The following is a 56,836-nucleotide window of genomic DNA, read 5'->3' as shown; positions in this document are numbered from 1 at the left end:
GATCGAGGGGCACCGTCGGTGCAGCAGACGCCAGTCGACGCCGATGTTGTGCCCGACGAGCCACCGGCCGCTAATGCGATCGGCCAGCTCAGGCTCGATCGCGGTGAGCGGCCGGGCGTGGCTGAGTACATCGTTGCTCAGTCCAGGCGGGATCCAGGGGCGTGCGGGGATGGGGCGGCCTGGGTTGACCAGGGTGGCGTACGCGGCGGCGGCGGCCGGCTGGCCGGCGGCAAGCGGGACGAGCGCGATCTCCAGGATGGCCTCGTGGTCGCGGTCCTGGGCGCCGCTGCCTTCCAGGTCTAGGGCGACGAGGTCGGCTTGGTGCCAGGGGGTGTCGGTTCCGGTCACGGGTCCGTCCTGCCGGGTGTGGGGGTCAGTCGTCTTCATACCGCGCCTCCTGCTCGAACTGCTGGCGCACCGCCGTGAACGCTTCCACCTGGGCGGCGTCGGTGCCGTGCCCGGTGAGGGACCGACCGTGGGCGTGTAGGTGGTGGGGCTGGTCGAGTTCCCAGATCTGGTAGCGCAGGCCGTGTTGGATGGCGTAGCGGCGCTGCTCGCCGAGGCCGTGGGTCCATACGTGGCCGTCTTCGATGGCGTACTGCGTCTGGTAGCCAAGCTTGCCGAGGATGCGGTCCATGCTGGCCGGCGTCGGTTGGATGTGGTCGTCTGCGCAGCGCTGCTGCTGGGCGGCGGGGCAGATGTCGCACAGCTCCCGCACGCCCCAGTGGCCGTTGTAGTCGGGCGCCTCGTGGGCGTAGGCGACGCCGCAGCTCGTCTTGCGGAACAGCGGTGTGGCGATGCCGGAGGCACGCCAGGCAGCGACCACGGCGGCGTCGAGGTCGGCGGGCATGGTCTTGCGGCGGTGGTAGTCCTCCCCGAATGGCACGGGCACGCCGAGGCCGCGCAGGTAGTTGGCGTTCTCGGGCTTGTGGTAGTAGCCGGTGAACACGATCGCGTCGGCGTCGCGGCCGACGTCGAGGACGTGAGCCATGGTGTCGGGGGCGTCGTTCCAGCCGGGCACGATCGGCCGCCAGTACAGCACCACCCCGGTACGGCGCTTGTGCGCGGCGGCGGTGCGGATCGACGTCACGGTGATCTCGCTCTTGGAGATCGGCTCGACCCGCGTGTCGGTGATCCCGGAGTAGGTGAACAGCAGCGTGACCCGCAGGTGCTGCAACCGCTCCAGCGCGGCCATGTCCGCCTCGGTGACCTTGAACCGGGTGATCAGCAGGACGTGGTTGGTGAAACCGCTCGCGTCGAGAGCACGAAGCACCTGGAACAGGTGCGGTTTGACGCCGGGCAGGAACGGGTCGGTGGCCTTGTTGAACAGTTGGATCGGGGTGATGTCGGGGCGAAACGCCTCGTGCCCGACGAGCCGGTCGATCGCCTCGTCGGTGGGCATGAGCAGGTGCGGGACTTTGACCTCGAAGTTGCCCCAGAAGTGCCGTACGCAGTAGCCGCACTCCAGTGGGCAGCCGATGATGTGGTTGAGGCTGAGTCCGGACTTGCGGTAGCCCACGACCTGCGCCATGTACGGGTCGAGGTCGGCTTGCTGGTCGGCGGGCATGATCGGCAGCAGCCGAGGTCCGGACGTGAAGGTGGGTGCGGCGGTGCTGGTCATCGGGCGCCTCCGTAAGGGGTCGCAGGGGCAAGCAGGTGTGCGGCGCTGGGGCCATACCAGATGTCGAAGTCGCGGGGTACGACCTCGACGGTGTCGGAACTGTGGATCAGGTTGTCGACCAGGCGGCCCTCAGCCATCGCGGTACGCAGGCTGTCGATGCCGAACCGGCCTCGGATGGTGTCGGCTGGTGCGGTGGTCGGGTCGGTGGGGCCGAGTCGCTCACGCAGCCGGGGTGCGGCGTTGGGGCCGCGGGCGAGGGCGAGGCCAGTGGGTTGGCCGACGAAGATGCGCCGCAGCTCGGCGGGGACGTCGCGGCCGAGCTGTGTGGACAGCGGCAACATGTCGGAGTAGTGCGTGAAGATCTGCGCCTCGGTGGGCCACACCGTGCGGATGTCGACCACCTGGACTTCGCGTTGGACCCAGACAAGGACTGATTCGCGCAGGCCACGGGCCAGGCAGTCGGGTTTGAGGAGGATGACGGTCCAGTCCGACCAGCCCACGCCCGGAGGGGTCATGACGGCCACCCGGCGCGGATGGTGGCGGGCATCCGGTCCGGCCAGCGGCGGGCCACCAGCCATCGGTGCCCGGGGTGCAGGGCGGCCACGGCATCGGGGGCGACGGTGCCGTCCGGATTGTGGACGATTTGCCGGTAGACCTCGAACAGCGCGAGTACCTGCTGCCAGTACAGCGGCAGCGGGACGTGGTCCAGGCGCACCGGGTCGAGGCGTCGGGTGTTGGTGCGCAGGCTCTCCTCCCAGGCCATGATCAGGGCGAGGTCGTCGTGGCTGGTAGCCGGCATCGACGGGACCGGGAACCTAGGGCTGGTGGCCGTGCCGGCGGCCTCGGTGAGGATGGCGTCGACGCGGTCCAGGTCGAGCAAGTTGATGTGCATGGAACCGACGTGGTGGGCGTAGGTGCCCACCGGCACGCCGAGGCGGCGGGCCGTGTACTCCTGGAGGAAGGTGAACGAGAACGTGTCGCACAGCAGCCCGATCACGGCGTCGTTGCCGCGCATGTAGGCGGTGGCGTGCAGGGCGCCGTCGCGGAGCAGGAACTGCAGGCCGAGGGTGCAGGCCACGTCGGGGTGGGTCGGGTCGGTCAGCTCGTCGGGCCGCATGATGACCATGGCGGCGCGTTTGGTGTTCGGGTCCTCGCGCAGCAGCGACACCACGCGGTCGAACTGGCTGCGCCCGTCCGGGCTGGTCGCGGTGAACAGTCTGGGGCCGTAGGCGGTGCCGGTGAGCCGGCCCTCGATGGCGAGGTCGCGCAGCCGCGGCGCGTAGTAGCCGATCATGTCGACGTCGTCGCGGCCGGTCAGGTACCACAGCGCCTCGGCGTGGTTGAACACGATGTTGGTCCGGCGGGCGGCCAGGTACGGGGTGCGGTCGACCGGGTCGGTGATCGTGAAGCTGCTGTTGATGATCTCCCGGGCCTTCTTGCCACGCCCGTCCGTTTCGTACTGATGGCGGCGGGCGACGGTGCGCAGCATCGCGAGGTACACCTGCTGGAAGGTGTCGTAGGTGGGGCCGTAGACCATGGCTACCTCCGAGGGTTCAGGCTGGTCAGGGTGGTGAAGGCGTTGTCGAGGACGGCGAGTTGCCGGGACAACCGCATCGGCTCGAGGAAGCTCAAACAGGCCGCGATCAGATCGACGTGCTCGGTGCTGCCGGCTATGTGTTGCAGGTGCTCGACCCGCTGCACCACGTCCGCCCCGTCGGCGACGCGCAGCACCGGCGGTACGAATGCCTCCCCGCCGACGAACTCGGCTGGTAGCAGGGGTAAGCAGCCGGCGAGCAGGGCCTCGAACAGTCGGGACGTCATGTGCCCGACCGCGTTGTAGCGCTCGGGCAGTAGCAGCACCGTCGCGAGGGCCTGCCGATGGATGGCCTCGACCTCGTCGAACGGGCATCTGCCGGTGAAGGTGACGTGCGGCCACCGCTCGGTGCGCGGCCACTTACCGGCCACCCGGTGCCCGACCTGCCGCGCGGCCGGGGCAAAGTAGCGGTCGAAGGCGTCGTCACGGTCGTACTGGTTGCCGACGTATACCAGCGACACCGGCCGAGGCCGACCCACCAGCGCGGCAGGGTTGGCGACGTCCAGCGCAGCGTCCGGCACCGGGCACAGCAGCGTCGTAGCGTCCGGGGTCGGGTTCAGGGCGAACTCGCACACCGCCACGTTCGGAAGCCCCCGGACGGGGTCGTCGGCGGAGAGCTGCCGGTCGAGGTCCCAGATCACCGTCGGGGTGCCGCACGCGCGGGTGTAGTACTCCAGCAGCTCGGCCTGCCGGTGCAGATCGCAGGTGTGTCCGGGGGTGCCGCACGGGGTGGTGTTGCGGCCCGGCAGCGGCCAGCGCCACTCCACCATCAACACGTCGAGGTCGGGCAGCCCGCCGAACGTGTACTGGCCGCACAGGTCCAGACCTGCCTCGGCCAGGTCCCGGTTGCGCTGGACGAGCACCACCTCGTGACCGGCGGCGGCCAGCCCATCGATCAGCGGCCGGCGGTACGCCCGCGACCCGTCCGGCGTGTCCACCACCCCAGGGCCGAGGAACCCCCAACAGCTGTACCCGATCCTCATTCCGCCTCCTCGGTCGAGCGCGGGTGCCGCCACATCGGGTACAGCTCCGGCCCCTTCGGCAGCCGGTATCCCAGGCGGGGCAGATAGCCATGCCGGCGGTACAGGGCGCCGTGACGGCTGCTGGTGGCCTCCAGGTATCCGGGGATGCCATCGGCGTCGAGGCGGTTGTGGTGGTGCTCCAGCAGGGCGCTGCCGAGCCCCTGACGTTGCCGGTCCGGGTGCACACCGAGGTGGGCGAGGTAGTGATGCGGCGCGTCGGTGGGGTGGTGTTGGTGCATGATCCGGTCGAGGGCGAGGAACCGGTGCAGGTGCTGGCCGCACGCCAGCGCGAGGCGCGTGGTGTAGTTCGGGATCTCGACGTCGAATCGGTCACCAATCGGATACCAGAGGGCGACGGCGGCGAGGTCGTCGGTGACATCGATCCAACCGGCGGCTTGCGCACTCTCGGCGAGGAGCAGGAAGTACGGCCAGTACACCTTCTCGCGGGTGTCGACTCTGGGGACCAGCCAGGGGCCGAGTTCGCCGTGCAGGAACGCCTCGGTGAGCACGGCGGCCACGGTGTCGGTCTCGGCCGGGGTGGCGCGGCGAATCGTCGGAGCGAACGCGTCCACGGTCGTCACCACCCGCTCGCGGCCGACGCTGGATCCGGCTGGCCGGACGGGGCAGCGGGCTCGGTGGTGACGCTGTTCGCACCGCGCCCGATGCCCGTATACACGTCCGGCTTGGCGGTACGCAGCAGCAGCGCCCACAGCATGCCGAGCACAGCGGCGGCGACGTAGGCGCTGGGGAAGATCCACCGCAGTGGGTCGCCAGGCTCGACGCCGAGCAGGGTGTGGAATTGGCCGATGGTGGCTACGAGGATCCAGAGCAGCGCTGTCGCCGCGAGTGCGGGGGCGATCACCCGCCGCCACCCGCTGATGCTGTCGTGGTTCGCCGGTCGGGCGAAGTACGCGATGACCGCGATCGACGTCGCGGTCATCAGGATCAACACACCGAGGCCCCCTACGACGGTGAGCCAGAAGAACAGATGCACGATCGGATCCCAGCCCGCCACCGCGTACACGACGAGCACTGATGCGGCCAGCGTGGACTGCACGAGTGAACCGACCTTCGGGGCGCGGGTGCGGATGCTGGTCCGACCCAGCACCGCAGGCAGGACTCGCTCCCGGCCGAGAGCGAACAGGTACCGGGCGACCGTGTGGTGAAACGCCAGCAGCGCAGCGAACAGACTCGTCACGAACAGCGCCTGTCCGAGCCCGACTACGAAGGAGCCGACATATGGGGCGGCCAGGGTGAAGATCAGATCGGTGCCGTCGGCCCTCGCCGCCTCGACAATGCGTTCCGGCCCGGTGGCCACGGACATGGCCCACGCGCAAAAGGCGTAGAGCAGGCCGATGATGGCAACAGCCCGGTAGGTGGCCTTGGCGACGGTGCGCTGCGGGTCCTTGGACTCCTCACTGAACACGGCGGTGCCTTCGAACCCGACGAACCCGGCCACGGCCGTCACCAGGGCCGCACCGATCCCGGCGCCGATGAGGTGGGACGGCGCGAGGGTGTCGATAGTGACCCTGCCGTCGGCGGGGTGGGTAAGGTGCACCACGGCGAACAGGGCCGCGGCGGCGATCTCGACCAGCAGGATCACCGCCAAGACGCGGCCATTGAAGTCGATGCGCCGCACCCCGAGGACCGCGATCACGGCCCACGCGGCAAACGCGCACACCACCCACGGCACCGGCCAGCCCAGCCAGTCCTGAAGCCGTCCGGCGAGAACGGCACCGAACCCGCCATACAGGCCGATCTGCATCGTGGCGTAGGCCACCACCGCGACGAACGACGCCCCGACACCAGGCACCCTGCCCAAACCACGGGACACGTAGCTGTAGAACGCCCCGGAATTGACCACCCGACGAGACATGGCCACGTAACCCACCGAGGACAACCCCAGAGCCACCGCCACCGCCAGGTAGGCGACCGGGATACCAGTTACCCCGGTGACGGCGTAGCCGGTGGTCGCACCACCGGCCACCACGGTCAACGGAGCAGCGGCAGCCATCACGATGGACACCACCGGCCATGCACCGAGACGGGCACGGGCCAACGTGGCCGAGACATCACGCCGGGATCCGGGGACCAGGAACAGACATGGTACGAACAGCTCCTCACATGTGTTGGGAAGGGGTTTTGTGGCCGGTGAGCACGGCATCGCCGACAGCAGCCTCGGTGTGAGACAGCAGCAGACGCAGCGACGGCGGCGCGACGGCGACCATCTGGCGAAGCCCGGCAAAGACATGCCCCGGGGCACCATCGAGCACACGCCGATGCAGGTCAGTAGCGACCATCAAACCGGCGAGGACGGTGTCGAAACGATCCAGCGGCTTGCCCTGACGTAGCCGAGTGGACAGTCGAGCCCACGGCCACGCCGCAACATGCGACTCGGTGGGGACATAGGTTGTGGATCTGGTCAGCAGGCGCCGGGCCGTCTCGACTCGGACATGCCCCAACCGCAACAGCCGTAATGCCACCTGCTCGTGGGAGGTCTGCGACAAGAACGCCAGCCACGTCCGCACCGTGTGCCCGGCCACCTCACCAGCAAGCTGGCCCAGCACCGTGTGCGCCAGCACGTCAGGCGGCGGCGTACGGCTGACGACACGAACCTGACCGTTCTCGATCACGATGGCGTCGGTGAAGGCCAGCTCGGCCAGCAGCGCCGCTGCCAACCCGAGTCCCGCCACCGAAGCGTGCAGTAGCGGACGGCCTGTCGTGTCGTGGTGCGCCAACCGAAAGAGGTCATCAGCCAGGAGCGGCCATCGAGTGCGAGGCGGCGCCGTTGACTGCACAAGTGAGTCTGGGTGCGCGGGTGGCGGGGGCGACGCAGTTACCGGGCGTCCGCGCGGTTCGGGGGTGGCATGCCGGGCCACAGCCGGGACGGTGGCCCGGGACTGTAGCGGCGCTGGCGCCCGGCCCGCCGCCGGTCGGGGGACAGCAGCGGCGGACCGGGGATCCGGGTACGGCACACCCATTGCACCGCGCGGGGCGCGGGGCGGCTGCGCAGGTCCGGGCGTCGCCTGCGCCGCCAACGGGTGCGGTGCCTGCATCGTTCGCCTCCCCTGCCTGACCTCTCGTGCCGTTCGCTGATCTGGAAGTCTCCATCGATGAACATCACCCGGCGCGGACTGCCGCATGCCATCGATGCATCGCGTGCCGTGAGTCCACGATCACGGACCGTCCGCCGGGCCGGAACCCTGTTCTATGGGGAGACTTAGGGGGAGATTTACTGGGCGACCGGGCCTTGACCTGGGGTTCTACGGGTTCACACTGATCGGCTAATGATCAACATCGGCGGATGCGGGGTTACGCTCTTGGCACGCTGACAGTCCACGGAGACGGTCGGTTAGCTGCGTGGCCGTTACCGCTGGAGGACGTGATGATGGTCAGCCCCTTTGTGCGGCGGCGTCGGCGCGCCATGGAGATCCTGCGGCTACGTGACGAGTACGGGTTTTCCGCTGATCGGCTCGCCAGTGCGGTCGGGGTGAAGCGGCAAACCAATAGTCGGATCGAGAACGGCCACGTCCGACCCGACCCCGACCTGATCATGCGGATCCTCACGGATTTCAACGTTGGGGAGAAGCGGTGGGCGCAGATCATGACGATCGCGCGCGAAGCCCAGGAACGCGGCTGGTGGGAACGTCACGCCGATCAGATGGGTCCTCGACAGGCGCTCGCGGCCAGCCTTGAGTCGGGCGCGCAGCGAATCTTCGAGTACCAGATGACCTTGCTGCCGGGGCTGCTACAAACCCCCACGTTCAGCCAGGCTCGCATCCACGCCGACCCGTCCGCCCACACCGAAGGAGTCGAGCCCGCCCGCGCCCTGGAGGCGCGCATCACGCGGCAACGACTCCTGGAGCGCTCTGGTGGCTCCGTCTACGAGGTGGTCGTTGACGAATTGGCCATCCGGAGGTTCGCCGCGCCTGTGGCCGTCGTCGGGGGGCAACTCCGGCATCTGGCCGACCTCGGACGGAGGCAGGAGCGGGTCACCATTCGGGTTCTGCCGATCGCCGCGTCGATCGCCGGTCATGTCGTCCCACGCTCGGCGTTCTCCATTTACCGCTACCCGGATTCCGCCGACCCGATCGTGGTTTCCGTCGATACCATCACCTCGGACCTTGTCTTGACCGATGCCGTCGATGTGGGCCACTACTTGACCCTGTACGACCGCCTCCGGGCGGCGGCATTGACGCCGGAGCAGACGATCGACTTCCTCGCCGCCGTGGCTGAGGAGCTGCCCGAACACCAAGGAGCCATCTGATGTCCTACCGCTTCACCAACTGGCGCAAATCCACCCGCAGCGGTAGCGCGGACAACTGCGTCGAGGTCGCCGTCGCCGATAACGGCGTGGTTGGCGTGCGCGACTCGAAGAACCCGATCGGGCCGATCCTCGAGTTCACCCCGACGGAGTGGGCGGGGTTCACCGGAGGCGTCCGTGTTGGCAAGTTCGATCTCTGACAACGTCCAGCAGGTACGTTCTCGGTCGCCGTTTGCCATGGCTGCAACGCCTTGAACGGCATTGGTCACGGTGGGATGCTGACGCTGGCCGGCATGTCGGGGCTGACCGAACATGTCGGCTGGCGATCGATGGGGCAGCGAGCCGAGGCGAGGACGGTTGGGGATGACGCGGCGACGCCACACAGGTCCGCCCAACGAGCTACTCAGCGACGCACGCCGCCGCCTCGGGTCGCCGTCCGGATCGGGAAGGCGGATGTCCCGCCAGGAGATCGCCGACGCGGTCAACCGCTACCTCGCCGGCAAGGGGTACAACGAGGCCGACATTGACGCCAACTACATCGGCAAGCTCGAACGGGGCGAGCACCGCTGGCCCCGCGACTCCCGACGCGAAGCCTTCCGCACCGTGCTCGGAGCGGTCAGCGACGCCGCCCTCGGCTTCTACGTCGTCCGCGGCGAACCGCACGAGGCCGTCAATGACGCGCAGATCGAGGTCGACTGGCTGCAGACGGCTGACGGGGGTAGGCGTGCGCTGCTCGGCGGAGTTGCCGGCCTGGTCGCTGCCCTCGGCCTGTTCGGTCGCGAGCCGCGTGGCGACAGAAACGCTCGTATCGGCGGCTCGGACGTGGCCCGCCTCAACGCCGTCGTGGCGCTGTACCGATCGATGGACTACGAGTCTGGCGGCGGCGTGCTGCGCGTGGAGGCGGGTCGGTTCGCCGAGGCGGCGTCGTCGCTGGCCAACCGGCCCTGCAACGACGCGGTCAAGCCCGCCCTACTGGCCGCCATCGCCAACGCCCGCCAGCTCGCTGGTTGGGCCGCGTTCGACACCGGACACCACTGCGACGCCCAACGCCACTGGCTCTCGGCCGAACGCACCGCCGTTGCCGCAAGCGACCTGCGACTGGCCGCCCGGGTGCGCTACTGCCAGGCCCGACAGTTTCAGCACCTACACCACAACGGCGACGCCCTGGACACGCTGCGACTGGCCCACGACCACCTCGCCGGCCGCGCCACCCCGGCGATCAACGCCATGCTGCACGGCGCCGAGGCAGCCTCCCTCGCGGCCAGAGGTGACCGGCAAGAGGCCCTGACCGCGCTCGGCGCCGCCACCGACGCCTTCGACCGCATCGACCCGGACCGCGAACCGGAGTGGATGCGCTTCTACGACCGCGGCGAGCTGCTCGCCCAGTACGGGCGCGTCCACCGCGACCTCGCCCGAGCAAACGAACGACACGGCAAGGCCGCTGTACGGTGGGTCTCCGAGGCCATCGCCGCATTCGGCCCCCAAAATGTACGCAGCACGGTACTCAACGAAGTCGGACTGTGTAGCAGCCTCTTCCTCGCCGGAGAACCACAGGAAGCCGTCACCATCGGCACCCGGGCTACCCAGCACGCCAACCAGTTGACCTCCCAACGGGTACACGACCGCATCCGCAACCTCCGCCGCGACATGCACCGGTACGCAGCCGACCCGCAGGTAGCCGAGTTCAGCCGTACCCTGTCCACGATCGGCCCGGCCGCATGACCACCACCGACACCGGCGGCCGGTACACCGAAGCGGCCATGACCGAGGCCATGCGCCGGATTGCCGACCAGCTCGACGTCCCCAGCCACGACGCCCGGCTACTCCGCCTGACCAACAACGCGGTCTTCGCGCTACCCACCGCCGCCATCGTCGTACGCATCACCCGCTCCGCCACCCTGCACCACCGTGTCCACAAAGTCGCCCGGCTCGCCACCTGGTTCGCCGAACGCAACGCACCCACTACCCGGCTCGCCACGCAGGTTGACCAGCCCATCCCCGTCGATGGCCTCCTCGCCACCATCTGGGAATACGTCCCGCCCACCGAACCAGCACCGACCGTGGATGACCTCGGCCACCTCCTGCACCATTTCCACCGTCTCGGCACGCCGCCATTCTCCCTACCAACCTGGAACCCAGTAGCAGATGCACGACGCCGAATAGCCGACGCGGAGGCACTACGTGACGACGAGGCCGACTACCTCATGGCCTGGTGCGATCGCCTCACCCCGCGAATCGCGACACTCAACAACCGGTCAAAGAACCACCTCGTCCACGGCGACGCCCATACGGGCAACCTCCTCCGCACCCCCGATGGCGATGTCGTCATCGGCGATTTCGACCCCACCTGCACCGGCCCCTGGCAGGTCGATCTCGTCGCCGTGCCCGTCGGCGAGACCCGCTTCGGCCGACACGGCGCCCATCGCCGCCTGGCCCACGCCTACGGCTACGACGTGACCCAAGACCCCGACTGGCCCACCCTGCGAGAAGCACGTGAACTCAAAATGGTCTGCGCCGCCGTACCACTTCTCGCCAGCGCACCAGGCATAGCCCGCGAGTTCCGCACCCGGCTACACAGCATCCGCAACCAAGATCAGCAGGCTCGGTGGACCCCGTTCGGCGATCTCAATCACGAAATCCAACCGTGCCATGGCAAAGCATCGAACGAGAAGCAGTGAGGATGATACTGACTGCACACTCCGTCACCAGCCTCCAGAACTGCCAAGATCGAGGGCAGAACCGGCCCGGCCTGGCTGATCAAGCGAACGAAGCACGACGAACAGCACCTCCTCATTTTGGCGTCGAATGAGCTTCGCTGGCCAGGACGCGGTCGGCCTGCCGGAGCCACTGACCGCCGGGGCGGTGGCGAAGGTGCTGCGCGGCGGCGACTCGGTGCTCGCTGGCCTCGACGAGCGGGCCCTGACCGCGATGTTCGCAGTGTCGGTCAACAACGACCGGCTGATGCGCCGCTTCGACCCCGGCCTCTTCGCCGGCGACCTCGCCCTCTTCGTGGCCACCGTCGACCGCAGTGAGAACCCGGCCGGGTCGGGCCGGCCGAATGGTTCAGCCATTGTCACCGGGGCACTGCACATCCACCGGATCCCCCGCCGGCACAACGAACTGACCTCCCCCGAGGTGCTGCGAGAGATCGGTCCCCAACACGTCGAAGACACCATCGAAGGGGCGGATCACGGTGCTTTTCGCCGGTGCCGCGGAGCCGCCGGACACCGGAGCAGGACTGCCCGGAGGTCTGCGAACACGACGGGGGGTTCCGGGGGGACGCTGACAATCTCATCGAAAAACGCCGAAACCCTGGCCAGCACCTTCGCTGGTCAGGGCTTCATTTCTGTCGGGACGGCCGGATTCGAACCGACGACCCCTTGTTACCAACCGTAGTCATACCGGGCATGTCATCGCTTGTCGCGAGTAAGCCCTGAGCTGCATCAACACGGTCAAATACTTGTTCCTCCTGGTCACTGTTCGTCAGCTCCTGGCCGGGGTTTCGGGGGGTAAACGGGGGCCGGCAGACTCACTACCGGGTTCCCCCGCACCCATCCCCCGCCACCAAAAGACCTCGGTCCGCACCGTCTTCGCCCCGTGACCGTTACGGATGTTGACCCGCCGACCCGTGGCCTCGTCGACACCGGCGTCGTCGAGGTGGGCGTCCAGCTCGGCGTCCAACGCCGACTCGAGCACGGTGCGGGTGATCCCGGCGAGGAGCCCTCCCGGTCCGACCAGCGAGACTCCGTCGGTCTTGGCCCGCTCGACCAGTTGCCGAGCGAAACTCCCGCTCCGCTGCCGACGGCTCCGGAAGCTGAACCGGGTTTGGCCAGCTCGGTGCTGGTGTGCTCGCACCATTCGCCAGGTGCGGCCCGACCAAACACGACCCCTTCCAGTCGAGGCGGCGCCACCAGAGGTCCTACCACAGCTACCTGACGCGCGACACTAAACAATGGGGCCATGGACACCGTCTCGCAGCTGACCATTGTCCGTCACGGACAGAGCACCGCGAACGCGGCCTTCGCCGACGCTCAGGCCCGTGGCCTGGACGACCACGGCCTCACCGGCCAAGACGCCGACATCGAACTGTCACCGCTGGGCTGGCAGCAGGCCACCCACCTCGGCCGCTGGCTCGCCACCCAACCCGCCGACCAGCATCCCGACGTGGTCGCCTGCTCCCCCTACCTGCGTGCCCGCCAGACCTGGACCCAGGCCACCGACACCGCCGCCGCGCACGGCACCCGCTACCCACAAGCCCACATCGACGACCGACTGTGTGACCGGCTCATGGGCGACCTGGAACTGCTGACCCCACCCATGATCGCCACCCGTTTCCCCGCCGAAGCAGCCAGGCTCGCCGCCGATGGCCCCTACGCCTACCGGCCGCCCGGCGGCGAGACATTCAACGACGTCACCGCACGGGTCCGCGCTGTGCTGGCCGACCTGAACACCCGCCACCCCGGCCAGCGAGTCCTGATCGTGGCCCACGACGCCGTGGTCGTCGCCGTCCGGCACATCCTCGAGGAGTTGCCGTTCGCCGACCTCGACGCGATCCTCGCCATCACCCCGATCACCAACACCTCACTAACCCGCTACGCCCACACCAACGGCCGCCTCGACCTCGTCGAGTTCGCCGCCATGCCCCACCTCACCCAGGAGGACCAGCATGCCCGCCTCAGCTGATCAGATACCCCTGCTGGGCCGGCTCAACACCCCGCCGCCACCCGAACAGATTCACACGTACCAGGTCGTCCGTGACCTGATCACCCAGGCCCTGGCCAGGAACACCCCGAACTGGCAATTCTCCGTCCGCCCAGCCGTCCCGGAGTACGGGCCTTGCACCCCAGCCGACCGCATCCCCTTCTTCAGGAAGCCGGCACCAGTGAGGCGGGAAAATCGAGCGGCGAGTACCTGGCCGCACCGGACCCCATCAGCGGCCTGCGCCTCGGTCAGCCCCTCGACGAACTGCAGAACACTGACGATCGCCAGCATTCCCGGCGATTCAGCTGGTCGCCCACGTCCGGAGAACAGGCCGGCGAACGCCTCGTCGGTAAACAGCGGACCGAGCACGTCGCGCATCCGCAAGCAAAACGTCGCGTTCGGGAACGCCGCCCGCGCCACCCGCGCGGTCTCCACAGGTACCCCACGATCCACGCGCGGCCGCAACGACATCCCCACCACTCCAGCCCATCGAATCCTGCTGTCCGTGGCAACAGCCTCCGGACCCAAAGCCAGTCAGCCCGGCAGCGACACGCGACCAATTCGCCAGCGGAGTCCGAGCAGGCCGCGTTGAAGTGTCTGTACCTGGTGACTCGCTCCCTGGACCCCACCGGAGCAGGCAGAACCCGATGGACGATGCGCTGGAAACCCGCGTTGAACGCCTTCGCCATCACCTTCAGCGACCGCTTCCCAGCCGCTGAAACCTACTAACCAAGATCGCCGGAAACACCGCTAGCGAGACAGCCCCGTAACCCAACCCGATCCACGCAAAAGTGACGGCCGGCGAATGCACGATCGGCGGCATGAGCGAAGGGGCAGCGACTAGTCGCACCAGTCGGCAGCGTGGAACGCTTGCCAGGCATGATGATGTGATGTCGACGCAGCGATACCTCGTTCTTCACGACTACGGCATGGGCGGCCTGTGGTGGTGGATCCGCGCCAGGTCGGTCCGCGAGGTGCAGGAAGCCTTCGCCGAGGTTGAGGTCGTCGACGACCCCGCCGCTGTCGCGCGCGCCGAGGGCTGGGATCTCGACGAGGTGGACATCGGTGCGGCGACTCTTCCTGCTGGTTTGGACGAACTACGCGCCATGCGCGACAAGCAGCGCGCGCTGCCCGGTTTCGGCGCGCTCGCCGACAAGCAGGTGCTGTTCTTGCGTCAGGTGTGGGACGGCGACGAGCCGGCGACGTACCTGATGGAGGTCGGGCCGGACGGTCGCCGTGTCCGGCAGGTGGAGGTCGCCGAGGACGGCACCGGGATTAAGACCGTCGCCGAGGATTGGCCCTTGAATCCGCCGATGGTTGATCTTTTCGATCCGCAGTTGCTGAACCAGGAAATCGATTGTGACGAGTTCGAAAGAGCGTGGGCGGCCGCACGGTGGGAAGACGGCCGGTAGTCCTATCGGTGACGGCTTGCAGCAGTGACCTACGCCCGATCTGCGATATGAGCAAGCGCGCGTTCGCACGGTCCCTTGGTGCGAGCCTGGCATGCCTGAGAAGTTGTTCGATCACCCAGGCCTGCCGATGCCCGCGAAGGGAACCACAGCGTGACCCGGGGTGTACTCCACGGGGGCCACAGACCAACTGACGGAGATTGCTACCCGCCGGCACTAATCTGTGGTTCCGCGAGTGATTCGAGAACGACTGCTTGACCTGCAACAGGAGGCCGCCCAGGAGAAGGCCGGTGAGGCATGGCATGACACGGGCATGATCTTCGCGACCCGCTTCGGGCTGCCCGTCGAGCCACGAACTTCAACCGCTCATACGACGGCCGCATCGCGCGCGCCGATGTCCCGAAGATCACCGTTCACGACGCACGGCGTACGTGCGGTTCGCTCCTGGTCGACTTGGACGTGCACCCTCGAGTCGCGATGGCGATCCTCAGGCACGCCGACTTCTCCATCACGATGGAGATCTACAGCCAGGTCTCATCCAAGGCCACCCGGGAAGCCCTACGGAAGCTCGGTCAGAGCCTCGATCAATGACCCGTTGCTGTACTTCACTGCTGTACAAGATCGAAAGAGGCCATCCGGAAGATCCCAGATGGCCTCTGAACTGTGTCGGGACGGCCGGATTCGAACCGACGACCCCTTGACCCCCAGGAGGATTCGTCACACGTTTACGCACGCTACCCCCGTTATCCCTAAGATCAGTTCGTGCCGTCGGAGGCGTGCCTGGCACTATCGCGCGAGACGTGCGGTCCCCACCTGGTCCCCCACCAGGGCGATCATCACGCTGCCAGCGCGGCACTACCCCTGACCCGGCCTGACTGCCACTCAGGTCACAGCAATACTACTGCACGATCGTAGAGTGTCGATAAGATGACTCGACCTTAGCTTGCTTCCTTGCACAGGTCAGTCATAGCGTGATCGCGTGTGGTCGAGGATTATTCAACTCTTTGGAAGAAAAGGAACCACCGATGAGGATAACTGGAATCAAGTTATTAGCGATGACACTCGAACAAACTGGCACCCTGACTATATTCGCAGTCTGATTCTTGACGCAGAAGAGAAGCTTCACCTTCAGGGCTTATGGCGTAGGGCATTGCTGACTTGGGTTATAATAGGCAACCTTACTCTCGTCGCCACAGCAGCAGTAGCTCTCCTCTCAGACTTTGATCAATTAGATCGATTTTCCTTCCAACTCTTCACGGCTTGTGCTGCATCATTACTCATCTCACCAATAATAACTTATTGGCAGTACAAACGAACGAGAAAAACTCGCATAATCATTAAAAAGCTCCACATTGTTCGTCGTCGTACCGACACACGCAAAGATGCGAGCACAAGCAACGAAGGCGACGCGGCGCTTCTCGCTCAGAGAAGGTACAGGGACGACATCCCGGATCTGATTTCACAATTCCGAGAGGAGGCCGGGAGAACAAGGGGAATTCATAACCGCTTCCAAAGCGTGATAATCGTGGGTTCGGTTGCGACGTCGGCGGTTGCCACCGCGTCAGTATCCTTTAGCCAGGCCAGATGGGTCACTGTGGGGGCTAGTGCCGCCGTCGGATTAGCAGCAGGATTCACAGGGTACTTCAAATACCATGAGCGGAGCTTCAACTCACAACAAACAGCCGATGCGATTGAACGCGAATACGAGGCCGTCGAACTAAGGGTAGGAAAGTATCTAGGAAAGAGCGAGCCGGATGCCTACGCACAATTCGCAGACTCTGTTGAAAGGCTTCGCGACGAGCAGAACAAGCGGCAGCAGCAACTTGACCAACCCGTCGAAGTTAAACGCGAAGAGTGATATAGGAAATGGGCACAACTCAGGTGTCGAACGAGGACGGCAGCACGATTTATTGTGCGATCGGACACCTAGAACCCCAAAACGCCAACGACAGCTTCTCCGGGCACCAATACACGGACCACTCGGGTCAAGTTCCTGCCTCCCTCGGGCGGAGGCAGGGCCGCTTGGACTCCGCGGGACCCACAAAGAGGCCGATCAGCGTTTGCGCTGGTCAGGGGCCTCTTTGTGCACCTGGTGGCGGGTGAAGGATTCGAACCTTCGAAGCTTTCGCGACGGATTTACAGAGCGCCAAGCCCGAGCCCCTGACCAGCACAAACGCCGTTCAACCCCCGCCCGGCGACACGGATGCGACGCAAGCCCTCGATTCAGCCGCTCCCCCGGCCGATCAACGCTGCGGCTATCTCGCCCATGCTCGTGACCACCACGTCCGCCCCGGCGTGCTGAAAGGCATCGACCTTCGCCGGCCGATTCGCGTAGCCAATCACCGTGACTCCGGCGGCCCGCGCTCCCTCGATGTCGGAAAGCGAGTCACCGATCAGCACGCACCGGGCCGGTATCTCGCCGAGGGAGCGCACGGCTTGCAGGATCGGATCAGGGTTGGGCTTCATGCGGCCCGGCTCGGCGTACGCCCGGCCAACCACCGGCGAGACGTACTCGGCGAGCCGATGCGCCGCGAGGTAGGCCGTTACCGCGCCGGCTGAGTTGTTGCTGACCACCGCCACCGGCATCCCGGCCTGTCGAGCCGCCACGATGACCTCTCGCCCGTACAGCGTCGGCGCGGCAGTCTCGACGGCTCGGCGCTCGGCCGCGCAGAGCACGTTCTCTGCCGCGCGCGTGACGCCGTGGTCGCCGGCCGCGCCCGTGCGGCGTAGTACTTCGAGCGGGTCCGGCTCGCTGGCGAGATCCGGCGGCACGTCGACCCCGCGCCGCCGCAGCACGTTGACCAGCTCGGCCGCGACCTGCGGCGCGGGATATCCGGCGAAGATGCTGCACACCGGCCCGTCGAAGTCGACCAACACCGCGCCGATCTTGCCGAGCAGCCGGCCGAGGTCGGCGCTCATCCGTCGTACCGGTAGGCGATGGTCGACCACACCGAGTCGAACCACTGGCGGGACGCCTCCACGAACTGCGTGCCGTGAGACGTGTCGTCGTCGGTCACTGCGTAGTGGAACAGCGGCACGTCCTTACCCATCAGGTCGTAGATCGCCATGGGCTCACCCTTGATCGAGACAGTGCGCTCGACCACCGGATAGAAGCCGTAAAAGACCTCTTCCCCATTCAGGATGTAGAGCTTGAACAGAGGTGGCGCCCGGTGCAGCCGCACCTCTACCGTGGTCGACCGGATCAGACCGAGGTCGCCTAGTTCGGCCACCTGGTCGATCACTCCGTCTGCCGCTCGGCGCGTGATGCGCTCGGCCCGCTCTCGTACAGCGGGGTCATCCGTCTGGGTTTCAGCCCGAGCGGGCAGCGCCATCGGCACCGTCATGTCAGAGATCAGCACTCGTACAGCGATTGTCTCCGGCGCAAGCCTGCCGACCCGCACCTTGTCGAGGGCCTCGGCGAGGGCATCCCGCAGCGTCTCTCCCGAGAAGCCAGCGAAGTCGATGGTCACGTGTGGCCGCTCGAACGCGGCCTCGATGTGAGGCCGCAGCTCTACCGCTCGCTGCGTCTGCGCCCGCACGAACGCGCCGCTCCCCTGCCGCGAAATGATCAGCCGTTCGGCGCGTAGTAGTTCAAGGGCCCGCTTGACGGTTTCTCTCGCCACGCCATAGCGGGCGGCAAGGTCGGGTTGCGACGGGAGTTTGTCGCCCGGGGCCAGCCGCCGCGTGAGGATCGCGGCCCGCAGCTTGTTCGCAATCTGCTGCGACGCCTGTTTCGGGTCGTCGGGATCGAGTTCGCCGAGGAAGTCAAGGTTCTGGCTCACCCGCCGAGAGTAGCTCTGACTAGCCAAGTTAGGAAAGTTCGACGCACCTTCTTGACTTGACTAGCCATGCCGCCCTACGGTCATCTCATCGCACCTGGCTAGCCAGGTACGACAGCTGGCCGGATGGCTCAGGGAACGGCGGCACGCGTTGCCGTACGCCCATGAGACGCCGGGTCCGGTTGATCTTTGACAAGTCCACAGAGGCAGCGTTGACCGGCTGCGCAGTAACGAACGGTCAGGCATCCGACCCGGGATCGCTGGGAAGCGACATGCGGAAGGTGCCAGCAGTAAGCGGCCCTATAGCGGTCGCTGTACATCGCGGCGCGTTTGGCGCTGTTGGCCCCTGGCCGGTGAAGCAACACCGGTCAGGGGCACGTCGGCTCCATCAGGGCCGACCCGGCGGGTTGCGGTGGTGACGCATCGCCCCGCCCTTTGGTGATCACACCTTTCCCGACATGACCTTGCCCCAGGGTACGCCCACGGGGCGGTCGCTGACCTGCGAAGCGAGGGCACCATGCCGTCTCTTACCGATTCCGTGCGTCTGACGATCTCTGGGTCTGCCTGTTGGCGGGAGTGCAGCAGCTGCGGCGAGATCGCTCCTTTGGCGCCGGATCAGACCCGCTGCCGGCAGTGCCGGCCGTCTACCTGTGTTCCCCGCCGCCGGAGTGCGGCGGGCAAGCGTCGGAGGAACCGTACGTGACTGATCTGGATGCCCTGGATGGGCCTACCTCGACCGACCTGGCCGAGCTCTCGGCGGAGATGCCGCTGATTGAGGCCGAGGTGCTGCTGTTGGACGCGCAGATTGCGGTGCTGCGTGCCGGGCTGACTGATGTGACTCGGCAGCAGGTACGCCGGGCGCGACGGCGGGTGCTGCGTGAGGCCCGCGATCTGCTGGCCGCTCGTGCCGCCAGGGCGAGCTGTGACGCCGCCTGATTCCTGTTCTCTTTTCCTTAGTGAGGTTTCGATGCGTAAGGTTTTTGGCTGGCTGGCGCTGGCCTTTGTGGTGTTTTTCGCGGTTTCCAACCCGACGCTGGCTGCGGAGGCGGTGAGGTCGATCGCTTCCGGGGTCGGTGCGTTCGCCGATGCCCTTGCTGGGGGTGGCCAGTGAGGACGCCGAGCATCCACGTCATTTTGGCCACGGTCGCGTCTGTGATGGCTCGTCACCGTCTTCCTCTGCCTACCAGGGTGGAGGCGTCTCCTGCTTGGGGTGTTGAGCTGGATGTGGCCACGCACGTTGAACTGCGGCGGTGGGTTCGGTTCCTGCGTTTGCCGGTCGGGCATCAGCTCAGTCAGCCCTACAGTTCGGCTGGTGGCGGGCCGATGGTGTTGACGAACACGTGGGGTGACTGGCGAGGTATTCGAGTACGGCTGCGGTGCTGCGAGCTGGTCGGTGACGTACCTGCGGAGTTTCTGCCGCGGGCAGTACCGGTCGTTCGAGTGATCGGGGTTGGTGGGGGTGAGTGGCTCGGAGCAGTCCGTTGACTTGGAGGCGCTGCGTCGTACGGCGAAGGTTGTTTCTGTACTGGCGTGGGGTGTTGCTGGCACGATCATGATCTATGGGATTCCGATCGTGTACCGGTTCCTTGTTCACCACGGGGTTCCGGGAGAGACCGCCTGGTTGTTATCGCTCGCGGTGGACGGCGCGCTTGCGGTCGGGCTGATTGCTACCCCCATTCTGGCCCGGTACGGCATTAAGGGCGGTTGGGTCGGTGTTCTGCGCTGGGTGGCTGGGTTCGCGACGTGGGCGTTGAACACGGCCGAGGCGTGGTTAAAGCCGACCGGCCCGGACTTCGGTGGAGTTTTTAGCCATACCTGGGGTCCACTCATGATGTTTTTCGCCGTGGAGGCCGCCGCCTATTTCCAGCGCAAGATCGCCGATGTGATTAGCCGGGCCGAGGCGAGAGGCAGAACCGAAGACGAGACGGCTCGGCAGGCAGATTTGCGCCGGGCGGAAGAGGTTCGTCGGTTGGTTGCCGAGGCGGAAGAAGCTGACCGGAAACGCGCTACTGCGGAGGCGGAGAAGCAGGCGGAGCAGGTGGCGCGTCGGAAGGCGGAAGAGCGGGCTGCGGAGGCGGAAGCGCGAGCGGAAGAGCACGTGGCCGAGAGTCGGAAGTCCGCGGAGGCACTGGAGCGGAAGACGGATGATGCTGAGCAGAGCGCTCAGCGGTACCGCGCCGCGTTGGAGGAGGTGAAGGCGTCTGCTCGTGACGCCCGTACCCAGGCCGCGGAGGCTTCGGAGTTGGCCGCTAGAAACGCAGGTCAGTTGGACGAGGCGCGGTCGGTTGCGGAGTGTGCGACGCGCGGCAAGCTGCTCGCTGAGCAGGAACTGGCGGCGGTGACGGAAGCCCGTAAGGCCGTCGCTGCCGAGTTGGAGCGGGTGTCGGCCGCGCTCGCCCGGATGCAGCAGCGGGCGGAAGGGCCGGCCCGCCCGGGCGGTCGGAGGGACGCCGGTTCTTCCGCCTCGGCGGACCGGAAGAACGCGTTGGCTCTTCCGGCTTCTCCTCCGGCGGGCGTTCCGCCCGTGGATGGTGTGACACCGAGTACGGTGTTCGCGGTGTTGACGGCGTACCAGGCCGAGCCGAGCGCTAATCGCGCTCGGCTTGCAGAGTTGGCTGGCACGTCTGACCGAACCGTCCGAATGGTGCTGAACAATCTTCCAGCCGGGTTCGATCTGACGTCGGTCGAGAACGGTTAGTCCAGCCGATTCGTACACGCTGTTCGTTGATCGTTTTGCCGTAGTGCCCCTGAATCGGTGTTGCGGCGTGTCAACTTATTCCTTTGTTGAGAAAGGGCCGCTGTTGTGGCGAACGAGACTGTGGTGACTGTTGTCGGTAACTTGACCGCCGATCCGGAGCTGAGGCATACCTCGGGTGGTGTGGCGGTTGCGAACTTCCGGATTGCGTCTACGCCGCGGGTGTTTGATCGGGAGTCTGGTGGGTGGCGGGATGCCGATCCGCTGTTTTTGGGCTGCACTGTCTGGCGTGACGTTGCTACGCACGTGGTGGGGTCGCTGGCGCGGGGTAGCCGTGTGATCGTGCAGGGCCGGTTGCGGCAGCGGTCCTATGAGACCCGCGAGGGTGAGAAGCGCACCGTCGTGGAGCTGGACGTTGACGAGATCGGCGCGTCGCTGCGCTACGCCACTGCCACGGTGCAGAAGGCCGTCGCTGGCGCTGGTGCGGCCGACCTGGCAGTTGTTGAGGATGCGCCGCCGTTCTGACTGTCCATCCCACTGTCCTTGGGGCCGCCGCGGTAGCGCGGCGGCCTTGTTTATCCCCTGAAAGGACGGCATGATGCCGCGCTTGTTTCCTGACCTGGACATCAAAGACGACGCTGATCTCCTGAACCTGCTCGAAGGTATCCGCAACGTCGGGATCGCTGGTCACGACGAGATTGACGAGTTGGCCGGTTTGATCCGTATGAAGATCGAACGCTACGGGCGGCGGCAGGGCCTGTCTCGGATGCGCGCGAAGTTTTGGGGCCGGCAGGTTGCTCGGCCGCTGGTGCGGTCCGCGGATGAGATGTTGGCGGTCGCCGCGTACGCGCGGGTGTGCCGGAACCGGTTCGAGGCGTTCCTGATCGCCTTGGACGATGAGCAGCCCGGCGCGGCCGACTTCACCGTTCGCGACCGCCGCCGGAAGGCCGCCTGATGGCGCGGCGGGTGCGATACCACGGGGGTATGGACGCTGCGCGGGGGGCCTCGTACGAGGTGCGCGGTAACCCGTTGCCGTACGTGGTTCCGCCGGCCGCGGCGGTGGTGAACCTGATCCTCGCCGGGATCTTGTCGCGGATGTGGGGCGCGTACGCCAACCCGACCGTGTGGGAGGCCGCCTGGCGGGCGGGTTTGATCCTGATCTGCTCGGCGCTGATCGTGTGGTGTACCTGGGGTGTCGGGCGCGCGCGCAAGCTTGAGCTGCGGATCGCGTCGTTGCTGATGTCGGTCTGCTCCTGTGGTGGTCTGTTCGTGCTGACCTTCCGCCCGTGGTCGTTCAACGCGGTGGCGGTCTACCTGATTGTCATGGCCACGTTGTCGGTGGTGCTGGCGATCACCAAGTTGCTGCGTGGTGACGGTAGCGACGCCCGTGCCAGCGTGTTCGGTGAACTCGGTGAGCGGGTGCGGGAGTTGCAGGACATCGGTAAGACCGGCAAACCGAAGATGGCGGACGGGCGGATTGTCACGCACACCGAGATGCTGCCTGGCGCCGCGTTTGGGGATCTGCAGAAGACGGAGGTGCGGACCGCTATCGCGTCCGCGCTTGACGTGCCGGTCGGCGGTGTGCGGATGGTGCCGGACCGTACGACACCGCGGGTCGGCCGGATGGAGGTGTCTCCGGTGGATGCGTTGGAAACCCCACCGGCCTGGGCGGGGCTGTCGGCGCCGGGTGGTTCGATCGCTGACCCGATCCGGTTCGCCGTGTATCAGACCGGTTCTGTCGTGCCGCTGATTCTGCCGGGTGACCCGAGGGCGGAGCGTAACGCGATTGGGGTGATGGTCCTGCTCGGCGCGTCCGGCTCGGGCAAGACCGCGTTGCAGCTCATGCTGGCCGCGGAGGCTCGCTCACGGCAGGACACCGAAGTGGTCTACATTGATGGCCGTAAGGGCATGCAGCTACCGCAGGCGTTCCGGGACGCGATGCACGTCATGATCCACGATCAGGCCGATGGTGAGCGCTACCTGGACGGCATGATCGCTGAGGTCGCGCGGCGGGCCGCGCAGATCGGCGGTCACGGTCATGACCAGTGGATCGCCGGGTGTGCTCGGTGCCCGAAGTTCCGGGTGGTGATCGTGGATGAGGCATCCAGGTTTATCGAGTCTGAGGACACGATGGTGGAGCTGGCCGAGTCGGTGCGGTCCGTGGGAATTTTCGTACTCCTCGGTCAGCAGCGTGCGACCGGTGACCGGCTACCCACGTCGGTGCGCTCCACCATTGGCGGGGTCATCGTGATGGGGGTGCGGGACATCGCCGAGGCCAGCCGGCTGTTGTCTGAGGAAACCATCGACGCTGGTGCTGACCCGTCGTGGAAAAACCGCAAGCCCGGTGCCCTGTACGCAGAGCTGCCGGGCACCGACCCGGAGGACTGGTCACTACCGGGCCGCACATACAAGATCGACCGGGAGGCGTTGGTCGGTGAGCTCGTTACCTACCTCGCGTCAACCGGCGACACCACCAGCGGGTCTACCGCGGCAGTGCAGGACGCCGCGCAAACCAGCACGGCCACGCCTGAGGTGGTCTCCGGCGAGGCCGACAACGATGACCCAGACGCGGACAAGGACATCGAGTGCGCGCCGCCGTCGCGTGACCCGGAGTGCCTGCCCGACGAGGGCGGTGACCCGTACGAGCCGATCGGGGTACCGAACCGGACCCGGGTTCCCCTGGACTTGGAGGCGGAGACCGGACGGCAGTACACCCCATCGGAGATCCGCGCGATGGTGCGGCAAACGATCCTGTCCGCCTACGAGCAGGGGCACCGAACGTGCCGGCATTCGCAGTTCGCCCCGCTGGTCGGCCGGGTCGGTGAGACCGGGCTTAAACCGCCGACTCTGAGCAAGATCCTCAAGGAGTTCTGCCAGGGACCGACCCCGCTACTGAGCCGGACCGGCGACAAGGGCGTCTACGACATCATCGCGCCCACACAGGACAGCGAGCCCGTACTCGCCGCCGTCTAACCTCGGCACTACCGCCTCTGCACACACCCACACCCGTCACACAACGTAACGGGTGTGGGTGTGTGCGTCACGCACTTCACGCATGTCACGGACTTTACGTGAACGCCCGTCAGGTGCGTCTATGCGCGCGTGCGCGCGCGCAAGCCTCCGTGAAGTGCGTGACATGCAATCCGTGAATTCCTCGGATCTCTACAGAAAGTGACCTCACGCCATGTCATGGTTTCGTCTCGCTCGCCGCGGCGCGGCCTACGAATTCGGCCGGCGGCTCTGGCGCTGGTTCGCCGCTTTCGAGATCATCCGCTGGACTACGGCCCGAGTCCTACCCATCCTCGCCATCCTCACCGCCGTCGCGGCAGCTGTCTGGGTCGCGGCCCGGACCGCCGTCTGGTGGCTACCCCGACTGACCCTGCTCGCTACCCTGGCTGTCGTACTCAGCGCCGCGGTGTGGCTGGCGGGCCGCTACCGGTGGGAGCTACGCGCCAGCCTGCCCCGCACAGTCGCCGCCGCAAGCATCCTCGCCCTGGCTGGGGTGCTCGGCAGCATCGTCTACTGGCTTCGCTAATGCCCGCCATGGACCTTGAGGTATGGCTAATCGGCACACACCCCGAGCTAGACGCCGCCGCCCGCGCACTCGCCGCCATCGGCCATATCCAACAAGCCGGAAAACGAATCGCGCTCGCCGGCGGTGACACCGGCCGCCACCGCATCTACGCCCGCATCCACGTACCCACAACGCAACCACAACCCGAGCCGGTTGCCGGCGGGCGGCTGATCGACCTCGACACCGTCCGCCGACAACGCCACACCGCCTAACCCCGAAACGGCGCGCTCCGCGCGCTCACTTCCTAGATGGCCAGCACCCGCCGGGTGCTGGCCATCCTCACGCCTGCCCAGGAAGGACGCCACATGCTGCTACACGCTGCCATGGAGTACGCCGAGCGCGGCTGGCCGGTGTTCATGCTCGCCCGGTCAAAACGCCCCCTGGCCAACTGCGAACGATGCGACGACAAACGCGGCTACGACGGCCACGACCGCAACACCTGCACCTGCCTGACCTGCCACGGGTTCTACGCCGCCACCACCGACCCCGACCGCATTACCGCCATGATCTACACCGCCCCCCGGGGACAACTCGCCCTGCGCACCGGAACGGCATCCGCAACGGTGGTAGTCGACGTGGACCCGCGCCACGGTGGCCACCACAGCCTGACCGCACTCATCACCGAAGGATTCCTACCCCGCACCCGGCACGTGGTGACCGGCTCCGAGGGGCTGCACCTGTACTACCGGCATCCCGGAACACCGATCCTCTCCCGGCCGATGCCCGGTCGGCCCGGCATCGACATCAAAGCTGACGGCGGATACGTCGTGCTGCCTCCGAGCGTGCACCAACGCACCGGCCGCCCGTACCGGTGGGCCGATCCCGGCCACGACCTGATTGAGATGGCCCCCGCCCTGCTCGATGCCTGCCAAGCCGCACCGACCCGCACCGCAACCGCCACGACCAGGCCAACCCTCACGCACAAGACGGGGGCCATCTCAAGCCCTGACGCGCTACTCGCCTCCATCCTCGCCACCGTCGCCGCCGCCCCCAAGGGACGCCACCGCGTGACGCTCTACGGCGCTGCACGAGGCGTCGCCCGGATGGTCGCCGCCGGAGCCATCAGCCACCACGACGCCATCACCGCCCTGACCGACACCGGCCGCGCCGCCAAGCAAACCAACCGGGAAATCCACGGTGCCATCACCGGCGGATTCCGAGACGAAGGACTCGCCGCATGAACGGCCCGGCGTTCTTCCTCGGCACCCACCAGCCCGGCTGACTCGGCAAGGCCGCCGTGCCACTGTTCGTCTCCGACCGGCGGCTGCCTTACCTACGCCCTGCAATGGCGCACAAACGTACTCGCCGCAGCTGCGCCACGCGCTAAACCCGCCCTGTTCGACCTGGAGGCCACCGCATGACCCAACCACACCGACCCATCGAGGGGCCCGCGATCCTCGACCGCCTACACGACGCCCTCACCAAATACGTCATCCTGCCCAACCCCGAAACCATCGACGCCGCCGTGCTATGGATCGCCGCCACACACGCACAGGACGCCTGGACCCACGCACCACGCCTCGTAATCAAAGCGCCAGAAAAGCGCTGCGGGAAGTCCCGGTTTCTCGACATCGTGGCTGGTACCTGCCACCGCCCTCTAATTACGGTTAACGCCTCCACCGCGGCGATCTTCCGCTCAATTAGTGACATCGACCCACCCACAATCCTGCTCGATGAGGCAGACACGATCTTCGGCGGCAAACAGGCCGAGGCCAACGAAGATCTACGCGGCCTACTCAACGCAGGTCACCAGCGCGGCCGACCGACAATCCGTTGGAACCACCAAAGCCGCGAGCTGGAAAAGATCCCCACCTTCGCCATGGCGGCCCTAGCCGGCATCGGATCAATGCCCGACACCATCGAAGATCGCGCCGTCATCGTGAAGATGCGCCGCCGCACCGCCACTGAAAAAGTCGCCCCGTTCCGATCCAAGCGCGACGGCCCAGCCCTACGACAACTCGCATCAGACCTAACCACGTGGCTGCAACCGAACTTTGGCGAGCTGGAAAACGCCGAACCCGAAATGCCACTGGAAGACCGCGCAGCCGACACATGGGAACCACTGATCGCCGTCGCTGACCTAGCCGGTGGGACCTGGCCCGACCGCGCCCGCCACGCCGCCCACGCACTCAACGCCGCTCGCGAAGGCGACGCCGAGTACTCCGACCGACTCCGAGTACTGATCGACTGCCGCACCGTCTTCGCCGCCTACGACGCCATACCCTCCGCGGTCCTACTCGATCGGCTAAAAGCCCTACCCGAATCACCGTGGGCCGAATACAACAACGGCACCGGACTCACCGCAATGAAACTTGGCGTCCTCCTCAAGGAGTACGAGATCGCCTCAGAAAACATCACCTTCGACCCACCCACCGGCCGAGTCAAGGGCTACCACCGCACCAGCTTCGATGACGCCTGGCGCCGGTACTGCCCACCCGAGGAAAACCCCACGCCTGAGCCATACAAGCCGTACAAGCCGTACGCAGACCCCCCAAACCCCAGCTCAGACAACGTACGGCTTCTCCAGACGCGTACGGCTTAGCCGTACGCGACCCCACCAAGCCGTACGCAGCCTGAGCAGCCAAAACATAGATCGCGTACGGCTTGTACGGCTTACACCCGCCAACCAGCACCCCACCAAGCCGTACGCCCACCAAATACGCCCCAAAGCCCGGCCCACTGAGAGCCACACAGCCGCATCAACGTACCTAACCATCCGGGACGCGGCCGTATCTTGGCTCTACGGCTCTCTCAGTGGGCCACTCCACGTCTCCCTGCCGACCGACCACCATCTGCCCACCACCGCATCTACCTCCACGCCACCCCGAGGAAGGACAGCGATCGATGATTAGCCCGATCGGAGACATCGGAGACAAAAGCGCAGCCCTCTCTTCGCCGTCACTAAAACTGCTCATGTCGACAGAGGAGCTTGCCGAACTGCTCGACGTCGACCCGTCGACCATCCGCCGCTGGCGAACCTCTCTGCCGATGCACGGACCGCCGTTCATCCAGATCTCGGATCGGGTTGTGAAGTACGCGACCACCGATGTCCAGCGTTGGCTCTCAGCGCGACGCGTGATGCCGGAGGCAGCGTGATGGCCAGTCCTCAACACCCGCCGATAGGCGTACGCCTCGCGCCTGATGTGGAGTTCCGGCCCGGCCGTGAGAACCCCTACCGGGCGCGGGTCCGGTGGACTGATCCAACCACGAAGCGCCGCCTGTCCAAATCAACGAGCGTGGCTACGCCGGAGGAAGCGCAAGCCTGGATCGATGGCCTCGTGAGTGCCGCGCAAGGTGGCATCGACCCGGCCGCCGCCACGAAGCGGCTTGCGGAGTACGGCGAGGGTGTGATGACGCTGGCCCTGCGTGGGCTGGAACGCAAGACGCTCGACCCGTACCTGGCCGGGTGGCGGAAGCGGGTTGTTCCCACGCTCGGCCACATTCCGGTTCGCATGATGACCAACGGCGCGGTTGACCGCGCTGTACATAGCTGGATTGCCGACGAATGCAGCCGCTCGACGGTGAAGAACAGCCTCGCCGTTCTGGTTCGCGTGATGGAACAGGCGGTGCGGGACGGCATCATCGCTCGCAATCCCGCCCAGGTCACGGGATGGCAGCGCGAATACCAGCAAGCCGAGGACGAGTTGGACGATCCCCGCTCGCTGGCGCTCCCCGATTGGGAGGCGCTGACCGCACTCGCCGCCGCGCTGGTCGAACGGTCGGCCAACGCCTTTACCGTGTGGGCCGACGTGGTGATTTTCGCCGCCTGTACCGCCGCCCGAATAGGCGAGGTGTCGGGCGTCCGGGCCGAGGACATCAACCGGGATACGTGGATGTGGACCGTGCGAAGGCAGACCACGCCCGGCCCCGGTGGCCTGATCGACAAGGGCACCAAGGGCAAGCGCGCCCGGATGGTTCCGCTGATCGAGGAAGTGCGGCCCCTCGTGACACGCCGCCTGGAGGTGGCGACCAAACCCGACGCCCGGCTGTTCACCGGGCCGCGCGGTGGCCGCATCTCGACGGCCGTTCTCCGCGACGCAACTCGTTGGGATGAGGTGGTGACGAAGCTCGGCTACGAACACCTACGCCGACACGACCTGCGGCACACCGGGTTGACCTGGATGGCCGACGCTGGCGTGCCGGTGCACGTCCTGCGGAAAATCGCCGGACACGGGTCGCTCACCACGACCCAGCGATACCTACACCCCGACCGACAGGCGATCACGGACGCCGGCACGGCGCTCAGCGCCCACTTGAAGGCCCGCCGGTCCCCAGGTGGTCCCCAGCTACGCGCCGTCTAGATCCACCCCGACAGGCATGACCGGAATACCAAGAAGGCCGTTGACCAGGGCGTATGCTCCGGTCAACGGCCTTCTTTGCGTCTGTCGGGACGGCCGGATTCGAACCGACGACCCCTTGACCCCCAGTCAAGTGCGCTACCAAGCTGCGCCACGTCCCGATGCTCCCGCCGACTTCCCCGCGACAGCCGGTACAGCTTACCGCACGATCTTTCCGTTGCCCGTATCCACCCCTCGGTGTCAGCACCCACCCTCCCGGGCAGGCCGGGAGGGTGGGCTGAGGGTTAGCCGTGGGCCTTGCCGCGACCGCCGGGTCCGACCTTCTTGCGGGGACGGACCGAAATCTCGATCGGGCTGCCCTCGAAGCCGAACTCCTCCCGGAGTTTGCGCTCCACGAATCGCTGGTAGCCCGCGTCCAGTGGGCCGGTGGTGAACAGGACGAACCGTGGCGGCGCCGCTCCCGCCTGGGTGGCGAAGAGAATCTTCGGTGCCCGTCCCCCACGCACCGGGTGCGGGGTGGCCTGCACCAGCGCGGTGAGCCACGCGTTGAGCTGTGCTGTCGGCACCCGGGTCTCCCAGCTGGCCAGTGCCCGCCGGAGCGCCGGAGCGAGCTTGTCCACCGCGCGTCCGGTCCGGGCGGAGAGGTTCAGCCGGATGGCCCAGGGAATGCGGCGCAGTTCCCGCTCGATCTCCCGGTCCAGGTAGTACCGACGGTCGGCGTCCACCAGGTCCCACTTGTTGAAGGCGATCACCAGGGCCCGACCGGTATCGGTGACCATCGACAGGATGCGCTGGTCCTGCTCACTGATGACCTCGCTGGCGTCGAGCAGGACCACCGCGACCTCGGCGGCCTCGATCGCCGAGGCGGTACGCAGGCTCGCGTAGTACTCGGTGCCGCTGGCCTGGCCGACCCGTTTACGCAGGCCGGCGGTGTCAACAAGCTGCCAGGCCTCGCCGCCGATCTCGACCAGGCTGTCCACCGGGTCGACGGTGGTGCCGGCGACCGCGTCGACGACTGCCCGGATCTCCCCGGAGAAGCGGTTGAGGAGGCTGGACTTGCCGACGTTGGGCCGGCCGACGAGGGCGACTCGACGGGGGCCACGCGGACGATCCTCGACGATCTTGGGTGCTTCCGGTAGCCGGTCCAGGATGAGGTCGAGCAGTTCGCCGGCGCCCCGGCCGTGCAGCGCCGAAATCGGATACGGCTCCCCCAAACCGAGCGACCAGAGCGCGGATGCCTCCATTTCGATGGAGCTGTTGTCGGCCTTGTTCGCCACCAGGATCACGGGCTTGGCGCTGCGTCGCAGCATCTTCACTGCCGCCTCGTCCACGTCGGTGGCCCCCACCACCGCGTCGACCACAAACAGCACCACGTCGGCGGTGGTGATGGCCGACTCCGCCTGGGCAGCGATGGCGGCGGCACGGTCCTTCGCATCCGGTTCCCAGCCGCCGGTGTCGACGACGGCGAACTGTCGGCCGTTCCACTGCGCGTCGTATGGCACCCGGTCCCGGGTCACCCCGGGTACGTCCTCGACGACGGCCTGCCGACGCCCGATCAGTCGGTTTACCAACGTCGACTTTCCCACGTTGGGCCGGCCAACCACGGCCACCACCGGCTGCGGGGCCGTGGCCTCCTCGGCGTCGAGTTCAGGGGCGTCCCACCCCACCCAACCGGTTGGCTCGCTCATCGACCCACACCCCGCTCAGCCAGCATCTCCTGCATCCGCGCGACGACCTCGTCAATGCCGAGTTCGGTGGTGTCCAGCACCACGGCGTCCGGGGCTTGCGTCATCGGGTCGGCCTTGCGAGTTGAGTCCAACCGGTCCCGGCGGGCCAGGTCGGCGGCGGTCTGACCCGCGTCGGTGGCGTCCTCGGCGCTGCGTCGGGCTGCCCGGGCGGCCGCGGACGCGGTCAGGTAGACCTTCAGGTCAGCGTTCGGGGCTACTACCGCACCGATATCGCGCCCCTCGATCACGATCCGACCGGCGGTGGCGGCGAGGTCCCGCTGCCGGTTGACGAGCATCGAGCGGACCGCCGGTACGGCGGCCACGGCCGAGACAGCCCCGGTCACCTCGGGTCCACGGATCTCCACCTCGATGGGTACACCGTCGGCGGTCACGCCGTATCCCTCGGGATCGGTGCCGATGCCGAGCTCGGTTTCCCCGGCGACCTTGGCCACGGCCGACGGGTCGGCCAGGTCAACTCCGGAGCGGAGGACCGCCCAGGTGACCGCCCGGTACATCGCGCCGGTGTCGAGGTAGCGGGCGCCCAGGGCGATCGCGAGTCGCCGGGAAACGGTGGACTTACCCGAACCGGACGGCCCGTCCACAGCGACCACGCAGCGCCCGGTCCGTTCGTTTTCCTCCACCGCAGTCCTCCTCAGTCCGTACCTCGCGGGTCCATACCCGCGAGCGGTGTCCGCCCGCCGACAATGATGCCTGGCACGGTGCGCTCCCCTGGTGCCGCACCTCTGGGAGCGACCGCCCCTGCGCAGCGGGCCGCACGGAGCCTACCGGCTGCGGTACCCGCCACCGCCGCCGTCAGTCGCCGACGGCCTTGAACAGCGCGGCGACCTCTGCGTTGGTGAGCCGACGGGTGCGTCCGGCGCGGAGGTCGCCGAGCCGGATCGGCCCGATCGAGGTACGCACCAGCCGGGACACCGGGTGGCCGACCGCATCGAACAGGCGCCGCACGATGTGCTTGCGTCCTTCGTGCAGGGTTACCTCTACCTGGGCGGTTTTGCCCAGTGTGTCTACCACCCGGAACGCATCCACCGTCGCGGGACCGTCGGTCAGCTCGACCCCGGCGGCGAGGCGCCGGCCCAGCGACCGCGGGATCGGGCCGGACACCTCACACAGGTACGTCTTGGGCACCCCGAAGGAGGGGTGCATGAGCCGATGCGCGAGCGTGCCGTCGTTGGTGAGTAGCAGCAGGCCCTCGCTGTCCGCGTCGAGGCGTCCGACGTGGTAGACCCGCTCTTCCACCCGGTTGCCGAGGAAGTCGGCGAGGGCGGTCCGGCCCTTCTCGTCCGCCATGGTGGAGACGACGCCCCGGGGCTTGTTCATGGCGAGGTAGACCAGCCGGATGTCGGCCTGGAGGCGCTCACCGTTGACGTAGATGGTGTCGGAGGTCGGATCCGCCCGGTCACCGAGCTGGGCGACCCGGCCGTTCACTGTCACCCGCCGGCGGAAGATCAGGTCTTCGCAGGCACGTCGAGATCCGACACCGGCGGCGGCGAGCACCTTCTGGAGGCGTTCCGGGCCGGTGTAGACGGGCGCGTCGGGTTTCGGGGCGCGGTTATCGCGAGGCATCGGCGAGGTCTTCCACATCGTCGGGGAGGAACGGAGCGAGCGGCGGCAGGTCGGTGATGCTGTCCAAGCCGAGCTTCTCCAGGAACAGGGTGGTGGTCCGGTAGAGGTGGGCACCGGTTTCCGGTTCGGTGCCGCACTCCTCCACCAGCCCGCGGGAGACCAGGGTACGGATCACCCCGTCGCAGTTCACACCGCGGATGGCGGAAATCCGGGATCGGGTCACCGGCTGCTTGTAGGAGACCACGGCCAGGGTCTCCAGCGCGGCCTGGGTCAGCCGTACGGTCTGGCCGTCGAGGACGAACCGCTCCACGTACCCGGCGTACTCCGGCCGGGTGTACAGGCGCCACCCGCCGGCCGCCCGGCGCAGCTCGAAGCCGTGCCCGCGGGTGGTGTAGTCGGTGGAGATGGCGTGCAGCATCGCCCGGACCCGTTCGAGCGGCTGCTCCAGGACGTCGGCGAGGGTCGTCTCGGCGACCGGCTCGTCCACGACCAGGAGGATCGCTTCCAGGGCACCGTGTAGCTCGGCGTCGTCGAGCACCGACGCGGGGGGCGGGGCCAGCCCCCGCTGGTGGGACCGTCCCCGTTCGGGTGCCGGCTCCCGGCCAGCGCCCGCACCCGCTTCGGCACCAGCACCGGGCGGTTCGGGCGTGGGTCCTCCCCCGTCCGACGCGGCAGCGACTGCTGCCTCCGCGGCCGGTTTGGCCGTTGTCGCGCGGTGGCGTTCCCATGGTGGAATCCACGCGGCGGCCTGGTCGGCCAGGGAGTCCCCGTGTTCCTCGTCACCCATCTCGCTCGTCCTCTGTCGTAGCCGGCCGTCCGCCGGGTGGCGCCGACCCTGCCGGGTACGACCTGGTCGCCGGGAGTGGCGCTTCCGCCCCGGACCCGGAGTCGACCGGCCCAGCGCCGGTCGCGCTGGGGTCGACCGGGCCAGCCTCGTCGGATCCGGCGGCGGAGCGGTCCCCCGCGTACTCGTCGATATCCAGGTCACCCCCGCCATCGACGGGGCCGGTCCAGCGTACGGTCAGCTCTTCCAGGGCCTCCTCCTGGGCGAAGGCGACCAGCCCTTCCCGATAGAGTTCCAGCAGGGCGAGGAAGCGGGCCACCACCTCGAGGAGGGCTTCGCAGTCCGCGCAGAGCCCGGTGAACGTGGCCGTGCCGGCCCGCCGTAACCGCTCCGCGATGATCTCGGCGTGCTCCCGGACGCTGACCCGGACCTGGTGCACGTGCGCAATGGACACCTCGGGCGGCGGTTTCGGGGTGAACACCCGGACAGCCAGGTCTCGTAGCCGCTGCGGGCCGATGCCGAACACCAGGTCGGGCAGGGCCTGCGCGTACCGTGGCTCCAGCGTCACCGCCCGCGGGTACCGCCTCCCGCCGGTCTCCTCGAGCACCGCGATGTGCGCCGCCGCCTCCTTGTACGCCTTGTACTGCAGCAGCCGCGCGAAGAGCAGATCCCGGGCTTCCAGCAGGGCCAGGTCCGCCTCGTCCTCCACCTCGGCGGCGGGTAGCAACCGGGCCGCTTTGAGGTCGAGCAGAGTGGCGGCGACGAGCAGGAACTCGCTGGTCTCGTCCAGATCCCAGTGCTCACCCAGGGCCCGCAGGTAGGCGATGAACTCGTCGGTGACCTGGTGCAACGCCACCTCGGTGACGTCCAGCTTGTGCTTGCTGATCAGCTGCAGCAGCAGGTCGAACGGGCCGGTGAAGTTGGCCAACCGAACGGTGAAACCGCTGGTCTCCTCCCCACCGCTGGCGGTGTCGCTGGCCCGGGCGGGCGTGGGCTGGTCGAGGGGCGGTGCGGTCACCGGCACACCGTAGTCCACCACCTGGGCGCCCTACCTTCGGTCTACCGCTCCGCCTGGGCGGCGATCACCTCGCGGGCGAGTTGCCGGTAGTTACGCGCGCCGGAGGAGGCCGGGTCGAGGGTGGTGATCGGCGCCCCGGCGACGGTGGACTCGGGGAACTTCACGGTCTTGGTGATCACCGTCTGGTAGACCTTGTCGCCGAAAGCCTCCACCACCCGCTGCAGCACCTGGCGGCAGTGGGTGGTGCGGCTGTCGTACATGGTGGCGAGGATGCCTTCGAGCTCCAGGTCGAAATTGAGTCGCTCGCGAACCTTGTCGATTGTGTCCAGCAGCAGGGCCACCCCACGGAGGCTGAAGAACTCGCACTCCAGCGGGATGAGCACGCCGTGGGAGACGGTCAGCGCGTTGATCGCCAGTAGGCCCAGGGAGGGCTGGCAGTCAATCAGGATGAAGTCGTATTCCTTACGGATGCTCTTCAGCACCCGCGCCAGCGCCATCTCCCGGGCGACCTCGTTGACCAGTTGGATCTCGGCAGCGGAGAGGTCGATATTGGCCGGCAGCAGGTGCAGTCCCGCCACATCGGTCTTGATCAGCACATCGTCGCAGGTGACGTCGTCCTGCATGAGGAGGTTGTAGACCGACAGGTCGAGGTTGTGCGGGTTGACTCCCAGACCGACCGAGAGGGCACCTTGCGGGTCGAAGTCGACCAGCAGCACCCGGCGGCCGTATTCGGCCAGCGCGGCGCCCAGGTTGATGGTCGTGGTGGTCTTGCCGACACCGCCCTTCTGGTTCGCCATCGCGATGATGCGGGCGGGGCCGTGCCGATCTGTCGGCATCGGTTCGGGGATCGGCTTCCGCGTCGTGTACGCGGCCGGATCTGCGGGACCCAGGTCAGCGCCGAGTGTGGACTGCTGCTCGCGGAGCTCCGACGTCCAGGTCTCGGCACGGCCACCGTCGCCAACCATGTCTTCGTTGCCCCCTCCCGACGACCACACCGGCGTCGGAGCCGACCGACGTCCTTCGCGACGCCGTCGCGAATCCTGGCCGCGTCACTTCCGCCAGGTCCGCGCCGAACCTGACTGTACGCCACCGGCGAGCAGGCCGCTCAGCACCGGTCCGGCGTGTCACACCCATCAACCGCGCGCCCGCGGATGGGCTGTCGCGTACACCTCACGTAGCCGTTCGACGGTGACCAGCGTGTACACCTGGGTGGTGGTGACCGAGGCGTGGCCGAGAAGTTCCTGGACCACGCGTACGTCGGCGCCACCGTCGAGCAGGTGGGTGGCGTAGGAGTGACGCAGCGTGTGTGGGGATACCGCCTGCGGCCCGGCATCCGGCAGGCCGGCCCGCCGGGCGGCACCGCGCAGGATGGCCCAGGCGCCCTGCCGGGACAGCGGGCCGCCGCGGGAGTTGAGGAAGACCGCCGGGGTTCCTCGGCCGGCGGCGGCGAGACCGGGCCGGGCACGCACCAGGTAGGCGTGCAGCGCGGCCACGGCGTACCCGCCGATCGGGACGACTCGGTTCCGCCCGCCCTTGCCCCGCAGCAGCACCGCGCCAGCGTCGGTGTCGAGGTCGTCAACGGCCGCGCCGACCGCCTCGGAGATCCGCGCGCCAGTGCCGTACAGGAACTCCAGCAGCGCCCGGTCACGCAGCCCGAGTGGCGCCTGCGCGCCGGCGGTCGAGACCGGTCCGGCCGCCTCCAGCAGTTGGATCACGTCGGAGACGGGAAGCGCCCGGGGCAGCCGGCGGGGCGGCGCGGGTGGGCGGACCTCACGGCTCGGGTCGGCACCGGTCAGGCCCTCGCGCAGCGCGAAGCGGTGCAGTCCGCGTACGGCGCTGACGGCTCGCGCCGCGGAGGAGGCCGCGAGGGGCGGGCGTTCTTCGTCCCCGACGCGTAGCCGGGCCAGGTGGGCTTCCACCTGGCCCGGGGCGACCGACGCCAGGTCGGTCACCCCGCTCGACGCGAGGGTGTCGAGGTAGCGGGCCAGGTCCCGCCGGTACGAGGCGAGGGTGTTCGCCGCGAGTCCCCGCTCAACGGCGAGGAAGTCCAGGTAGCCGCGGACGGCGCGGCGTAGGGCCGGCGCGGGATCTGGTCCGGCCTCGGCCGCCATGGTTGCCTCGCCGCCGGTCAGGCCAGCACCTCGGCCAGCGGCAGGGTGGCCATGCCGTGCGCGTCGGCGACCGGCCCGTAGACGACCTGGCCGTCGTGGGTGTTCAGACCCAGCGCGAGGGCGGCGTCCCGACGCAGCGCCTCCCGCCAACCGAAGTTGGCCAGTTCCAGGGCGTACGGCAGGGTCACGTTGGTCAGCGCGTAGGTGCTGGTGTGCGGCACCGCCCCGGGCATGTTCGCCACGCAGTAGAAGACGGAGTTGTGCACCGGGTACGTCGGTTCGGCGTGGGTGGTGGGGCGCGAGTCCTCGAAGCAGCCCCCCTGATCGATGGAGATGTCGACCAGGAGGCTGCCCGGTTTCATCCGGGCGATCAGCTCGTTCGAGATCAGGGTCGGTGCCTTGGCACCGGGCACCAGCACCGCGCCGATGACCAGGTCCGCGTCAACCACTGCCCGCTCGATCTCGTACGCGTTGGAGGCGACCGTCTGCAGGTGCCCCCGGTAGATCGCGTCGGCCTGACGGAGCCGGGCCACGTTCTTGTCCAGCAGCAGCACCTCGGCCTGGAGGCCGAGCGCGATCGCGGCGGCGTTCATCCCGGAGACGCCGGCACCGATCACCACGGTCTTCGCCGCGTACACGCCGGAGACGCCGCCCATCAGTACGCCGCGTCCACCGCCCTGGGCCTGTAGGTGGTAGGCGCCGACCTGCGGGGCGAGCCGCCCGGCCACCTCGGACATCGGGGCGAGCAGGGGCAGCGACTGGTCGGGCAGTTCGACGGTCTCGTACGCGATGGCGGTGACCCCGCGGTCCAGCAGCGCGTCGGTGCACTCCTTGGAGGCGGCCAGGTGCAGGTAGGTGAAGAGGACCTGGCCCGGCCGCATCCGGTGGTACTCCTCCGCGACCGGCTCCTTGACCTTGAGTACCAGCTCGGCGGTCTCCCACACCTCGTCCGCGGTGGGGATGATCGTGGCGCCGGCGGCGGCGAAGTCCTCGTCGCTGGTGCTGGAGCCGACGCCGGCGCCGGACTCGATGAAGACCTGATGGCCGGCGCGGACGAACTCGTTGACGCCGGCGGGCGTGATCGCCACTCGGTACTCGTGATTCTTGATCTCACGTGGGATGCCGACCTTCACGGTGCAGACCCCCTCCTCCAGGGCTACTCGCCCCGGCTACGCGGCGTCACAGCGGCTCCGTTGCCGCGGTGCTCAGGTCCCGCCGGCGGCAGTCTAGGCCGGAGTTGGCCGTCCGGGAGCCAGCACTGTGACATGTCGTCGGCGCTCCCGCTGACGATGTGTCAAGCGGATCTTGGTGACCGCCCGGTGCGCGGCGGGCTACTCCGCTGTTGGGACCAGATTCGCCACTTCTCGCCGGACCTACTGATCCCCCGTTCAGACAGCTGACGTGGATCATTATTGTGTCCCCTCGTGACTACTCCTTTTACCCACCCGGCTGGTGGGTCCGATAAGAGCAAAATCGTCGCGGGCGTCCTGCAGATCGTGCTCGGCAGCTTCGGCGTCGGCCGGTTCTACATGGGCCACACCAAGATCGGCGTACTCCAGCTCATCGTCACCCTGGTGACGTGCGGCATCGGCGGCATCTGGGGCATCGTTGACGGCGTCCTGATCCTGGTCAAGGGTGGTGTTGACGGCCAAGGCCGGCCGCTGCGGGACTGACCCGGTTTCACCGGATATGTGAAAGGGGGGCCGCGCGCGGCCCCCCTTTCACATATCCGCCTTCAGCGTGGCAGCGGTGTTCCGGCCGGCCGCAGCGCCGTCCAGCCCCCGTCTCGGGCGCGAGCGGCGGCGAGCAGCCCGGCCACTGTCGCGGCGTTGGTGATCTCCCCTGCCAGCACCATCTCCACCGCCTCGTCCAGGGCAACCCGGACGAGCTGAAGATCGGCTTCCTCCTCGGCCCGGCCGTGCCGCCGACCGACCGGCACCTCGGTGAGGTCACGGGCCAAGAACACCCGGACCAGTTCATTGGTGAACCCCGGTGAGCTGTGCACGTCGACCAGGACATCGAGCCGACCCGCGTTCAGGTCAGCCTCCTCGGCCAGCTCCCGGCCGGCGGCAGCGGCCGGGTCCTCGCCCGCGATGTCCAACAGGCCGGCCGGCAGCTCCCACAGGTGCCGGCCGACCGGGTGCCGATACTGCCGGATCAGCACCACCCGACCCGCCTCGTCCAGGGCCACCACCGATACCGCGCCCGGGTGTCGGGCACAGTCCCGTAGGGCGGTGCCGCCACCGGGCATGGTCACCTCGTCGGTGACCACATCGAAGATCCGACCCCGGTACCGCTCGACGCGCGAACGCACCTGGTAACGGTGACCGGCCGTGCTCACGAGGCCGACGCCGCCGGTGCCGTGGAGGCCCCACCGTTACTGGCGGCGTTCGCCTCCGCCGCCCCGTCCAGGTCGACCGGGAGCTGATCAGCCTGCGAGTACGCGAGGGCCGCCGCCACGAAGGACGCGAACAGCGGGTGCGGGCGGGTCGGGCGGCTCTTCAGCTCCGGGTGCGCCTGGGTGGCCACGAAGAACGGGTGCAGGTCGCGGTCCAGTTCGACGAATTCGACCAGCCGGCCGTCCGGCGAGGTCCCCGAGATGTGCAGGCCCGCCTTGGTGAGCACGTCACGGTAGGCGTTGTTCACCTCGAACCGGTGCCGGTGCCGCTCGCTGACCTCGGTGCTGCCGTACGCCTCGGCGACGATCGACCCCTCGGTGAGCACCGCCGGCCATGCCCCGAGCCGCATGGTGCCGCCGAGGTCGCCCCGGCCCGCGACGATGTCCTCCTGGTCGGCCATGGTGGCGATGACCGGATGGGTGGCTTCCCCGTCGAACTCCAACGAGTTCGCACCGTCCAGCCCCGCGAGGTGCCGGGCCACCTCAATGGTCATGCACTGGAGGCCGAGGCAGAGGCCGAGCAGTGGAACGCCGTTCTCCCGGGCATGCCGGACGGCGCCGACCTTGCCCTCGATGCCGCGGACGCCGAACCCACCCGGGATGACGACACCGTCAACCCCGGCCAGGGCGGCCGCGGCGCCGGCCGAGGTGACACATTCGTCGCTGGGCACCCACTTCAGCCGTACCCGGGCTCGGTGCCCGAAGCCGGCGGCTCGGATCGCCTCACTCACCGACAGGTACGCGTCGGGCAGGTCAACATACTTGCCCACGAGGGCGACGGTGATCGTGTGTCGGGGCTGGTGCACCCGCTCCAACAGGTCGTCCCAGCGGGCCCAGGCCACGTCCCGGAAGGAGAGGCCGAGCCGACGCACCACGTACGCGTCAAGACCCTCCCGGTGCAGCACCTTCGGGATGTCGTAGATGCTGGGCGCGTCTGCGGCGGCGGTGACCGCCTCGAGGTCCACGTCGCAGTAGAGGGCGAGCTTCTGCTTGACCTTGTCCGGGATCTCCCGGTCGCAGCGCAGCACCAGTGCGTCCGGCTGGATACCGATGCTGCGCAGCTGCGCGACCGAGTGCTGGGTGGGCTTGGTCTTCAGCTCGCCCGACGGCGCCAGGTAGGGCACCAGCGAGACGTGCAGATAGAAGCAGTTGTCCCGGCCCAGATCGTGGCGGATCTGCCGGATCGCCTCCAGGAACGGCAGCGACTCGATGTCGCCGACGGTCCCGCCGACCTCGGTGATGACGACGTCCGGCACCTGGCCCTCGCCGTCAGGTTCGGCCATCCCGAGCACCCGCGACTTGATTTCGTTGGTGATGTGCGGGATGACCTGGACGGTATCCCCCAGGTACTCGCCGCGCCGCTCCTTGGCGATCACGTCCGAGTAGATCTGCCCGGTGGTGACGTTGGCCTTCCCGGACAGGTCTCGGTCGAGGAACCGCTCGTAGTGACCGACATCGAGATCGGTCTCGGCACCGTCCTCGGTGATGAAGACCTCACCGTGCTGGAACGGGTTCATCGTCCCCGGGTCCACGTTGAGGTAGGGGTCGAGCTTCTGCATCACCACACGCATGCCACGCGCGGTGAGCAGGCTACCGAGGCTGGAGGCAGTCAGGCCTTTACCCAACGAGGAGGCCACGCCTCCGGTGACGAAAATATGCCTGGTCGTCCGTGCTGAAGGGGCCAAGGCCTGCTCCCGTGTCGTCTGTCGCGGTCGTGCAGACCGCCGTGCCGATCAGAGTGATCACGCGATCCACGGGATTCCACGCTAACACCCCACCTGGTCCCGCCGCCCGCCGCACCCGCCAGCGGCGTCGTCTACCGTTGGCGGGTCAGAGCGTCGTGACCTCGTCCGATGCGCGAGCCGTCGGGATCTTGCCGGCCGCCGCGCCGGCTTCCCATCGGTCCACCGGCGCCGCACCGGCGTCGCCGCGCCCGGACGGTCCGGGATTGTCGGCCGAGCCGTCGCCACCCGGCGCCGAGCCAGCTGGGCTGTCCTCGCCACCGGTGCTCTCCGAGCGCCGACGTCGATCCGGCCTACCGTCGGGCCCGGCCGGGCCGGTCGAGCCGGCCGGGGGGCCGTCCCCGCCGGGCGTCGGGCTGGTCCGGTCGGTGGAGTGGTCCAGTACCCGCAGCGCGGCGAGGGCCGCCATCGGCACCACCACGGCCACCGCTGCCCCAGCGACGTCCAGCGCCACCCCATCCAGCAGTCCGCCGAGCACCGCAGCGACCGCGGTGCCGGTCATCGCTCCCCGAACCGCCGGGTAGATGCCGAACAGCCGCTGCAGACCACCCCACGGTTGCAGTAGGGCGAACCACACCAGAAGCACACCGGCCAGGGTCAGCACCGTCAACGAGCTGCCAAAGAGCATGTCCAGGTTGGCGGTGCTGGCCCGGTGAACAATCAGCCCCCCGGTCCCGTCGCCGACCGCGGCCAGGAACCGACCCAGATCGCCTCGCTCACCGGTCGGGCGGTCGAGGTCGACCAGGGCGAAACCCACCGTCACCGCCAGCCCAGCCATCGTCGCCCAGGCCAGGCGGGTGAGCGTCAACCAACCACTGGCGCTGATCGCCGCGGCGAGGCTCACCCCGGCGGTCAACGCGACCGCGCCGGTGGAGTCGGCACCGAGGTAAGGGCTACCGACCAGCACCACGGCGACCCCACCGACGGCCACGATCACCACCGGTCGCCGGGAGCGACGAACCCGCTGGGCGAGCCAGCCGGCCAGGAGTAGCGCCCCGGCCAGGAGCACCCCAAGCCCCACCGTGCCCAGGCCGACAAACCGGCCCCCGTCCACCGCGGAGTAGCCCACGACCCCGTTGAGCTGAAGATGGGCACCGGTCACCACGTCGCCACCAACCGCCAGCGTGGCCAGGAAGGCCACCGCGCCCAGCGGCCCAAGCGTGCTCCCGTAGCCGGGCAGGAACCGGACGAGCGCCGTCGCGGCGCCGATCAGCGCGAGGGTGATCCCGGCGAAGAACCACCCGGGGTGGGCACCACGCCACCACGGGAGCAGGTCGGCCAGGAGTGCGGCCGGCAGGGCGAGCGCGGCCGCGACGAGCAGCAGCTCCACCACCGCGACGATCCGCCGGGATACCGGCTGGGGACCGTACGGGCCGGCGTGCCGTCGAGCGCGGCGCAGCAGCGGTAGCACGGCCACCCCGAGGAGCACCTGCGCGGCGGCGAGTAACCCGAAGAACCAGCCGGCGACGCGGCGCTGTGCCGCGGCCTCCCGGTCGGCGTCCACCGGGCCGGCGATCGCGGTGGCGAGGTCGGCAGGCCGGCCACCGACAGACTCGGCGGCCCGCCCCAGAAACGGGCGCTCGGGCAGTGGCCGGCCCAGTGCGGTCAGCGCGGTCGGTGCCAGGTCAACCAGTTGCAGGTAGCCCGGACGGTCGGTGGTCGGCGAGGTCAGCCAGCCCTCTTCCCAGCCCTCACCATCGGCGACCGCGACGTGCAGCCGAGACGGTTCCCCGGTGTCCGCCACCCCGGCGACGACGACCAGGGAGCGGGGCGGGCGGGCGGCCAGCACCTGGGCCAATCGCGCGTCGGCCGCGCGGGCCGCAGCCGCCCGGGTTGCCGGATTCGCACCTTCGACGGCACCGAGATCGACAATACTGAGCACGCACGAGCGTAGGAGGTCGGTCGGGTCCGCCGGTAGTTCCGGCTCGTACCGGTCCACCCGGCCGAACGGCCGGGCGGCGGCCACCGCCGCGCCGGGGCCCACCGCCACCGAGCAACGCACCGACTCCGACAGCGAACCCGGCACGGTCCCCCAGGAGAGCCGTTCCTGGCTCGACAGGACGACACCCTCCTGGTCCGGCAGGTTCGCACCGATTCCATCCGGCCGCTCCACGACGACGTCGGTGGGGGGACAGGTGCCCTCCGGCCGCTCGCCCGGCCAGGCGGCGAAGCTGCCCGCCCCGAGGGTCAGCCAGCCGTCCACGGGACAGGTGGGCCGGTGGGCGGAGCGCACCGCCAACGACCCGATCGAGCCCTCCTGCGCCAACCGCCACAGCGTCGGTGTCGTCTGCGCGTCCACGTCTTCCCACCGCAGCCCGGCGACGCCGGCCAGGACCACGAAATCGGCGGTCCGCTCCGGGGAGCGAACCGCCGGCCGGGCGGCCAGCGCGGCCACCCCGAGCGCCACGACGAGCAGGGTCAGCAGGGCGGGGGTGAGTCGGCGCAGCATCACCGCTGTCCCGTCGACGGTGCACCTGCGTCCGGGGTGGTGGGGCCGGCCACGTCCGGGGACAGCTCGGCGTAGAGGGCGGCGAGGTGGGCGCGGGTCTCTGCCTCGGTCGGCCAGGTCGCTGCCTGCCCGCGGGCCCGCTGGCCCAGTTCGGCCCGCCGGGCCGGGTCAGCCAACAAACTAACGACGGCGGCGTCCACCGCGTCGACATCGCCCGGCGCTACCAGGATGGCCGCATCACCGACCAACTCCGGCAGGCCGCCAACCGCGGTCGCCACCAGCGGCACCCCGACCCGCATCGCCTCCTGCGCGAACAGCTGCCGGGCCTCCCAATCACTGGTGACCACGGCGATGTCGGCACCGGTCAGCAGGTCGGCCACGTCGGTACGGTGCCCGAGCAGGGTCACCGGCGCTCGGGCCGCAGAGATCCGGGCCGCCAGTTGCAGGTACGCCGGTCCGCTGCCGGCGATCACCACGGCCGGCGCCGGGTCGCGGGTACGCCACCGGGCAGCGGCGTCAACCAGGAGGTCGTACCGCTTCTGGGGATGCAGTCGGCCAACCGACAGGATCAGCGGCTGGTCGCTGCCGACGCCGAACTCGGCGCGGACCGCGTCCCGGCGGCGGTGCGGCTCGGGCAGCGGCGGCGCGGCGACCGGGGCGAACCGGGCGTCCGACGCACCCAACGCGGTGGCTCGGGCGACCAGGTCGGCCGAGGCACCGAGGGTCACCTGGGCGCCGCGGGCAACAACCCGCTCGACCAGACGTGACGCGCTACCGCGCAGGCCCCCACTGAGGACGGCGTTGTGCCAGGTGACCACCAGCGGGGCAGCCGGCCGGGCCACGACGGCGACCAGACCGGCGCGCAGCCCGTGCGCGTGCACCACAGCGACCGGCTCGGCGGCGAGGGCCCGGCGAAACGCGGTCACCGCCCGCAGGTCGGCGGGGGTCGGGCTGGCCGGTATCTCCACCGCCCGGAAGCGGGCGCCGACACCGGTGAAATCGAACTGCTCCTCGGTCGCGGCCGGACCACAGACCAGCACCGCGATGCCGGCGCTGGTCAGCCCGGCCGCCAACGACCGGACGTGCTGCCCCACACCGCCGGTGCTGGAGGCGAGCAGCAGGGCGACCGTGCCGGCCCGGCCGGCCCCCGGGGTCGGTTCCGTCACCGGGACACCGTCTCCTTCCCGTCGCCCCGCTCCGGGGGGACACCGTCCTTCCGCTGCCCGCCGGCCGGGGTGGCCGACCGCCTCCCGCGGGTCAGCCCGAGCTTTCGCCGCGCTCCGGCGAGCAGTGGTCGTACGTCCGGCCGGTCCAGTACCCAGACCACCGCGAGGAACACGACACCGACCACGACACCGGACAGCATGCCCTGTACGAGGGCCACCGGTACGCCCGGGGTGCCATCGGTAGCCGCCAGCAGCGACCGTGCCACCGCCCAGCCCACCAACGCCGCCAGCCCTCCGCCGATCAGGCCGGCTACCCCGGCCCGACCGATGCCGGCGAGCGCCGTGACGCCGGCGGTCCGTCGGACGGCGAGCACCAGCAGAGCACCGAGCACCATCATCCCCACCGAATTCGCCAGGGTGACCGCCGGAACCCGGTCCCGCAGCGGCAGCGCGGCGCTGAGCAACAACGCCGCGACGGGCACCACGAGAAAACCGACGGCGATCGCGCCGGTGGCCGCCCGCGCCTGCCCCCGTGCGTAGAGGGCACGGCTCAGCACGGCGAAGAGCCCGTAGCCGATCAGGCCGGGCGCGAAGCCGGCAATCCCGGCAGCGGCGGTCGCCGCCGCGCCGTCGACGAGGAAGAAGTGCCCAACCGGCACGGCCGTACCGACCAGGACGGCCGCACCGAGGCAGCTCAGCAGCAGTACTCCCCGGGCGGCCGGGGCCAACGTCGCCCGGTATGCCGCCTCGTCCCCGACCGACCCGGCGGCGGCCAGGCTCGGATAGGCGGCTACCGCCAATGGCACCGCCAGCACCGCCCACGGCAGCAGGTAGACCGTCTGGGCGAGCTGGAACGCACCGAGGTTGCTGACCGCACCGTAGGAGACCTGGTTCAGGCTCACCACGAGGGCCACCTGCTGCGCGGTCACCGTCACCGCGCCGGCCACCGCGAGTCCACCGACCCGGGTACGGGCGTCGGCGGGGAAACGGAAGCCGAGCACCGGCGCGTATCCCAGCCGGCGGAACGGGATCAGCAGCGACAGGGACAGCACCGCCACTCCGGCGGTCGTTCCCAACGACAGCAGCAGCTCCCCGCCGCGGCTGACGCCCGCCACACTGGCCAGCCGCCCTTCTGCGACGGTGAAGCCCAGGTAGACCGCGATGACGGTAAGGCTGGACAGCAGCGGGGCGAGCACCGGCCAGGCGAACCGGCGGTGCGCCTGGAGAACCCCGGTGAGCACGATGCCGACCCCGTACAGCGGCAGTTGCGGGGCGAACACCCGAAGCATCCGCTCGCCGCTGGCCTGCTGGGCGGGGTCGAGCCCGCCGCCCAGCAGCGCCACGATCGGGCCGGCCAGCAGCGCCACCGCCAGCGCGAGTGGCACCAGCAGGGTGAGAACCCAGGTGAGCAGCGCCCCGGTGGTCCGGGCAACCGCCCCCCGGTCCGCCGCCGCCACCGGAGCGGCCAGCAGTGGCACCACCAGGCTGGCGAGGGCACCGCCGGCGACCATCTCGAAGATCACGTTCGGAGCGGCGTTCGCCACCACGTACGTAGCACCAAGATCGGTGGGCGCGAGCGTCCAGGTGAACACGGCGGTACGACCGAAGCCGGCGAGCCGACTGACCACGGTGAGTACGGCGATCAGTGCGGCGGCCCCAGCTACTCGGCCGGCGGCGGCGTACGGGGCCGGTTTCGTCACGTCAGTCGGCGCGACGGCCCAGCGCGTCCAGCTCGCGCAGCCCGGGGGTCTGCTGGATGACCTGGGTGAAGCTGATCCGCTCGCTGGCGGCGGTGAGACCGGCGAGGACGGCGAGCAGAGCGGCCCGGCCGGCCGGTCCGGTGCGCGCCGCGAGCGTGACGCCGAGCAGCGCACCGAGCGCGTTGGCGCCGCTGTCGCCGAGCATCACCTCCTCGTCGAGGTCCGCGGGGAGCAGCCCGGCGGCGGCGCCGGCAGCACCGGCGACGATCCCGCCGTGCGGGCTTGTCACCAACGGTGCGCCGAGCAACAGCCCGGACTTCACCGCCCGTCCCGGCCGCAGGTCGAGCAGGTTGATCAGGTTGGCGGTGCCGGCGATCACACCCGCACCGAGGAGGACGTCCACGCCCCGGCCGACCGTGCCCTGCCGCTGCCGACGCGGATGCCGGGCGACGGTCGGGTCACCGGCGAGCAGCCCGGCGGCGGCCAGCCCCGCCGCGCCCACACCGACGACCTTGACCAGGCCGGCGGTGATCCGTCCCTCGCGCAGCGCAGCGAGGTGCCCGGCGAAGCCCTTGGCGGCCTTCTGCTCCGGCCGCGCGCCGACCACGTCGTCGTAGAGTCCCACCGTCCCGGCGCCGAGGCCGGCGACCAGGGCCGCCCCACCGGCAGCGGCACCCGGTGCGCCGGCGGCACCGGCGACGGCGGCACCGGCGGCGAGCGCCGGCCCGGCCGCGAGGGTCACCGGCCGGCCCCGAAAGTTCGTCCGCTCCAACGCTGGGCCCGCCGGTGAGGTCCGCACCCCACGCAGGGCGTAACGGGCGACGGCGGCGCCGGCACCGGCGACGACGAGACGACCAAACCAGCTCACGTCGTCACCTCACACCTCGCGGTAAGCACATGATCCGCTTGGCGGTTGCCCGCGGCGGGCTGCTCGGCACGCTCACTCACACCGACTCCCTCCGGTTGGCGGGCCAGGGCCTGATGTTGATCGTCACGATCATTGGGGCAGTCTAGGAACCAGCGACGCGGCGTTGTCGCCGACACCATAGTGACCCGCCTTGTCCTCGTTGACCTGCTGTGCCAGGGCGAGCGCGGTGACCAACTGCCCCTGGACGGTGTTGGCGTTGTCGACGGTGGAGATCCTTCCGGCCAGCACCGCGTCGCCCCGGACGAAGGCCACCAGGTTCCCGCCTTCCGAGCCGTTGCCGCCGACCACGGTCGCGCCGGTCCGATCGAACTGCTCGGTGACCTTGACCACCGACTCGTCCTTCTTCGAGGAGTCCTTGTCCGAGTACGGCTGGCCGCTGACCACCACGACCGCCTCCGCTGACTGGGTGAGCCGCTCGGAGGTGGTGAGGTAGTTGGCGTTGGTGTAGGCGGCCAGCACGGCCCGCCGGTCGGCCTCACTGATCGGTGTCGCCTCCGGCACCCCGTCCAGCAGCACCGTGGCCAGCAGCGCGCTGGAGGTCTCCACACCATTCCCATTGCCGGGCAGGTTGGTGGTCGGCGCGTTGGTGGGACGGGCCGCGGTGACGGCCAGTTCCAGCAGGTCGTTGTTGTTCTCCGGGTTGATGAACTTGTCCTGCAGGTCAACCCGGCCGACCACGTCGGCGTTGCCGAGCTGAAGCATATTGACCACGCCATCGGTGTGCTTACGCCCCGTCGGCAGGCTGAGCACCAGCACCCGCTTGCCGGTGAGCCGGCCTGGCATGACCACTGCGGCCAACTCGGCGGCGAAGTCATCCTCGCGGGTCAACTCCTCCTCGAGGTTGTTGACCGCCTGACGCAGCACCTGGTTGTCTTTCCGCAACTCATTGACGTTGTCATTGAGAGCGTCCGCCACCGGCCCGTTGAGCGCGGTGGTACCAACCACCAGGCCGATCGCCAGCGCCAGGAAGACCGCGGTCAGGGACACCACGTGGTACCGGAAGTTGATCACACCTGCAGCCTCTTTGTCGGGTGGACGGCGTCAGAAGAGCCGTTCCAGCTGGAACACAAAATTGTTCCACCACTCGGAGACCACACCCAGGTACGCCTTGCCGACGGTGGAGACCGCCACGGCCGAGGCCATCGCGGCAATCGCGGACAGCACCAGCAGCAGCAGTGAGGATCCGGAGATGCTCTGCCGGTAGAGCCGGCTCACACCCTTGGCGTCAACCAGTTTGCCGCCAACCTTCAGCCGGGTGAGAAAGGTCGACGCCATCCCACCCCGTCCCTTGTCCAGGAACTCGACGAGCGTGGCGTGCGTGCCGACCGCCACCAGGAGCGAGGCGCCCTTCTCGTCGGCGAGCAGCATCGCCAGGTCCTCGCTGGTGGCGGCGGCGGGAAAGGTGACTGCCGGGACACCGAGGCCATTGACCCGGGTCAGCCCGGGTGCCCGGCCATCCGGGTAGGCGTGCACCACGACCTCGGCGCCGCAACGCAGCACGTCGTCGGTCACCGAATCCATGTCACCGATGATCATGTCGGGTGGATAGCCGGCCTCGACCAGGGCGTCCGCCCCGCCGTCAACGCCGATGAGCACCGGCTTGAACTCCCGGATGTACGGGCGCAGCACATCCAGGTCGGCCTTGTAGTCGTAGCCACGCACCACGATCAGGCAGTGCCGGCCCTGAATCTCGGTGCGAATGTCCGGCACACCCACCCCGTACAGCAGCAGGTCCCGCTCCTGCTTCAGGTAGACCATGGTGTTCGCGGCGAACGCCTCCAGCTGGACCGACAGCCCCTCCCGGGCATCGGCCATCGCCTTCCCGATGGTCTCCGCATCCTGCAGGTCACCGTGGGCCACCGGCTCTTCGCCCAGATAGACCGTGTTGCCCTCGATCCGGACGGTGTCGCCTTCCTGGATCCGTTCGAAGACGCCCTCGCCCAGGTCGTCCAGGAGCGGGATGCCGGCCTCGATCAGCACTTCCGGGCCAAGGTTGGGATAGCGGCCCGAGACCGACGGCTTGGCGTTGAGGACGGCCCCGACACCGACCGCGACCAGTGAGTCGGCGGCGACCCGGTCCAGGTCGACGTGGTCGATCACCGCGACGTCACCGGGGCGAAGCCGGCCAACCAGACGTTTGGTGCGACGGTCCAGGCGGGCGGTGCCGCCGGCCCGGCCCGGCTCGGCGGGTCGGTGCCAACGCAACGTGGGTAGACGCATCGTAACCATCCTGGCATGTGAAGCGGGCGACCTTCACGCGACATGCCTTGCGCGGGCCGCCAGTCCAGACAAGCACACTACGGCCCGGAGCCGCGTGCCGGTGACGCCGCCCCGGCCGGTGTTACACCCGCCGCTCCCGCGCCGCCACAGCCAGTAACTCCTCGGCGTGCGCGATTCCCAGGTCCGAATCCGGCAAACCGGCAAGCATACGGGCGAGTTCCCGCGCCCTTTCGGTGTCCTCGACCACCCGCACCCCACTGGTCGTCACCGCACCACCGGTGTCCTTCGCCACCACCAGGTGCCGGTTCGCGAACGCGGCGACCTGGGGCAGATGGGTGACGACGAGCACTTGGTGGCTGCGAGCCAGCCGGGCCAGTCGACGGCCGATCTCCACCGCGGCCTGGCCACCAACCCCGGCGTCAACCTCGTCGAAAACGAGCGTCGGCGGGCCGCCCGAGCCGGCGAAGACCACCTCGATGGCGAGCATCACCCGGGACAGCTCACCGCCGGAGGCGCCCCGCTGCAGCGGCAGTGCGGGCGCACCCGGATGTGCCAGTAGGCGCAGCTCCACCTCGTCGCCGCCGTCCGACCCGACCCCGACCTCGACGCCGTTGACCGAAAGGCCGGGTTCGGACTTGCCCACTGGGCGGGGCAACACCCCCACCTCGACCCGAGAGTGCGGCATGGCCAACCCCGCCAGCTCGGTGGTGACCTGGGCCGCGAACCGGGTCGCTGCCTCCTGTCGCGCCACCGACACCCGACCGGCCAACTCGGCCACCTCGCCGGCCAGCCGAGACACCTCCCGGTCCAACTCGTCAAGCAGTTCGTCCGAGGAATCTAGATCGGACAGCTGGGCCCGGGCCCGCTCGGCCCAGACGATCACCCCGTCGGTGTCGTCGGCGTACTTGCGGGTCAGCGCACGTAACGCGGCCCGCCGCTCGTAGACGGCCTGCAACCGCGCCGGATCAGCGTCGAGCCCCGCCAGGTACGTCGACAACTCCGCGGAGACATCTGCGACCAGCGTCGCCGCCTCCTCCAAACGCGTCGCCAGCTCCCCCAGGGCGGGGTCGGTGCCGGACTGCCCATCCAGGGTACGGCGGGCAGTGCCGAGTAACGTTGTGACATCCGGGGTGTCCTCGGCAGCCTCCATCCCCCCGGCCACGCACTGCTGGGCCAACCGCGCCGCCGTCCGCAGCCCCTCGGCGTGCTCCAGCCGCTGCGCCTCCGCCTTGAGCTCGTCGTCCTCGCCCGGCTGCGGATCAACCCGGGTGATCTCGTCGAGACCGAGGCGTAGCAGGTCGGCCTCCCGATTCCGCTCCCGCGCGTTCCGACGCCGGCTGGCCAGGTCGTCCACCACCGACCGCCACCGGGTATACACCTCGCGCAGCGCGTCGAGCAGCTTCTCGTGCTCCGGACCGGCGAACCGGTCGAGCGCGGCGCGCTGCTCGGCCGGGCGCAGCAGCCGCAGTTGGTCGGACTGACCGTGCACCGCGAGCACCTGCTCGCCCACCTCGGCGAGCATCGACACCGGCATGCTGCGGCCGCCGAGATGGCCACGAGAACGGCCCTCTGTGGTGACGGTGCGGCTGAGCAACACCGAACCGTCCTCGTCCGGCTCACCGCCCGCGTCGATGACCCGAGTGGATACGGTCTCGGCCACCCGTCCGGCCAGCCGCAGTCGACCCTCGACCACCGCACGGCCGGGCTCGGCCCGCACCCGCCCGGCGTCGGCGCGCCCGCCAAAGAGCAGGCCGAGACCGGTCACCACCATGGTCTTACCCGCACCGGTCTCACCGGTGATCACGTTCATACCGCCGGTCAACGGCAGCGTCGTGTCCTCGATGACGCCCAGTCCGGTGATGCGTAGCTCTTCCAGCACAGCATCCGACAGTAGACGCGGTGCCCGACGCTTGACCAGTCGACAGTCGCGGGCACCGGCGGTGGCAGCTCAGTGTCGGCTGCCCCGCCAACCCTGCACCGGCAGATCAAACTTGGCTACCAGCCGGTCGGTGAACGGCCGGGCCGTCAGCTGCACGATCCGCACCGGCAGGGCCCCGCGCCGCACCGTCACCCGCGCGCCCGGCGGAAGGTCGTACACCCGCCGTCCGTCACAGCAGAGCACCGCGAGACTGGTGAAGGGGTCCACGGTGATGGCGAAGGTGGACGTGGGCGCCGTGACCAACGGCCGGCTGAAGAGCGCGTGCGCGCTGATCGGCACCAGCAACAGGGCCTCCACCTCGGGCCACACAACCGGGCCACCGCCGGAGAACGCGTAGGCCGTGGAGCCGGTGGGAGTGGCGCAGACGACTCCGTCACAGCCGTAGCGGGACAGCGGCCGCCCGTCAACGTCAACGAGGAGCTCGAGCATCTGGGCCCGCTCCCCCTTCTCGACGCTGATCTCGTTCAACGCCCAGGACTCGATCGTCGGTCCACCGTCGAACTCGGCCGTCACATCCAGCGTGAGCCGTTCGTCCACCGTATAGTTGCGACCCACCACGTCCCGGACCACAGCGTCCAGATGATCGATCTCAGCCTCGGCGAGAAAGCCGACCTTCCCGAGGTTGATCCCCAGTAGTGGCACCTTCGCCGGCCGCGCCAGCTCGGCGGCCCGCAGGAACGTACCGTCCCCACCCAACGCGAAGACGATCTCAGCGCCCTCCGCGGCTTCCGGACCAGTCACCGGAACCGCCCCGGGGAGGTCGAGGTCCTCGGCCTCCTCGGCGAGAACGCGAATGACGAAGCCAGCCGCGATCAAGTCCCCGGCCACCGCCCGTGCGTGTTCGGTGCTGCGCCGCCGCCCGGTGTGCGTCACCAGCAGCGCGGTCCGGTTCACCGCGCCCGCCGTACCGTCCGGGGCCCGTCACCGGCCCTGCGCACCACCCGCCTCGCCCGCACGCTCACCCCACTACCTCCTCCGTCACCGTGCCGGACCGACCGCCGGTGGCCCCGGCCGTCACCACCGCCCGCACCCGCTCCGGGTCAGCCGCAGGCGCGTCCCGGCGTAACCATACGAAGAACTCGACGTTTCCGCTGGGCCCCGGCAACGGGCTCGCACAGACATCAGCGAGACCCAACCCCAGTTGGGCCGCCGCAGCAGCCACCTCCAGCACCGCCTCGACGCGCAGCGCTGGGTCACGCACCACACCACCGGCGCCGACTCGATCGCGCCCCACCTCGAACTGCGGTTTCACCATCAACGCCAGATCGCCGCCCGGGCTGGTACAAGCCGCCAGGGCCGGCAACACCAGCCGCAGGGAGATGAACGACAGGTCGGCGACGGTAAGGTCAACCGGCCCGTCGATCGCCGCCGGGGTAAGGGTGCGCACGTTGGTCCGCTCGAAGACGCGTACCCGCTCGTCGTTGCGCAGTGGCCAGGCGAGCTGCCCGTACCCGACATCAACAGCCACCACCTCGGCCGCATCGGCGCGCAGCAGCACATCGGTGAAACCACCGGTGGACGCGCCGGCGTCGAGGCAGCGCCGCCCGGCGGCGGTCAGCCCACCCGGGCCGAAGGCGGCCAGGGCACCAGCCAGCTTGTGCCCGCCCCGCGAAACATACTCTGAGGCCGGGTCCGCTCCGGTGACCAGCAGCGGATCGGCGGGGTCGACCAGCGCGGCAACCTTGCGGGCCGGGACCCCGCGTAGCTTAACGCGACCAGCCTCCACCAAGGCGGCGGCCTGCTCGCGCGATCTGGCCAGGCCGCGGCGAACGAGCTCCGCGTCCAACCGGGTACGACGTGCCATACCTGCTTCTCCGGCTCCTAGGACTGGTCAATGCTGGCGAGGGTTTCCCGCAGCGTTTCGTATGCCGCCTCATACTGCGCGATCTGGTCCGCCAGGGGCAGTCCCGCAGCGTTGCGCACCGCCTGCACGGCGGCGTCAACCGCCGGGTTCGACGCCGCCGTCTCACCCCCGGCACTCCCGGCGACCCCAGCCGGGGCCGCTGGTCGCGGCGCCCCCGCACCACCGGCTGGAGAAGCGCCCGGTGGCGGACCGGGGCGGGGCAGGCCGGTCACGGCCGCCCGCCGGCGAAGCCCGACCGGCGGTGGCGGGCGCTCACTCCGGGCCGCCCGGCTGCTTCTGACGCGGCGCCCTCTTCGCCGACCGCGGTTCCGCCGACATCTCCGTTGCCGGCCGGACGGTCCCGGGCTTTCCTGGCAATGCCTCCTTCGCGACCGCCTTCTTTGCGACCGTCGTCTTCGCGGCTGCCTTCTTCGTCACCGCCTTCTTCACGACCGCCTGCTTCGCCGGGCTGGACGCGGTCACGGTGCGTCCAGGCGAAGGGTCCGCCTCCCGAAGCTGCCGCTCCAGCTCTCGTACCCGCCGGGTCAGCTCGGTCACCTCGTCGGCGGTGGCGAGGCCGACAGCCCCGAGCACCCGTTCGACCTCGAACCGGACAAGCTTGGTCAGCGCTTCCCGGTTGGCCGCACTGGTGGAGACCAACTCCTCGACAAACGCCTGAAGTTGGACCGCGGTAGCGCCGCCAGCGCCGACCAGCCGCAGCGCCGTCTCCTGGGCCTTCCGCCGAGGCGCCTCCGTCAGGCCCATGGCCACCGCAAGATAGGAACGCCACGCGTCCTGCATGCCTGAGTCCTTCCACGAGAGGGGGTGTGCGGTCCTCACGCTACCGGCGTGGCCAGGCCACCCGTGCGGTACGGTGCCGGAGAGTGGTGTGGCGAGTTGTGGAGGCGATGTGGCTAGCGTTGACGAGTGCCGGCAGGCGTTGCGGGACCTCACCACTCGGCTGAACGGCAACGCCGAGGCGGTGCGCGAGCACGTCGGCCTGGACCGGACGCTGGCCTGCCGCATCACCGACCTGGACGCCGCGTTCCACGGCCGGCTCACCGACGGCCAGCTAACCGACCTCGCCGACGGTGACGACCCGAAGGCCAAGATCGCCCTGAGCACCACCAGCGAGGACCTCCTCGCCCTGGTCCGCGGGGAACTGGACATCACCCGCGCGGTGGCGTCTCGACGGGTGTCCATCAAAGCCAACCCGTTCGACTTGATCAAGCTTCGCAAACTGCTCGGGTCGACCTGAGCGCAGCCCTGTGCACCACCCTCGCCGGAACTGCTCAGCCGGACAACAGACCGAACGTCGCGAGCGCCCGCTCAGCCGCCGAGGAGACCGCCCGCACCGGCGATGACCGTGCGGAGGACCACGCCGCCGCGCAGAGCGCCGGCAGCGCATCCAATGGACGGCCCGCACCAGACAGCTCCAGCCGGCCGTCGCGGACCGTCGCGGACCACCCATCGGCCTCCGCCGGCCCTGGCACCCGCACCACCGCGGTCGACTCGAAGAGCCCCGCCAGGTCCACTGACACAAACGTCGGCCGATGCTCCGGCGCGGCAGCCAGCAGCTCGGCCACGTCGCTGACACCAGTCAACACCAACAAGCTGTCCAGCCCCGCTCGAACCGCACCCTCGATGTCGGTGTCCAGGCGGTCACCGACGACCAGGGCACGCCCCCCGTTGGCTCGGCGGGAGGCGGCGACGAAGAGCTCCGGCGCCGGCTTACCCACGATCAGATCCGGGTCCCGACCAAGCGCGATCCGCACCGCGGCGACCAAGGCACCATTGCCGGGTAGTGGACCCCGTTTGCTGGGCAGCGTGCGGTCGGTGTTGGTGGCGACCCAGGTCGCCCCGCCCCGAATCGCCGCCGTTGCCTCAGCCAGGTCAGCCCAGCCGACCTGCGGCCCATAGCCCTGAACCACTGCCACCGGCCCATCCTCGGCCCGCTCGACCGGGGTAAGCCCAGCGGCGCGGATCTCGGCACGCAGCGCCTCCGCCCCCACGACCAGGATCTGCGTCCCGGCCGAATGCCGCTCGCGGAGCAACTGCGCGGTCGCTGCCGCGGAGGTCAGCACCTCCTCGGGATGGGCAGCGATACCCATACCGGTGAGCAGGTCGGCAACCTCACTGGACCGACGAGACGCGTTGTTCGTGGCGTAGGCGACCGCCCGCTCTTCGGCATGCAGCTGGCGCACCGCCTCGATCGCCCCGGGGATCGGCTGGTCAACCAGGTAGATCACCCCGTCCAGGTCAAAGATGACCAGGGCGTACCCGTCAACCAGCCGACTTCCCCCGGTCAGCGTCACTTCCCGGTACCCGCCTCATCGCCGTCCACAGGGCTTTCCGAGTCGCCACCGGAGCGCTGCGTACCGAGGCCGCTCGGGTCGCCAGCACCGTCGTCGGGGGTGTCGTCAGCACGGTCTTGGGGCCCGGTGGACCCGGCGTCGGGTGCTTGCCCGTCCACGGGTTCCGCATCCGGCTGTTCCGACCCAGCGCCGAGGGCACCGGGGTCAGTGGCGGCGTCCTCGACCTCGTCCTCCTCGTCGCCCTCGATCATCACCCCGTCGAGCTCCAACAGGCGCTCGGCCGCATCGGTCGCCCCATCAGTGTCGACCTCCGCCGCACGGGAGAACCACTCTCGGGCCTCCTCACGCCGGCCCACCGCGAGCAGCGCATCGGCGTACGCGTACCGCAGCCGTACCGTCCACGGCTCCGTCGCCTCCCCGGTCAACTCCGGCACCTGGAGCATCGCCACTGCGGCATCCTTCTGACCCAGGTCGCCCCGTGCGCCAGCAGCAACGATCAGTAGCTCCCCGGCGACCGCGCGGTCCAGTTCCTTCCGGTCCGCGCCCCGATACAGATCAATCGCCCGCTCCGGACGGCCGAGCGCCCGCTCGCAGTCAGCGAGCACCGCAAGGTGACTCTGCAGGCCGGTCATCCGGTGGTACGTCCGCAGTTCGGCGACCGCCGTCTGCCACTCACCAGCGTGGTACGCGGCCAGGCCGACTGCCTCACGGACGGCAGCGATACGGGCGGCAAGCCGCCGGGCTGCGAGGGCATGGGCCAGCGCCTCAGCCGGGTCCTCGTCGATCAGCTGGCCGACTGCAACCAGGTGCCGGGCCACCTTCTCGGCGGTCGGCTTGGCTAGGGCGAGCAGTTCGGCACGAACATCTTTGTCCAGGTCGGTAGCGACGATCTCCTCAGGAAGCTCCGGTCCTACCGGGGCGTCAGGCTCAGATCGGCGCTCCGCACGACGGTCGCGACCCCGGTAGTCATCCCGGTCACCGCCCCGGTAGCCACCCTCGCGACGGTCACCATCCCGGTCACCACCGCGGAAGCCGCCCTCACGACGCTCACCACCGCGGAAGCCATCCCGGTCACCGCCGCGGTAGCCGCCTTCACGGCGGTCACCACCGCGCTCGCCACCGCGGAAGCCACCCTCACGGCGCTCACCACCGCGGAAGCTGCCCTCGCGACGGTCACCACCGCGCTCACCGCCGCGGAAGCCACCCTCACGGCGCTCACCACCGCGGAAGCTGCCCTCGCGACGGTCACCACCGCGCTCACCGCCGCGGAAGCCACCCTCACGGCGCTCACCACCGCGGAAGCCATCCCGGTCACCACCGCGGAAGCCGCCCTCGCGACGGTCACCACCGCGCTCACCGCCGCGATAGCCACCCTCACGGCGCTCACCACCGCGGAAGCCATCCCGGTCACCACCGCGGAAGCCGCCCTCGCGACGCTCACCGCCGCGGTAGCCGCCTTCACGGCGGTCACCACCGCGCTCGCCACCGCGATAGCCACCCTCACGACGGTCACCACCGCGCTCGCCACCGCGGAAGCCACCCTCACGACGGTCACCACCGCGCTCGCCACCGCGGAAGCCACCCTCACGACGCTCACCACCGCGGTAACCATCCCGGTCACCACCGCGGAAGCCGCCCTCGCGACGATCACCACCGCGGTAGCCGCCTTCACGACGCTCACCACCGCGGAAGCCATCCCGGTCACCACCGCGGTAGCCGCCTTCACGGCGGTCACCACCGCGCTCGCCGCCCTCGCGACGCTCGCCTCCGCGGTAACCACGTTCGCCGCTGCGTTCGGCGGCTCGGTCATCCCGGTAGGAGGGACGGCCGTCACGACGTGACGCACCGTCACGACCAGCTGATCGGTCTTCGTGTCGACGGGAGCGGTCGCCGCCGTGCGGTCCTGAGTTCACAGGTTCATCCTTCCTGATTAGGCCGGTGGTGGCGGCACGCAG

General features: G+C 69.0%; 56 protein-coding genes, 1 tRNA gene and 4 pseudogenes (1 of these 61 cut by a window edge). 24 read left to right on the top strand and 37 right to left on the bottom strand.

Annotated elements, in window-relative coordinates:
* The 8 genes from AC1UKG_RS20765 to AC1UKG_RS20730 all read right to left on the bottom strand — a co-directional run.
* Positions 1-387 carry the 5' portion of a 3'-5' exonuclease gene (locus AC1UKG_RS20765; protein ID WP_482641702.1) on the bottom strand. The gene continues 291 nt to the left of window position 1, outside the view, so 387 of the gene's 678 nt are visible here — the first part of the coding sequence; its start codon is at positions 385-387; its stop codon lies beyond the left edge, outside the window.
* Complete coding sequence (locus AC1UKG_RS20760) at positions 374-1,621, bottom strand: hypothetical protein (protein WP_482641701.1); 1,248 nt, start codon at positions 1,619-1,621, stop codon at positions 374-376. Before AC1UKG_RS20760 ends, AC1UKG_RS20765 begins: the two co-directional genes overlap by 14 nt.
* A complete protein-coding gene (locus tag AC1UKG_RS20755) occupies positions 1,618-2,199 on the bottom strand; it encodes a nucleoside-diphosphate kinase (RefSeq protein ID WP_018253027.1) in 582 nt (193 codons plus the stop codon). Before AC1UKG_RS20755 ends, AC1UKG_RS20760 begins: the two co-directional genes overlap by 4 nt.
* Positions 2,133-3,158 carry a thymidylate synthase gene (locus AC1UKG_RS20750; protein ID WP_025620233.1) on the bottom strand — a complete coding sequence of 342 codons (1,026 nt, stop codon included), beginning with the start codon at positions 3,156-3,158 and terminating at the stop codon, positions 2,133-2,135. The genes AC1UKG_RS20755 and AC1UKG_RS20750 overlap by 67 nt, the downstream gene beginning before the upstream one ends.
* Before the next feature lie 2 nt (positions 3,159-3,160).
* On the bottom strand, positions 3,161-4,198 hold the full coding sequence (locus AC1UKG_RS20745; RefSeq protein ID WP_018253029.1) for a CgeB family protein: 1,038 nt from the start codon (positions 4,196-4,198) through the stop codon (positions 3,161-3,163).
* Positions 4,195-4,821 (bottom strand): GNAT family N-acetyltransferase, encoded by a 627-nt coding sequence (locus AC1UKG_RS20740; RefSeq protein ID WP_482641700.1) that lies wholly within the window; start codon positions 4,819-4,821, stop codon positions 4,195-4,197. Before AC1UKG_RS20740 ends, AC1UKG_RS20745 begins: the two co-directional genes overlap by 4 nt.
* Entirely contained in the window at positions 4,815-6,251 is a 1,437-nt protein-coding gene (locus AC1UKG_RS20735; protein WP_482641712.1) for an APC family permease, read from the bottom strand. Before AC1UKG_RS20735 ends, AC1UKG_RS20740 begins: the two co-directional genes overlap by 7 nt.
* 106 nt (positions 6,252-6,357) lie before the next feature.
* On the bottom strand, positions 6,358-6,996 hold the full coding sequence (locus AC1UKG_RS20730; protein WP_080644722.1) for a GOLPH3/VPS74 family protein: 639 nt from the start codon (positions 6,994-6,996) through the stop codon (positions 6,358-6,360).
* Positions 6,997-7,622: 626 nt separating this feature from the next.
* On the opposite strand from AC1UKG_RS20730, the gene AC1UKG_RS20725 reads away from it, so the two are divergent.
* The 5 genes from AC1UKG_RS20725 to AC1UKG_RS20705 all read left to right on the top strand — a co-directional run bounded on the left by AC1UKG_RS20725 (position 7,623) and on the right by AC1UKG_RS20705 (position 11,897).
* On the top strand, positions 7,623-8,504 hold the full coding sequence (locus AC1UKG_RS20725; protein ID WP_026271596.1) for a Scr1 family TA system antitoxin-like transcriptional regulator: 882 nt from the start codon (positions 7,623-7,625) through the stop codon (positions 8,502-8,504).
* Positions 8,504-8,701 (top strand): DUF397 domain-containing protein, encoded by a 198-nt coding sequence (locus tag AC1UKG_RS20720; protein WP_018253034.1) that lies wholly within the window; start codon positions 8,504-8,506, stop codon positions 8,699-8,701. The genes AC1UKG_RS20725 and AC1UKG_RS20720 overlap by 1 nt, the downstream gene beginning before the upstream one ends.
* A gap of 253 nt (positions 8,702-8,954) precedes the next feature.
* On the top strand, positions 8,955-10,223 hold the full coding sequence (locus tag AC1UKG_RS20715) for an NsdA family TPR-like regulatory protein (RefSeq protein WP_482641699.1): 1,269 nt from the start codon (positions 8,955-8,957) through the stop codon (positions 10,221-10,223).
* Positions 10,220-11,179: an aminoglycoside phosphotransferase family protein gene (locus tag AC1UKG_RS20710; RefSeq protein WP_482641698.1), complete on the top strand. Its 960-nt coding sequence runs from the start codon at positions 10,220-10,222 to the stop codon at positions 11,177-11,179. The genes AC1UKG_RS20715 and AC1UKG_RS20710 overlap by 4 nt, the downstream gene beginning before the upstream one ends.
* 127 nt (positions 11,180-11,306) lie before the next feature.
* Complete coding sequence (locus AC1UKG_RS20705; protein ID WP_018814856.1) at positions 11,307-11,897, top strand: hypothetical protein; 591 nt, start codon at positions 11,307-11,309, stop codon at positions 11,895-11,897.
* An 87-nt stretch (positions 11,898-11,984) separates the two neighbouring features.
* Here AC1UKG_RS20705 and AC1UKG_RS20700 read toward each other — a convergent pair whose 3' ends face one another.
* Positions 11,985-12,359, bottom strand: a complete 375-nt coding sequence (locus tag AC1UKG_RS20700; RefSeq protein WP_018814855.1) for a transposase — start codon at positions 12,357-12,359, stop codon at positions 11,985-11,987.
* A gap of 102 nt (positions 12,360-12,461) precedes the next feature.
* Between AC1UKG_RS20700 and AC1UKG_RS20695 the strand changes: the two genes are divergently transcribed.
* Positions 12,462-13,184: a histidine phosphatase family protein gene (locus AC1UKG_RS20695; RefSeq protein ID WP_018814854.1), complete on the top strand. Its 723-nt coding sequence runs from the start codon at positions 12,462-12,464 to the stop codon at positions 13,182-13,184.
* A 255-nt stretch (positions 13,185-13,439) separates the two neighbouring features.
* On the opposite strand, the pseudogene AC1UKG_RS20690 reads toward AC1UKG_RS20695, so the two are convergent.
* Positions 13,440-13,673, bottom strand: a pseudogene (locus AC1UKG_RS20690) (transposase); the annotation flags it as partial.
* A gap of 54 nt (positions 13,674-13,727) precedes the next feature.
* Here AC1UKG_RS20690 and AC1UKG_RS20685 point away from each other — a divergent pair.
* The 4 genes and pseudogenes from AC1UKG_RS20685 to AC1UKG_RS20670 all read left to right on the top strand — a co-directional run.
* A pseudogene (locus AC1UKG_RS20685) lies at positions 13,728-13,931 on the top strand (IS256 family transposase); the annotation flags it as partial.
* A 161-nt stretch (positions 13,932-14,092) separates the two neighbouring features.
* Complete coding sequence (locus tag AC1UKG_RS20680) at positions 14,093-14,614, top strand: hypothetical protein (protein WP_482641697.1); 522 nt, start codon at positions 14,093-14,095, stop codon at positions 14,612-14,614.
* Positions 14,615-14,873: 259 nt separating this feature from the next.
* Positions 14,874-15,202: pseudogene (locus AC1UKG_RS20675) on the top strand (tyrosine-type recombinase/integrase); the annotation flags it as partial.
* A 388-nt stretch (positions 15,203-15,590) separates the two neighbouring features.
* Positions 15,591-16,469: a DUF4231 domain-containing protein gene (locus tag AC1UKG_RS20670; protein ID WP_482641696.1), complete on the top strand. Its 879-nt coding sequence runs from the start codon at positions 15,591-15,593 to the stop codon at positions 16,467-16,469.
* A gap of 365 nt (positions 16,470-16,834) precedes the next feature.
* Here AC1UKG_RS20670 and AC1UKG_RS20665 read toward each other — a convergent pair whose 3' ends face one another.
* Both AC1UKG_RS20665 and AC1UKG_RS20660 read right to left on the bottom strand, forming a co-directional pair.
* A complete protein-coding gene (locus tag AC1UKG_RS20665; protein WP_482641695.1) occupies positions 16,835-17,530 on the bottom strand; it encodes an HAD family hydrolase in 696 nt (231 codons plus the stop codon).
* Positions 17,527-18,393, bottom strand: coding sequence for a GntR family transcriptional regulator (locus AC1UKG_RS20660; RefSeq protein ID WP_028185061.1), 867 nt, complete (start codon positions 18,391-18,393; stop codon positions 17,527-17,529). Before AC1UKG_RS20660 ends, AC1UKG_RS20665 begins: the two co-directional genes overlap by 4 nt.
* A 696-nt stretch (positions 18,394-19,089) precedes the next feature.
* Between AC1UKG_RS20660 and AC1UKG_RS20655 the strand changes: the two genes are divergently transcribed.
* The 12 genes and pseudogenes from AC1UKG_RS20655 to AC1UKG_RS20600 all read left to right on the top strand — a co-directional run bounded on the left by AC1UKG_RS20655 (position 19,090) and on the right by AC1UKG_RS20600 (position 28,960).
* Complete coding sequence (locus AC1UKG_RS20655) at positions 19,090-19,326, top strand: DUF6284 family protein (RefSeq protein WP_482641694.1); 237 nt, start codon at positions 19,090-19,092, stop codon at positions 19,324-19,326.
* A gap of 31 nt (positions 19,327-19,357) precedes the next feature.
* Entirely contained in the window at positions 19,358-19,501 is a 144-nt protein-coding gene (locus AC1UKG_RS20650) for a hypothetical protein (protein ID WP_482641693.1), read from the top strand.
* A gap of 348 nt (positions 19,502-19,849) precedes the next feature.
* The gene (locus AC1UKG_RS20645) at positions 19,850-21,088 is read left to right on the top strand and encodes a hypothetical protein (protein ID WP_482641692.1); all 1,239 of its coding nucleotides are present in this window, start codon (positions 19,850-19,852) and stop codon (positions 21,086-21,088) included.
* 105 nt (positions 21,089-21,193) lie between these two features.
* A pseudogene (locus AC1UKG_RS20640) lies at positions 21,194-21,568 on the top strand (single-stranded DNA-binding protein); the annotation flags it as partial.
* A gap of 115 nt (positions 21,569-21,683) precedes the next feature.
* On the top strand, positions 21,684-22,040 hold the full coding sequence (locus tag AC1UKG_RS20635) for a hypothetical protein (protein ID WP_482641691.1): 357 nt from the start codon (positions 21,684-21,686) through the stop codon (positions 22,038-22,040).
* Positions 22,041-22,069: 29 nt separating this feature from the next.
* Positions 22,070-24,058, top strand: a complete 1,989-nt coding sequence (locus tag AC1UKG_RS20630) for an ATP-binding protein (protein ID WP_482641690.1) — start codon at positions 22,070-22,072, stop codon at positions 24,056-24,058.
* Positions 24,059-24,269: 211 nt separating this feature from the next.
* Positions 24,270-24,620 carry a hypothetical protein gene (locus AC1UKG_RS20625; protein ID WP_482641689.1) on the top strand — a complete coding sequence of 117 codons (351 nt, stop codon included), beginning with the start codon at positions 24,270-24,272 and terminating at the stop codon, positions 24,618-24,620.
* Between the two features lie 8 nt (positions 24,621-24,628).
* The gene (locus tag AC1UKG_RS20620) at positions 24,629-24,871 is read left to right on the top strand and encodes a hypothetical protein (RefSeq protein WP_482641688.1); all 243 of its coding nucleotides are present in this window, start codon (positions 24,629-24,631) and stop codon (positions 24,869-24,871) included.
* A 36-nt stretch (positions 24,872-24,907) separates the two neighbouring features.
* Complete coding sequence (locus tag AC1UKG_RS20615; protein ID WP_482641687.1) at positions 24,908-25,840, top strand: bifunctional DNA primase/polymerase; 933 nt, start codon at positions 24,908-24,910, stop codon at positions 25,838-25,840.
* 176 nt (positions 25,841-26,016) lie between these two features.
* Positions 26,017-27,201 carry a DUF3631 domain-containing protein gene (locus AC1UKG_RS20610; protein ID WP_482641686.1) on the top strand — a complete coding sequence of 395 codons (1,185 nt, stop codon included), beginning with the start codon at positions 26,017-26,019 and terminating at the stop codon, positions 27,199-27,201.
* A 302-nt stretch (positions 27,202-27,503) separates the two neighbouring features.
* Positions 27,504-27,755, top strand: a complete 252-nt coding sequence (locus AC1UKG_RS20605; RefSeq protein ID WP_482641685.1) for a helix-turn-helix transcriptional regulator — start codon at positions 27,504-27,506, stop codon at positions 27,753-27,755.
* Positions 27,755-28,960, top strand: a complete 1,206-nt coding sequence (locus tag AC1UKG_RS20600; protein WP_482641684.1) for a tyrosine-type recombinase/integrase — start codon at positions 27,755-27,757, stop codon at positions 28,958-28,960. Before AC1UKG_RS20605 ends, AC1UKG_RS20600 begins: the two co-directional genes overlap by 1 nt.
* Before the next feature lie 84 nt (positions 28,961-29,044).
* Here AC1UKG_RS20600 and AC1UKG_RS20595 read toward each other — a convergent pair.
* The 9 genes from AC1UKG_RS20595 to ald all read right to left on the bottom strand — a co-directional run bounded on the left by AC1UKG_RS20595 (position 29,045) and on the right by ald (position 37,314).
* Positions 29,045-29,118: transfer RNA gene (locus AC1UKG_RS20595), tRNA-Pro, on the bottom strand.
* A gap of 123 nt (positions 29,119-29,241) precedes the next feature.
* Positions 29,242-30,645, bottom strand: coding sequence for a ribosome biogenesis GTPase Der (gene der / locus AC1UKG_RS20590; protein ID WP_018815342.1), 1,404 nt, complete (start codon positions 30,643-30,645; stop codon positions 29,242-29,244).
* A complete protein-coding gene (gene cmk / locus AC1UKG_RS20585) occupies positions 30,642-31,325 on the bottom strand; it encodes a (d)CMP kinase (protein WP_018745036.1) in 684 nt (227 codons plus the stop codon). Before cmk ends, der begins: the two co-directional genes overlap by 4 nt.
* A gap of 172 nt (positions 31,326-31,497) precedes the next feature.
* Positions 31,498-32,268 carry a pseudouridine synthase gene (locus AC1UKG_RS20580; RefSeq protein WP_018815343.1) on the bottom strand — a complete coding sequence of 257 codons (771 nt, stop codon included), beginning with the start codon at positions 32,266-32,268 and terminating at the stop codon, positions 31,498-31,500.
* Complete coding sequence (gene scpB, locus AC1UKG_RS20575; RefSeq protein ID WP_018815344.1) at positions 32,255-33,055, bottom strand: SMC-Scp complex subunit ScpB; 801 nt, start codon at positions 33,053-33,055, stop codon at positions 32,255-32,257. The genes AC1UKG_RS20580 and scpB overlap by 14 nt, the downstream gene beginning before the upstream one ends.
* Positions 33,048-34,091 (bottom strand): segregation and condensation protein A, encoded by a 1,044-nt coding sequence (locus tag AC1UKG_RS20570; protein WP_482641683.1) that lies wholly within the window; start codon positions 34,089-34,091, stop codon positions 33,048-33,050. Before AC1UKG_RS20570 ends, scpB begins: the two co-directional genes overlap by 8 nt.
* A 20-nt stretch (positions 34,092-34,111) precedes the next feature.
* Positions 34,112-35,035 carry a ParA family protein gene (locus AC1UKG_RS20565; RefSeq protein ID WP_018745032.1) on the bottom strand — a complete coding sequence of 308 codons (924 nt, stop codon included), beginning with the start codon at positions 35,033-35,035 and terminating at the stop codon, positions 34,112-34,114.
* 168 nt (positions 35,036-35,203) lie between these two features.
* Positions 35,204-36,181, bottom strand: a complete 978-nt coding sequence (locus AC1UKG_RS20560; protein ID WP_475889149.1) for a tyrosine recombinase — start codon at positions 36,179-36,181, stop codon at positions 35,204-35,206.
* Between the two features lie 17 nt (positions 36,182-36,198).
* Positions 36,199-37,314, bottom strand: coding sequence for an alanine dehydrogenase (gene ald, locus AC1UKG_RS20555; RefSeq protein WP_018745030.1), 1,116 nt, complete (start codon positions 37,312-37,314; stop codon positions 36,199-36,201).
* Between the two features lie 291 nt (positions 37,315-37,605).
* Between ald and AC1UKG_RS20550 the strand changes: the two genes are divergently transcribed.
* Entirely contained in the window at positions 37,606-37,854 is a 249-nt protein-coding gene (locus AC1UKG_RS20550; protein WP_482641682.1) for a TM2 domain-containing protein, read from the top strand.
* 62 nt (positions 37,855-37,916) lie between these two features.
* On the opposite strand, the gene AC1UKG_RS20545 is transcribed toward AC1UKG_RS20550, so the two are convergent.
* From AC1UKG_RS20545 to AC1UKG_RS20485, 13 genes are all read right to left on the bottom strand, one after another.
* Positions 37,917-38,522, bottom strand: coding sequence for an NUDIX domain-containing protein (locus tag AC1UKG_RS20545; RefSeq protein ID WP_482641681.1), 606 nt, complete (start codon positions 38,520-38,522; stop codon positions 37,917-37,919).
* Positions 38,519-40,264: a CTP synthase gene (locus tag AC1UKG_RS20540; protein WP_026271720.1), complete on the bottom strand. Its 1,746-nt coding sequence runs from the start codon at positions 40,262-40,264 to the stop codon at positions 38,519-38,521. The genes AC1UKG_RS20545 and AC1UKG_RS20540 overlap by 4 nt, the downstream gene beginning before the upstream one ends.
* Positions 40,265-40,409: 145 nt before the next feature.
* Complete coding sequence (locus tag AC1UKG_RS20535; protein WP_018815348.1) at positions 40,410-42,770, bottom strand: hypothetical protein; 2,361 nt, start codon at positions 42,768-42,770, stop codon at positions 40,410-40,412.
* Positions 42,770-43,936: a glycosyltransferase family 4 protein gene (locus AC1UKG_RS20530; RefSeq protein ID WP_029124443.1), complete on the bottom strand. Its 1,167-nt coding sequence runs from the start codon at positions 43,934-43,936 to the stop codon at positions 42,770-42,772. The genes AC1UKG_RS20535 and AC1UKG_RS20530 overlap by 1 nt, the downstream gene beginning before the upstream one ends.
* Positions 43,933-45,636: a murein biosynthesis integral membrane protein MurJ gene (gene murJ, locus AC1UKG_RS20525; RefSeq protein WP_482641680.1), complete on the bottom strand. Its 1,704-nt coding sequence runs from the start codon at positions 45,634-45,636 to the stop codon at positions 43,933-43,935. The genes AC1UKG_RS20530 and murJ overlap by 4 nt, the downstream gene beginning before the upstream one ends.
* A gap of 1 nt (position 45,637) precedes the next feature.
* Positions 45,638-46,504, bottom strand: a complete 867-nt coding sequence (locus AC1UKG_RS20520; RefSeq protein WP_018815349.1) for a hypothetical protein — start codon at positions 46,502-46,504, stop codon at positions 45,638-45,640.
* 129 nt (positions 46,505-46,633) lie between these two features.
* Positions 46,634-47,575 carry a copper transporter gene (locus AC1UKG_RS20515; RefSeq protein WP_018745022.1) on the bottom strand — a complete coding sequence of 314 codons (942 nt, stop codon included), beginning with the start codon at positions 47,573-47,575 and terminating at the stop codon, positions 46,634-46,636.
* A gap of 30 nt (positions 47,576-47,605) precedes the next feature.
* Complete coding sequence (gene steA / locus AC1UKG_RS20510; protein ID WP_018815350.1) at positions 47,606-48,784, bottom strand: putative cytokinetic ring protein SteA; 1,179 nt, start codon at positions 48,782-48,784, stop codon at positions 47,606-47,608.
* Positions 48,785-48,905: 121 nt separating this feature from the next.
* Entirely contained in the window at positions 48,906-50,663 is a 1,758-nt protein-coding gene (recN, locus tag AC1UKG_RS20505; protein ID WP_482641679.1) for a DNA repair protein RecN, read from the bottom strand.
* 69 nt (positions 50,664-50,732) lie between these two features.
* Complete coding sequence (locus AC1UKG_RS20500) at positions 50,733-51,617, bottom strand: NAD kinase (RefSeq protein ID WP_018745019.1); 885 nt, start codon at positions 51,615-51,617, stop codon at positions 50,733-50,735.
* 64 nt (positions 51,618-51,681) lie between these two features.
* Positions 51,682-52,527: a TlyA family RNA methyltransferase gene (locus tag AC1UKG_RS20495; protein WP_018745018.1), complete on the bottom strand. Its 846-nt coding sequence runs from the start codon at positions 52,525-52,527 to the stop codon at positions 51,682-51,684.
* Between the two features lie 17 nt (positions 52,528-52,544).
* The gene (locus tag AC1UKG_RS20490; RefSeq protein WP_026325425.1) at positions 52,545-52,799 is read right to left on the bottom strand and encodes a hypothetical protein; all 255 of its coding nucleotides are present in this window, start codon (positions 52,797-52,799) and stop codon (positions 52,545-52,547) included.
* Positions 52,800-52,839: 40 nt separating this feature from the next.
* Complete coding sequence (locus AC1UKG_RS20485; protein WP_482641678.1) at positions 52,840-53,367, bottom strand: phasin family protein; 528 nt, start codon at positions 53,365-53,367, stop codon at positions 52,840-52,842.
* A 109-nt stretch (positions 53,368-53,476) separates the two neighbouring features.
* On the opposite strand from AC1UKG_RS20485, the gene AC1UKG_RS20480 reads away from it, so the two are divergent.
* Positions 53,477-53,824 (top strand): SCP2 sterol-binding domain-containing protein, encoded by a 348-nt coding sequence (locus AC1UKG_RS20480; RefSeq protein ID WP_018815353.1) that lies wholly within the window; start codon positions 53,477-53,479, stop codon positions 53,822-53,824.
* A gap of 34 nt (positions 53,825-53,858) precedes the next feature.
* Here AC1UKG_RS20480 and AC1UKG_RS20475 read toward each other — a convergent pair whose 3' ends face one another.
* The 3 genes from AC1UKG_RS20475 to AC1UKG_RS20465 form a co-directional block, all read right to left on the bottom strand.
* Positions 53,859-54,881 (bottom strand): HAD-IIA family hydrolase, encoded by a 1,023-nt coding sequence (locus AC1UKG_RS20475; RefSeq protein WP_482641677.1) that lies wholly within the window; start codon positions 54,879-54,881, stop codon positions 53,859-53,861.
* Complete coding sequence (locus AC1UKG_RS20470; RefSeq protein ID WP_029124450.1) at positions 54,878-55,699, bottom strand: Replicase polyprotein 1ab; 822 nt, start codon at positions 55,697-55,699, stop codon at positions 54,878-54,880. Before AC1UKG_RS20470 ends, AC1UKG_RS20475 begins: the two co-directional genes overlap by 4 nt.
* Before the next feature lie 92 nt (positions 55,700-55,791).
* Positions 55,792-56,691 (bottom strand): hypothetical protein, encoded by a 900-nt coding sequence (locus AC1UKG_RS20465; protein WP_482641676.1) that lies wholly within the window; start codon positions 56,689-56,691, stop codon positions 55,792-55,794.
* Positions 56,692-56,836 lie beyond the last annotated feature (145 nt).

The organism is Salinispora sp. CH2A1_6 (genome assembly GCF_056820975.1).
The sequence above is the reverse complement of the archived record's forward strand: the minus strand, read 5'-3'. Positions and strand labels throughout refer to the sequence as shown.

Excerpts from the sequence above, each read along its gene's own strand:
- AC1UKG_RS20600 (WP_482641684.1), top strand. The coding sequence starts at position 27,755 with ATGGCCAGTCCTCAACACCCGCCGATAGGCGTACGCCTCGCGCCTGAT.
- AC1UKG_RS20725 (WP_026271596.1), top strand. The coding sequence starts at position 7,623 with ATGATGGTCAGCCCCTTTGTGCGGCGGCGTCGGCGCGCCATGGAGATC.
- der (WP_018815342.1), bottom strand. The coding sequence starts at position 30,645 with ATGAGCGAGCCAACCGGTTGGGTGGGGTGGGACGCCCCTGAACTCGAC.
- AC1UKG_RS20580 (WP_018815343.1), bottom strand. The coding sequence starts at position 32,268 with ATGCCTCGCGATAACCGCGCCCCGAAACCCGACGCGCCCGTCTACACC.
- AC1UKG_RS20745 (WP_018253029.1), bottom strand. The coding sequence starts at position 4,198 with ATGAGGATCGGGTACAGCTGTTGGGGGTTCCTCGGCCCTGGGGTGGTG.
- AC1UKG_RS20465 (WP_482641676.1), bottom strand. The coding sequence starts at position 56,691 with ATGACCGAGCCGCCGAACGCAGCGGCGAACGTGGTTACCGCGGAGGCG.
- AC1UKG_RS20700 (WP_018814855.1), bottom strand. The coding sequence starts at position 12,359 with ATGGTGCGAGCACACCAGCACCGAGCTGGCCAAACCCGGTTCAGCTTC.
- AC1UKG_RS20755 (WP_018253027.1), bottom strand. The coding sequence starts at position 2,199 with ATGGCTGGTGGCCCGCCGCTGGCCGGACCGGATGCCCGCCACCATCCG.
- AC1UKG_RS20560 (WP_475889149.1), bottom strand. The coding sequence starts at position 36,181 with ATGGCGGCCGAGGCCGGACCAGATCCCGCGCCGGCCCTACGCCGCGCC.
- AC1UKG_RS20495 (WP_018745018.1), bottom strand. The coding sequence starts at position 52,527 with ATGGCACGTCGTACCCGGTTGGACGCGGAGCTCGTTCGCCGCGGCCTG.
- AC1UKG_RS20695 (WP_018814854.1), top strand. The coding sequence starts at position 12,462 with ATGGACACCGTCTCGCAGCTGACCATTGTCCGTCACGGACAGAGCACC.
- AC1UKG_RS20760 (WP_482641701.1), bottom strand. The coding sequence starts at position 1,621 with ATGACCAGCACCGCCGCACCCACCTTCACGTCCGGACCTCGGCTGCTG.
- AC1UKG_RS20535 (WP_018815348.1), bottom strand. The coding sequence starts at position 42,770 with ATGCTGCGCCGACTCACCCCCGCCCTGCTGACCCTGCTCGTCGTGGCG.
- AC1UKG_RS20620 (WP_482641688.1), top strand. The coding sequence starts at position 24,629 with ATGGACCTTGAGGTATGGCTAATCGGCACACACCCCGAGCTAGACGCC.
- AC1UKG_RS20705 (WP_018814856.1), top strand. The coding sequence starts at position 11,307 with ATGAGCTTCGCTGGCCAGGACGCGGTCGGCCTGCCGGAGCCACTGACC.
- AC1UKG_RS20735 (WP_482641712.1), bottom strand. The coding sequence starts at position 6,251 with ATGGCTGCCGCTGCTCCGTTGACCGTGGTGGCCGGTGGTGCGACCACC.
- AC1UKG_RS20665 (WP_482641695.1), bottom strand. The coding sequence starts at position 17,530 with ATGAGCGCCGACCTCGGCCGGCTGCTCGGCAAGATCGGCGCGGTGTTG.
- AC1UKG_RS20650 (WP_482641693.1), top strand. The coding sequence starts at position 19,358 with ATGCGTAAGGTTTTTGGCTGGCTGGCGCTGGCCTTTGTGGTGTTTTTC.
- AC1UKG_RS20720 (WP_018253034.1), top strand. The coding sequence starts at position 8,504 with ATGTCCTACCGCTTCACCAACTGGCGCAAATCCACCCGCAGCGGTAGC.
- AC1UKG_RS20750 (WP_025620233.1), bottom strand. The coding sequence starts at position 3,158 with ATGGTCTACGGCCCCACCTACGACACCTTCCAGCAGGTGTACCTCGCG.
- AC1UKG_RS20710 (WP_482641698.1), top strand. The coding sequence starts at position 10,220 with ATGACCACCACCGACACCGGCGGCCGGTACACCGAAGCGGCCATGACC.
- steA (WP_018815350.1), bottom strand. The coding sequence starts at position 48,784 with ATGCGTCTACCCACGTTGCGTTGGCACCGACCCGCCGAGCCGGGCCGG.
- AC1UKG_RS20715 (WP_482641699.1), top strand. The coding sequence starts at position 8,955 with ATGTCCCGCCAGGAGATCGCCGACGCGGTCAACCGCTACCTCGCCGGC.
- AC1UKG_RS20615 (WP_482641687.1), top strand. The coding sequence starts at position 24,908 with ATGGCCAGCACCCGCCGGGTGCTGGCCATCCTCACGCCTGCCCAGGAA.
- AC1UKG_RS20485 (WP_482641678.1), bottom strand. The coding sequence starts at position 53,367 with ATGCAGGACGCGTGGCGTTCCTATCTTGCGGTGGCCATGGGCCTGACG.
- scpB (WP_018815344.1), bottom strand. The coding sequence starts at position 33,055 with ATGGGTGACGAGGAACACGGGGACTCCCTGGCCGACCAGGCCGCCGCG.
- AC1UKG_RS20680 (WP_482641697.1), top strand. The coding sequence starts at position 14,093 with ATGTCGACGCAGCGATACCTCGTTCTTCACGACTACGGCATGGGCGGC.
- AC1UKG_RS20605 (WP_482641685.1), top strand. The coding sequence starts at position 27,504 with ATGATTAGCCCGATCGGAGACATCGGAGACAAAAGCGCAGCCCTCTCT.
- AC1UKG_RS20565 (WP_018745032.1), bottom strand. The coding sequence starts at position 35,035 with ATGGTTGGCGACGGTGGCCGTGCCGAGACCTGGACGTCGGAGCTCCGC.
- AC1UKG_RS20635 (WP_482641691.1), top strand. The coding sequence starts at position 21,684 with ATGCCGCGCTTGTTTCCTGACCTGGACATCAAAGACGACGCTGATCTC.
- AC1UKG_RS20625 (WP_482641689.1), top strand. The coding sequence starts at position 24,270 with ATGTCATGGTTTCGTCTCGCTCGCCGCGGCGCGGCCTACGAATTCGGC.
- AC1UKG_RS20630 (WP_482641690.1), top strand. The coding sequence starts at position 22,070 with ATGGACGCTGCGCGGGGGGCCTCGTACGAGGTGCGCGGTAACCCGTTG.
- AC1UKG_RS20610 (WP_482641686.1), top strand. The coding sequence starts at position 26,017 with ATGACCCAACCACACCGACCCATCGAGGGGCCCGCGATCCTCGACCGC.